Below are 57,671 nucleotides of genomic sequence, written 5' to 3'. Positions count from 1 at the left end.
CTATTGCCACCTCGATCAGTCCCCTAAATACCCCTTTACCCGAGGAATAGTCAACCACTCTTTTTGTCTTCCGTTCAGATAGGTTACCTTTTCCCCGTCAAAATAGGCACCCTCCTCCAGTAAAATGCGAACATCTTTGCCCCATTGCGGTAGGTGCACGACTGCATTTAATTCGATGGCATACACGGTGTGCGGGTAGACGGGGTAATCCCCCGCCCCAGGTGTATCGCCCTGATTATCCCACATACCGATGGTGGGGCCTGAGGCATGCCCGTGATAGCCCATGGGGTGGGAATAGATACTGCCTTGTATACCTTCCGCTTCCATCTGCTTTCGGGTTTCCCGTAAAATCTGGTTTCCACTACGGCCGGTTACAAACTGGCTGGTAAGGATATCCTGTACCCGATTACCCACTTTTAGGGCTTCCTTCAAATAATCCGGTACCGAGGTTTCTCCAGGCCGGAGTACATAGGCCAATTGCTGGGTATCGGTCATCAGTCTTAGATAAGAAATCCCAAAATCGATGTGCAGCAGGTCTCCGGGCTGAATGACTTGGGATTCAGCCTTGACGGCAAAGGAACGGTTTTGCTCTTGATTGGCTGGGTCGGCCCGCTGAATGTCTACAGAAGGATGGAACCATGTATCCAATTTCATATCTTTAATCCGCTCCCGATACCACCAAACCACGTCATCTGTAGTCGTCACACCTGGTGTGATAACCTGCTCGGAAAGCCCCTCCTGAATGATCTGGTGGGCAATGGATTGGATATGCCGATAGGTGGCCATTTCGGAGGGTATGCGGGTCTCCAGCCACCCAACTGCCAGGTTTTGTGCAGTGGTAATCCTGGATTGAAAACGCTCTGGCAAATATTGCAACAACATTTCATGTTCCGTAACTGTCAACCCGTCGGCGTGCCCAAAATCATCGGAGGTATTGATCCCTATCTTTTTTGGGTTTCGTGCCACGATCAGGTCGGCTAGTTGCTTCCATTGATCCGGCTGGGATTCCGGATCCCAGGCCTTCTGAAATGACTTCCCCACATCATACCGGGCCACAGCGAGCGCCTCCACTTCTTGGCTACCCTCCGGCTTGAACATCAGCAGCATGGTACGTCTTCTTGCGGCGTGCCAGGTGGCCGGCAAGAAAGTACGGATCACCGGATCCTCGTTGTATTCTCTGGATATCACCACCCAAAGGTCGATTCCCGCCCTGTCCATCAACCGCGGAAGCAGCGTCTCCATCCGTTCCTCCAGCCATTGATCGATCACCGCTGCTTGTTCCCGCTGGGAGAGAACATGAGGTGCCTGTGCCAAGGTAAGGGGTATGCTGACCAATTGAACACCCAAGGCAATAAGTAGGATTTTTAGAATCTGTCGTTGCATAATCGCAGAAATATAAAATACTAATTTTGAAGCCGCTGTAAATAAATAGGAAACCTCTCCATAGGTATGAACCCATCCTCTTGGAACCTGGCAGGGATAGTGGCTTACCACGAAAATTACGCTATCCAAATGGACAAATTGACCTTTCTTGCATCATGGAAATCGTTTTTCTTTGAACGCAGCAGGTAGTTCAGACGAACATTCATCCATGCGATAGCGGAGCCACTACGCTCCCTTTACATACCTTCGCCAAGGGTGATTTTCCCTAAAGCCCAGTACTTCCCTGATCTTCCGATTAGAAAATAAAGCTTCATGCTCTTCCAGTTCCCGGGTAACCGGTACACCGGAAAAAAAACGTTCCAACAGGACCTTATTGGGCAAAATCGCTCCATTATGGTCGTTTCCGGCGTTGAACACCTGAAAGCCCAATCCATCCTTTTTAATGCATAAATCGACAATTTGACCCAAATCACGGGCATCGATGTAGCAGAAAGCGTTTCGCCTCCTGACTTCCGGATGTTTGAAATAATGCGGAAACAACAACGCATATTCATGCGGCTCGATGACATTTCCGATTCGAAGTGCATAGATATCCACCCCTGAGCGTCGCTGAAATGCACGGGCTGTCTGTTCATTGACCACCTTGGAGAGTCCGTAACTATCCATCGGATCCACGTCGTAATCTTCCTCCAAAGGCAATGACTTTGGATCCGTTTGGCCATCTGAAAAACAGATGCCATAGGTAGTTTCGGAGGATGCGATGATGACCTTCCTTATTCCCAGTTTCACCGCTGCCTCAATCACGTTGTAGGTACCTAGTGTATTTACCCGAAAGGTTTCATTATCCGGATTGATCAATATGCGGGGGACGGCGGCAAAATGGACTACTGCATCGAAAGCCGGCACCCCACTGCCATGGTCCAACTCGTCCAGGCCAGCATAGGAGGTCATTGCATTGAACATCTGCCCGGAGTCTGTAATATCCGCGGTCAAATTGTCCACACCGGGACAATCAAGCGGCTTCAGATCCACATTCATCACCCGGTATCCCTGATCCAACAGGTACGGAATCACGTGCTTTCCGGCTTTGCCCGAGCCACCGGTGAAGAAAATTCGCTTTTTGTTCATCATTTTTTTTCGTAAAGTTCAGACAATTTAGTCAATAACGCCCGATACATCTCCTCCCGTTGCTCAAAAAGGGTATTTACTGCGATATCTTTTACTTGCTCGTGGATGCCCCAAGAAGCACAGGGATCTGCATAGTTCCAATCCAAATCCCCGCTATAATCCGTGAAGTAATTCGGACGTGCATCCGGAAAGGGCCGTTGAAACTTCCCGGCCCAACTGCTTTGAGTCGGATCGTCCAGTGGATGGTGGGGAGAAATCACATAAAGCACAGACGGTGTATCGCCTACCCGGAAGTACTGAGCCCAAGCTTCCTTTTTAACCACCTCCTGAAGGTGTTTGCCCATCATCCCGTAACCCGATAGCTTTTGCAGCATTTCGACCGGCTGCCCGCCTACAAACATTCCCTCATAGGTCCAGTTTATTTCCAGCCACCACAGGGAGTCAAACCGAGGATCCTCATAAATTTCGTTCCTTCCCAGGCCGTTCCAGTTGGTCTGAATACAAGGACGTTCCTTTTCCCTGCTTTTGGACATGTAGGGAATATTGGATTCCAGCATAAGTCCTGTGCCAATACTAACCACCCGAATATTTCTGGCCAATTCCGGGTATTCAAAAAGGGCCTCCTTTAACGTGAGCATGTTGCCCCATACCAGCACGTATAGCGGGCTACCCATCTCCGAGGCAGCATTACGGAATAGCTCCATTCCGTGCAGCCTGTCGATAGCGATTTTGGTACGAACGTCATCAGGATCTTGAAATCCCCAATCGAGAAGTCCAAGCCGTTGAAAATCGGATTTGTAGGCATTGATTGCCAATTCACAAGCCTCCAAGGCACCTGACTCCCACCTGTGCGGAATTACCCCTTCAATTTCCAGCTCGTCAGCATACCACAAAAGATGCACCAAGGACTGTCGGTCATCTGGATCACCCGAATCGATGTTGATATCGGTCATGATAAATACCCTGGTCTTATCCTGTGCTTTTACGTGTAACACCCCCAAGGTGACCATGGCCATAACTAAGGCAAATCGTATCCCACTGCTATCTCTTATAACCATTGTCCAGGTTTTTAAAAATCAACTGTAATTTACGATTTATCTTTCAATATCCGTGCCTCTAACGCCGATCAGCCAAAATCCATGCCTTTATTGCACCTCTTAAAAGATCTGTTATGCAAGTCGGTAGAAAGGTTTCAGAGGCCTGTCATTCAAACTGATACCGTCCTTTTTTGCAATATATTCTTGCCTGGACTGATTATTTCCGGCATGCGGAATTTGACGACCATGGAGGACGCTATCGTGATGATCCCGATTAACAAAATGGCATAGTCAATGCCAAATAAATCGGCTGTGACACCGGAAATCACCGCACCAAATGCATAGCCGAGATCTCTCCAAAGGCGAAAGGTACCGATACTCTCTGCGCGTTGCACGGGACTGGTTGCTTGGGCAATGGTTGCAAGGAAGGTAGGATAGACCAAGGCTGTTCCTAGCCCTAACAGGGCTGAAATAGCAACCAGTGTATAAAAGTCGCTGCTTAGTGGAATACACAATATGGCCAATCCTTGCCCTAACATTCCCCAAAAAAGCATGGACTTCTTAGAGTAATGATCCGACATTTTCCCGGTGATCAGTTGTCCAACTCCCCACACAGTCGGGTAGGTAGCTGTTACGACGCCGATCTGCGCATGATCAAAATGAAGCGAAAACAAAACCATCGGAAGCAGCCCCCAGATCATACCGTCGTTTAGGTTATTGACCATTCCGGCCTGCGTGACAGAACTTAAGACCCTGTCTATAAGGGTCGTTTGCAAAAACACATTGTCGAGGGGTTTGGTCGTGTCGATCATACTTTCCTTCCGGACAAAGGCCCTTGTATCTTTGACCCAAAGCACGGTTAAGGCGAATCCCACAATCGAAATGAAACTTCCGAGGTAAAAAGGATAAGGTATCACCCCATAGGTATTGGCAATGTAACCCGTAAAAAATGCGACTATACCAACGGCAAGGTAGCCTGCAAATTCGTTTAACCCCATGGCCAATCCCCTGTCCTGCTCCCCCACCAAGTCAATCTTCATTACCACTGTACTGCTCCAGGTAAATCCCTGACTTATTCCCAGCAGCACATTTGTAAAAATGACAAATCCCCAATTGGGGGCAAACAGTAGCATGAACGGGACGGGCAATGCCAAGAGCCATCCGAACAACAGGAGATTTCTTCGACCAAATCTATTGGACAGTCTACCCGTATAGTAATTCGCCAGGGCCTTGGTCAGCCCAAATGCGGTAATAAATGACAATATAGCTGTCTTTGAACCGACCCCAAATGTGGTCTCTGCAAATTGTGGAATGATGGTCCGCTCCATTCCAACCATCCCTCCCACAAAGGCATTCACCAGCACCAAAAGTGCAAACTGCCTCCAATTCTCCTTTAAGCCAAGCCGGATTTTCTCCCTATTCATCGATATCTGATACTTATTCCTTTGGCAAAGTTCCGAAATGGTATAGCGGAAACTTTTTACAAATGATAAGTAATCAGCGGATCTCGGCCCGAATTCTACTTAAGGAAACCTGTGTGATCCCTAGATAGGTTGCGATGTACTTTAGCGGGATTTTCTGCACATAGTTAGTTGATTCCAATAGCTCTATATATCGTTCCTTGGCAGATTTAAACTGGAGACTTTCAATTCGCCTTACTGTGCTTACGTATTCCCTTTCAAAAAGTAACCGAAACAAGCGCTCTACTTCATGAAATTGATCATAAAGATTGAAAACAGACTCGGAGTCTAGGCTTACGATGGATGTTTCATCTAGGGCTTGAATGCCCTTGGAGGTTGGCCTGCCGGTAAAGAGGCTTTCCGCGCGGACAATCAGCTCATTTTCAAAGGCAAAATGTTCAGTGATATCCACCCCATCCTTATAGTAGAAGATCCGGGCGCAGCCACTTTGAACAATATAAATTGTCCTGCATCTGCTTCCTATCTGCTGAATCATCTCATTTTTGTGAAATTTTCTTTCCACGGCAATGTGTTCCAACGCACGTTGAGATGAAGGACTCAATCGGTAGACACTGTGGAAGAATTCAAAAACCTTCATTTTTTTATTGCTGGTTGATTATCCCCCCCTGTTCCGAACTAAAAACACAAAGATAACCTTCTTATTATCCTTACTTTAACCTAAATAAAATGACTGAAATGGAGCAAAAAATACGCCTTGGCCTTTTCCAAATCCTCCGGCGTATCGATCGCAACCGCTTGGTGCATCGTATGAACCATTTTGATGCGAACGCCATTTTCCAGCAATCGGAGCTGCTCTAGCATTTCCGTACGCTCTAGTCCGGATTTTTCCCACTGAGTAAACGCCATGAGCAGCTCTTTCCGATAAGCATAAATCCCAATGTGGCGAAAAAAACTAACCTGGGCCGGCGACTCTCTGATATAAGGAATAGGGGATCTACTAAAGTACAGTGCAAACCTATTTTTGTCTACTACTACTTTCACTGTATTGGGATTTTGCACCTGTGAACCATCCAAGATAGTGGTCATCAGGGAAGCAACTTGAACGTCAGGACTCTTAAACACCTCCACCAACTGCCGTAGGGACTTTTCGTCCTGAAAGGGCTCATCACCCTGCACATTGACCACTACATCGGCATCCATGGTCGCTGCAGCTTCTGCAATCCGATCCGATCCGCTCTCATGTTCGCGGATACTCATAAACACTTCTCCTCCCTCCAAACGGATCACCTGTGCGATATCCTCGTGGTCAGTTACCACCACTACCTGATCAAATACGCCTGTAGCTACCGTACTCAGGTACGTCCGGGCTATGAGTGGCTTCCCATAGAGATCAGCCATCAACTTAGCCGGGAACCGAGTGGCACCAAATCGCGCGGGAATCAAGGCTACAACTTTCATTTTTTTGAATAAAATTTCGTCAGCTTTATCGTAAAAAGAAAATCTGAAAGGCACCGCACTATCAAGATCAGCGGCACAAAATTTCCTTTGGATGGCAAAATTAGGCAAAATTGAAGCCAATTGTGGTAGAAACTTTCTTATTTTTGCGCCGCAATCGCCATTGAAATGCCGATTTATTAGCGCATATGCACCTACAGATAATCCAAAAGACACATGGGCTTGACTATGCGGTCGGTTTGCAGACAGGTGACCCGCTAAAATCAATTATAAACAGATGAAAAAATCAGATATCAATTTCTCGATCAGCCTAGATGAGAAAAACCTACCCAAATCCATCGAGTGGAATGCAACCGACAAGGAAGGTGAAGGCATGGAATCCACCAGAAGCATCAGCCTGAATGTGTGGGATAACCTCAACCACAGCACGCTTCGCATTGACCTTTGGACAGACGATATGTCGGTAGCGGAAATGAAGCGCTTTTACATCGATATCCTAGGAGGAATGGCCCAAACCATCCTAAACGCCACCGGCGACGAGTACTACGCAGAAGAACTGAAAGACCTTTGCGACCGACTCGTAAAACACGTCAACGAAGAAAATCAAAATCAGGGCTAAGGTCGTTTTTAGGTCCATTTCAGAATTTGCATAAATTCAGCGCAAGCCCCCTTTTTGATTTTATGTTTTTTCGAATTTTTTGCTAGCTAACGGAGTATATTGGCAAAAAAGAGGGCTTTTCTGTCTGTCCATTCAACTTGTTTTGTAGAAAATCATTTTTGGTGGAACTCCCAAAGGATTTTCACCAAAAATATTCGACGCAAAACATTGACTATTTTTATCAGAATACGTTATTATGTAATTGAAATACCTAGCCAATTCCCATTAGGTCACCTATCGAATTCGAATAGGTGTGTAACCACCTGTTTTCCTTATTAAAATACGTTAACAATAAGCCAAGAAGCATATGTTACACAAATACGTAATCTCAGCGAAAATTTTATCCATGGTATTGGTCGGTTTGTTTTGGATGCAGCAAAGTTTCGCCCAACAAACCTCGATCAGCGGTCAAGTGACCGAGACAGACACAAAGGATCCACTCATCGGAGTTAATATCCTGGTAAGGGGGAAAGTCATGGGAACGGTGACTGATCTGGACGGCAATTTTCGGCTTGTTGTAAACCAAGCTCCCCCACTCACGTTGGTTTTTTCCATGGTTGGTTTTGCTACCCAAGAGGTGGAAGTTACCGAGGAAAATGTTAGTGGACTGGCTATCTCCCTTGCCGAGCAATCCTTCCTCGGGCAAGAGGTGGTCGTGTCAGCTTCCCGTGTGGAGGAAAGCATCCTTCAATCTCCCGTTACCGTAGAAAAAATGGATATCTTGGCCATACGGGAGACAGCCTCCGATTCCTATTACAAGGCCATTGCGAACCTCAAAGGAGTGGATGTCACTTCTTCATCGATCAACTTTCAGATTTTGAATGCAAGGGGATTTAATTCCACCGGCAATACGCGTTTTGTCCAATTGACAGACGGCATGGACACGCAGGCGCCCGCATTGAACTTTCCGATCGGAAACCTCAATGGTCCCTCCGAATTGGATGTAGAGAGCGTAGAGTTCATACCAGGGGCCGCCTCTGCCCTGTATGGACCTAATGCGTTTAACGGAATACTGTTGGTAAACAGCAAAAGTCCATTTGACTATCAAGGACTTAGTGCATTTTACAAACAAGGCTTCAATCATTTCAATGGCCGCCCTGGAGAACCCTCCAATCCGCAGCCCATGTACGAAGGCGCCATCCGCTATGCTCATGCCTTTAACAACAAGTTGGCTTTCAAAATCAGCGCTTCCTTTCTAGAGGCCACGGATTGGCACGGAACAGACCGCACTGATTTGAACCGAGACGCCCAAGGCAATCTACCATTTAATCCTGGAGAAAACCAAGTACACGTTTTCGGCGACGAAGTGTCCAACAATATTGGTCTACTGCGAAATGTAGCTGCCATTCAAACCCAGGCCAATGCACTAGGTTTAGGTGGGTATATCGGTAGCATTCCGGACCAAGTGGTGTCCCGCACAGGCTACGATGAGCGGCACTTGGTAGATTACGGTGCCAAAAACTACAAATTCAACGGAGCCCTTCATTATCGTATAAATGATCGGTCGGAACTGTCTTACACCATCAACTACGGTGCAGGAACTTCGGTATACACCGGGGCCCAACGCTACTCCCTCAATAACTTTAACATCACCCAGCACAAACTGGAGCTCAAAGGAGACAACTATTTTGTGCGCACCTACACTACCCGAGAAAACTCGGGAGATTCCTACATTGCGGATCTATTGGGCGTAAACATCAACGACACTTGGAAAAACAACTCCGCTTGGTTTGGTGAATACACCCTCAATTATATGGGAGCGATGGCACAGCAGCAGGTGGCACCCGGCACGATGGGTAGTGCTGCACAGCAAGCCATGGCCCATCAGTTTGCCCGCCAACAAGCCGACGTCGGCCGATTCATGCCCGGATCCAGCGAGTTTAATCAAGCAACCTCCCAAATTCGAGGCGAGGTAATTCCCCAAGGTGCGTTGTTCAACGATCGCTCCCAGATGAATATGGTAGAAGGCCAGTATAATTTCAAAAACGAAATAACGTTTATGGACTTGCTGGCAGGTGGTTCCTATCGGATCTATGACCTCCGATCCAATGGAACGATTTTCGCTGACACCGAAGGCAACGATATTACGATTCAGGAAATCGGTGCCTTCGTACAGGGTGCCAAGCGCGTTGTAAACGACAAATTGAAAATTACCGGCTCCATTCGATACGATAAAAACGAAAACTTCCAAGGCCAGTTCAGCCCCAGAATCTCCGGAGTTTGGACAGAAGGCAACAGCAACTTCAGGGCTTCTTATCAAACGGGATTCCGAATGCCTACTACCCAGGGACAACACATCGACCTAAACGTGGTGTCGGCCCGATTGATCGGTGGGCTGCCGTTTTACCGCGAGAAGTATAATATTTTTGAAAATTCGTTTAGTCTAGCCTCTGTGCAGCGGTATGCTGCCGCTGTAGGTGCCGGTGCAAGCCCGGTAGATCCATCGGCCACGGCACTTTTGCAGCGGGTGGAATCGTTGCCGGAACTGCGGCCCGAGCAGGTGCGATCCACTGAAATCGGATACAAAGGACTGCTCAACAACAACCGACTGCTGATAGACATGGCCTATTATTACAATGTATACAACGACTTTATCACGCAGACGGCAGTTCGCAAAGCGCCGGGACCGGTATTCCCGGGAGCGGCGTTGAGTACCGATCAGGGCGCCATCAATGCCGTGAATGCACCCACGCTGCTAACACCGATTACCATCCCGGGCTTGGAAAACACCTTTCAAACCTATACCAATGTAGACGACCGGGAGGTACGGGCACACGGAGCGGTCATTGGCATCACCTACAATCTACCGAAAAACTACACGATCAGCGGAAATTACAACTTTAACCGCTTGATTACCGAATTTGAAGAAGGCTTTATCTCTGATTTCAACACCCCTGAGCACAAGACCAATCTGATGTTTGGCAACCGCAAACTAACCCAAAATCTAGGTTTCAACGTTGCCTATCGATACCAAACGGGTTTCCGCTGGGAGTCTTCCTTTGCGCAGGGAGATGTTCCCGAATTCCACAATGTAGATGCCCAGCTAAGTTATCGGTTGAAAGACATCAAAAGCATCGTAAAACTCGGCGGATCGAATATCTTCAATAATCGGTACATTCTCAATTTTGGTGGACCGACCATCGGAGCGATTTATTACCTTTCCATCACGTTTGACGAATTGTTAAACTAAACCAGCCTACGTCATGAACTTCTACTCAAAATACCTCCTTGTTGCCTTTTTGGCGGTTGCCGCTGCTTGTAATTACGAATTCCCAGAATCTCCGGTGCCTGAACCAAGTGCCGGTGAAGCGGACTTTAGCAAGATGATCAGCATCGGGTCATCCATCACCGCAGGTGTCATGGACGGCGCACTGTACAATCGCTCCCAGCAAAACGGATTTGCGGTCATCCTGGCCAGACAGATGGAACAAGTCGGAGGTGGCCCGTTTAACGTGCCCGATATCAACGCTGAGGTTGGATTTTTCAGCCCCGGACCCGGGGGCATTAGCTTGGGTCGATTGATCCTTCAGGCCAATCCCAGCACCGGTATGGTGTTGCCGAACCCCATTGTGCCCGGTAACCCCATTACGCCGTTTACCGGCAATAAAGCAGAACTGAATAATTTTGGGGTGAATAGAATTACCTTGGCCACTGCGCTGATACCGGAAACCGGAAATATCAACCAGCCGAATCATCCGGCATTTAATCCCGAATATGCCCGCTTTGCCAGCAACCCGGGAACTTCCACCCTTGTGGGTGATGCCGCAGCAGCACTGGCGAATGGCGGAACTTTCTTCACCTTTTGGCTGGGCAAGAACGACGTGCTGGGTTATGCCCTGACAGGTGGTGCGAACCCATCGCTACTTACCTCTGATGCCGACTTTGCCGCTAGGTACTCCCTCGCGCTCGGTACCATGCTACAGGCGAATCCCAACGCCAAAGGCGCAGTGGCAAACATACCGAATATCAATGCCCTACCCTACTTCTCGCTTGTTCCATGGAATGCCGTACCGCTAAGTCCCGGCCAGGTTACCCTCGCAAATGGCGCTTATCAAGGCTACAATCAAGGCCTTGACCAGGCCCTTGCAGGAAACCTCATTACCGAGGTAGAACGTAACCTTCGTAGGATAAGCTTTCAGGCAGGTGCCAACGGATTTGTAATGACCGATGAAACGCTGACAGACCTGTCCGGCTTGGGACTACCATCCATCCGCTTAAGTAACGCGGACGACCGGGCAACTCTGACACTCTCACAAATCCTAGGAACCACTGTGGGAGGGAACCCCCTGAATATCGTGGGATTGACGATCCCTGTAGGAGACGAGTTCGTACTGATACCCTCCGAGAGGAACGAGCTTGCCCAGAAAATAGACACCTTTAACGGGATCATCGCCAACGCCGTACAAGCGCAAAGTGATCGACTCGTGTTGGTAGACATCAACCAATTGTTCAACGAGGTGATTCAGGGACAAGTAAGCGCCGGAGGGGTCGCACTCTCACCCAGTATCGCTCCTCCCAATGGAGCGTTCTCTGTGGACGGGGTACATCCCAACGGACGGGCCAGCGCCTTTATAGCAAACCGTTTCATCGAGGTGATCAATCAGAAGTGGGGATCTACCATTCCACCAGCCAACCCAAATGAATATATCGGAAATGACCTACCGAGATAAGCGATCATCCATGAGAACATGGGTTAGATATCAAATAATCAGTACTTTAGACTGTTAGACATCAAAGATACCTTTTCCGGTTATTCCAGCAAAAACCGAAAGGTATCTTTTAGTTTGGGCTCTTTCACCTCAAAGTTTACGCGATAGATGGTGTCTCCCCATTTGGTGATGATTCCTTTATCCTCGGGGGCAGTAAGGGGCACTTTTTCGATAAACGCCTCCATCTGACGTGGGTTGTATGTCAACTGGAAATTTCGCTCTTGCCCATCCTTCCCAATAAATGGGATGGCAAGTACGCCGGGGCGCAATACGCTAACGGGATAAATGGACATAAAATGATGGGTGATGTTATTTGCCTCACTAAGCCGGACCAAGTCTTCCAAACGAATTTGTTTGCCTCGGTTTAGTACAATCGTCCGCTGCCAGCTTTCCACGCCTGATTCCTGCGGATAGGCTTGACGGATATCCAGCTTCATCTGAGACACCTGAGGCCTTGCCTGATACGAAACGTCCGAGGCCCGAAACTGACTGCCTGGAAGCTGTGTTTGCCCATTGATGGTAGGAAGATTGTGGTAGTCAGATCGGTTATACCAGATATCATATCGGTCCTCACTAAAGGTCTTGCGGGTGTAAGTACCCCTACCGACGTCTATCAGTAAAGGCTGCCCATCGTAATAGACAACAAAATTCCCAATGTCATTGTGGTTGTGGCTTTCATCGTTGTGCCCCCCCTTCGCCGCAAGGAAAAACCCGTCGGTAGTACCTGCTTGGTCCCTTGCCACCATCACCTGAATATCGGGAAGCCACACGTCTTTGGGAAGCGGCAACCCTTTATCTGCTGCCACGATCTCATCCTGTACAACTAGCTCAAAGAAATTTCGGAAATAATGGAAATTAGGTAGGGCACCGGAGAAAGGCTCCCAGTAATAGGCCCCGAATTTCATCATATCTAGGTCTTGGATAGCCTTTCCGTAGCGATAAATCATGGCCGCCGACATCTTCGGTTGGGGATCCGCATCGGCAAAATTCAGAAAGTAGGCTTCACTAATCTGTGCCCGGTAAATGAATTTTCCCATGTTTCGGACCTTTTCATCTTCGTACACATAGGCAAAGGCATCGTGGCTCGCCAGATTCAGCAGGGATAAGCAATCAAACAGAGAGGCGGCTGCAGCTCCCCAGTAACTTGGTCCTTCGTCACATCCTCCATCCTGGGGATAGGGATCCAAAAAATTATCCAATACCTCCACCGCCTTGTAGACCATTTCCGAACGCCTTTGTTGATCTTCCTCCAAAAGCAATGCTGAATTTATCCAATTGGAAACGATCCATGGGTTCCAGTTGTTGGGTGGGCGCCCATTGGAGTTAGCGGTCATCCAACCATGATGCTGATTCATAAGAGGTTGAAAGATCCTAGTCCGCGTTTCGTGACGGATGCGCTTGCGAATCTGGGGAGAAATCCGGTCAAACTGTTCCCCGAAAAAATAATCCGCCCAAGCTAGATAGGTGGCCGTTTCAGCTGCAAATAAATCCACGAATGGCTTGGTCACGTCTACCAACCCGGAGATTTCTTTCGTCTTGGGCAAGTGGGCCGGAACCCCCCAAAAAGACTCTTCGCAAATGGACCATATCCCATTTATGATCGGGTCTATAAACCTCCCTTGATTCTCGTATATCTCGGCAAGAATCATCGTACCCAACATACGTCGCTTCTGAAAGGTAATTGCCTGGTACTCGTCCCGGTCTCCGGTCCGCTCGATCAGCAGTGATTTCGTGGCAGGTATATACGGCCATTCGTAAGCGATATTTTCATTCGCTGTCTTCAGATAAGCACTTAGCGTGGCTCTGTCGAGGGAATTCCACGCAGTCCGATCTGATACTGGAGGAAATGGATTCCACTGTGAGTGCGGAATAAGACTTTGCTCCAATTCGGCCAACGTGTATTTACCACTCACCAGTTTTTGGGCGGGGGTAAATTGGACGCTGATCAATAGTACTAAAAGGGTGCAAATCAATGGGCTTTGCTTCATGCTGAATGAGGTTGAGATAAAAGGCAAAAAACGATGGTTTGAGGCTGTTTATTAGATTTAATACTACACATTTTTTGGACCTAAATCAATTAACTTTACAAAATCGACCAAATCCATTTGTATGGTTTGGAGGTAAGACCAGTCACTTGGTTACCACCCCTTGCACAAACTGGCACACCATATGCCGACAATCCTCCACCGCAAGGGTTCGGTCAAAAAAGGATCCCATGGCAAGGGTGTCCCAGGCCCGTTGGGCCTGATACAACACTCCCGGTTGATACTCCGCCAGGCCAGCTTTCGCACGTTGCCTGTCCAAAGCCACCTTGGTGTTGTTCCATTGGGCATAGACGGCTTCTCCTTTGGCATACGGTAAAACAAACCGCAGGGACTGTTGGAGGCTGCCACCCGAAGACCCGGAATAGGAAAACAAGGCGGAACCTTTCCCCGGCTGCAGGGCTTCCAAATAAATCAAAAATTGGCAAAGGGGCTTTAATGCACTGACATGATAACTAAGCGCATCCCGTTGCCGGATATCCGAACTGCTACCGTCCGGAAAAAGGCATAGATCTACGTAATTGCGAAAACGGCTCTCGGCCCACTCGGTATAATCAGCTTTCCCCAAAACCAACCCAGTGACACCCAGCAAATGGATGCGCTTGGTTTCCCAGTTGTTCATCGGTGTCTTGGGGAAATCCCTTACCTGCTTTGCCAGCTTCGATAAAAAATCCCTATACCGGGTGTTTTCATCTTTATTCAGATGAGGCGATAGCAATGGATAGGCATAGATCAATGGAACCAATTTGTTCTCGTTGATGGGATTTCCGGTGGGCACATACGTAGATACCCAGGCTAAGGCTAGCTGCTTCATGGGAAAGATGGCCTGCGCGGAATCCTTAAGCTCGTAATACCAATAAAACAAAGAAAGGCGGTCCATATCCCGCAAGTGTATTTCCGTTTGAATACGCCTGGGATCGGTGTTTAGCAAGCCTTCGTAAAAAATCTGATCGGTCGGATGGGGAGGAAGATTTCTTACTTGCTGAAAATCAACATCCAGCGCACGAATCGTTGCTTCGTCCACTCCCATACCTGAAAAAGGTTGCCCACCGGCATAAAGCAGCGTATTCCATAATTCCGGTGTCGCAACGGGAGGGTGGGATGCCCCAAACCAACCGATAAATATAAGTACCCACATAGACTAGTAAACCGGAATCAACGTGACCTGCTTCAAATCCAATAGCGCTCCTTCTGCTCCAAAATCGTCTTCAGGCCGGAACACCAACTTATTATACCCTCCATTCAGCATCAACTTTCCAATGGACAGCGTCTTAAAGGTTTCCCAGGAACCCGAGCGCTCCACCTGACCTCTGATACTATCCTTAGAGGACTCAAACACAAAGCCTTTACCGGATTCTTTGTCTGATACAGACCACTCCATTACAGCCTGATAGGTACCGATTTGGGGTGCGTCCACCTCCCATTCTACCCGGTCTTTTCCGGTAAACCATCCAAATGCCCTCCAATCAGGCATATACTCAATACGTGGGCCAACACCACGTCCGTTTTCAGCGGTAAGATGCAATTTACCGTCCTTGGTTGGCCGTACCAGTTGGGGCATATTGACCGTATCGGCCATCGCCATTCTAGTTGCCTGCACATAATCGGCAATTTCCCCGATGGGTGCGACCCAGATGCCATTTTCAGGGTCGTTTACATAGGCCGCCAGTTGGCGTAACGTTTCCAGGTAAGTGGTTTGCCTTCCGGAATCATTGGTTTCATGACCTGCCAATACAAGCCACTGCCCACTTTGGGATGCCTGATCGATATACGCCTTGATTTGCTCAAACGTTTTATTGTCCATCTCTATGCCTGTTAGTTGGGCCATGTCAGCATACAAAGGATCCACCGGTGCCTCTGCAAGCCAGCCTCTTCCCGCCACGAACAATTCAGAAATCAGCGGAATCAGGCTTTGCGCATGCTGACCGCTACCCACATACATCTGTCCACAGGGATAGGCATACACAGTAGGCGTCACTCCCAAGAGGTTTTCGATTTCAAAATTTGCCTGCAAGAGCTCCTCACGCATTTTGTCCAAGGTGTAATTTTCCAAGGCCTTATTTCGGGACCATACAAAGTTGCCACTACATGGATGAATGATGGAGTGGTTGGCCATTTCGTGGCCACTTTCCACCGCCTGCTGCCACCCCTTGAGGTTATTTCTCACGCTTTGGGGAATCACAAAAAACGTCGCACGAATGCCCACCTCATTCAACAATGGAATCCCGTGGGTAGGATTGCTGGCCCGGGCGTCATCAAAACTCAAGCTCAACGCCATTTTCTTGCCTTCAGGCCAGGGAAACTTAACTTCTTGACCAAAAGAAGGGTTGATTACGTATACTAAAAGAAAAAAACAGCTGAGGAAGATAATGGAGGGTTTCATAGTCCTGGATCAATTGGGTTTCATCATTTTAACATGGACCAAAATAGCGTAATTTCCACAAACTTTCCGCACTGTTTTTGAAAAGATAATTGGTAACTTGAAACGTAAACCCTTAAATACCTTTTTATGGAAGCTACAAAGGCAACTTCAACCACAAAAAACCTGGTTTTTTATCCGTTTCTGTATGTGATATGGTCTGATGCCGTCTTGCGTGAACAGGAGTGGCAGACTTTACAATCCTTCATCCGGGACACTCTATGGATGGATGAGGCGGATAGATCGGCTTTGCTAAAAAAAGTGACACCCACAAATGCCCCTGACAGACAGGAAATTGCCCATTGGGTTAAATCCGTCAAAGAGCTCGTAGAGGAAGGAGTGGATTTTGAAAACCTTACGGAAATTAGCGTGGCATTGGCCAAAAAGGAACTACCTACTGACTGGGTAAAAGAAAACATCAACCATGTAAAAAAAGACCTGCAGAGATTAGAAGAAAATCTTGGGATTGTGGGCCGTAGTGCCATCTATCGGTTTAAGGAAGATCACCCCACGCAGACCACCTCTTATGGAACGGAAACCGCGTTTTCAGTGGGGGAATTGGCCCGTTTTTTAGACGGAGATCAAGCGGGAATAATCCGTCGTGTCAAAGCACTTATCCAAACACCCGCGTTTGGCTACGTTGATCCAGGGGACCTAAGCGCCTATCGGGAACAAGTGCTCACCTGGTGCAAAATCGTCGCAGATGCCGGTTTCGGAAAAATCGGCTACCCTATCGCACAAGGCGGCGAAAACGATATGGAGGCATACTTTTCAGTCATGGAAACCTTGAGTTACCGGGACTTGAGCATGGTCATCAAATTTGGCGTGCAATTTGGCCTATGGGGAATGAGTATTTTATCCTTGGGAACCGAAAAACACCACGCCAAATACCTCCCCAAAATAGGCACACTGGAACTTCCAGGCTGCTTTGCGATGACCGAAACCAACCATGGATCCAATGTGCGGGGGATAGAAACCACTGCCACCTACCAACACCGTGACCAAACCATTACGATTCATACACCCCACCGGCTAGCTCGGAAAGAATACATCGGCAACGCTGCCCTCCACGGTCGTATGGCGACCGTTTTTGCCAAGTTGATCATTGACGGTACGGACTACGGAGTCAGTGCCTTTGTTGTCCCATTGAGAGACGAAGGTGGTGCAACACTTCCCGGGATACACATTGAGGACTGTGGCAGAAAAATGGGGCTCAATGGGGTAGACAATGGGCTGATTGCCTTTGATCAGGTCGTAATACCCTTGGAAAATATGCTGGACCGCTTTGCAAAAGTAAACGAACGAGGTGAATTCGAAACCCCCATCGCCAGCGACAACAAGCGTTTCTTTACGATGTTGGGGACGTTGGTCGGCGGTCGGATAGGGATTCCCCGGTCTGCCATCGCGGCTTCTAAAAGTGGGCTGGCCATTGCCATCCGCTACGGCGACCAACGGCGACAGTTTGGCCCGGAAGGAGGGGAAGAAGTGCCCATCCTGAACTACCGAATGCATCAGCGTAGATTGATGCCGCTATTGGCCAAAACTTACGCGGGCCATTTTGCCATGCAATACATGACCAAGCGGTTTATGAACCGAAAGGAATCCGAAATGCAGGAACTAGAAGCATTGGCTGCTGGTCTCAAATCCTATATTACCTGGAACACCACCGCAACGCTCCAAGAGTGCCGTGAAGCTTGTGGGGGCAAGGGATATCTATCGGAAAACCGCATCGATGCCCTCAAGAACGATACGGATATCTACACCACCTTCGAGGGTGATAATACCGTACTGATGCAACTGGTAGCCAAAAGTAGGCTGAGTGCCTACCGGGATCAGTTTGAAAACATGAATTTCTTTACTATTGTGACGTACCTTGCCTCTAGGACCAAAACCTCTTTGACGGAGAAGAACCCACTGATTGTCCGCAACACCGACGAATCACACTTGACCGATCCGGATTTTCAGCTCAGCGCCTTCGAGTATCGGGCCAGTGACTTGGTAGATTCGGCTGCCCGACGGATGCGCAGGTTGATCGGAGACGGCTTGGATCCCTTTGATGCATTCAATGTCTGTCAACATCACTTTGTGAACGTTGGGACGGCCTTCATCGAAAAAGTCGTTTTGGAGCAGTTTATTCATGCGGTCAAGGCAAGTAAAGGCAAGTCTTATGAAAGCGTGTTGAAAAAGCTATGCGACCTCTACGCCTTGCATACGATGGAAGAAAATAAAGGATGGTACCTGGAACAGGGCTACATGGAGGGAGTAAAAACCAAAGCCATCCGAAAATTGGTAAATCAGCTTTGTTGGGAGATACGTAAAGAGGCTGTACCGCTGGTACAAGCCTTTGATATTCCCGAAACTTGTTTGGCGGCACCCATTGTAACCTATCAGCCCTCCTAACACATGGAACAACTGTGGATAGTCGGCATATTGGCCGTCGCCTTAGTGCTTTGTATTTGGGGTAAGCACGATTACCTTATCCGGCAGGCACCGCTTCGATGACTATTAAAAACCAGGATTGCTGCCCCACTCACGGCGTTGATTACCACGGCAGCAATCGCGTTAATTTTCCTTGTTTTGCCCTCCTTTTGAAAATCAGTCAACCGTCACCGGCTGACTGCCCCACCAGTCCGGATTGGGTTGCCAATTGGGATCCAGAAAATCCATTCGCTGTTTTTCCAAATTGGGCAAGAGTCTGGTTCGCATATCCACGATTCTAGCCTCGTATTTCTCCCTTTCAAACAGTGGGTCGGTTTGAGGCAGTTTAGCGTATGCCTGCTCCAGAAAATGATTCAGCTCGGTCCCTAGACTAAGGCGAATTTCCGGAAACTGCTGGATTTTATCCTCGCGTTCAAATGGATCATCTAATACATGGTACAGCTCTTGATGACTATCTTCCCAGTGGTGGATCAACTTCCAGGGGCCTTTTCGAATGACGCTCGACGGCACTCCTCCTTGGTTACCATAATGGGGATAGTGCCAGATAAGGGAACGCTCAGGCAACTCATACCCTTGCAAAAGAGGCTTCAAGCTAATGCCATCCAGGTGTTGCATGGGCAAAAGTGGCTGATTTGCCAAATCCAGTAACGTAGGGAAAAAATCGGCTCCGGTTACCGAATAGGTAACCTTTCCTGTTGGCTGAAAGTGCGGCGTGCGGATCAGGTAGGGGACTCGCGTTCCCCCTTCCCAATGTTGCCCTTTTCCTCCCTTCACGACCAAGTTGCTGGTTGAAAAATTATCGCCAGCCACCACACCGCCGTTGTCTGAGGTAAAGACAATGATGGTGTTATCATACAATCCCTGTGCTTTTAGTTGGTTTACCACTATGCCTACCGCATCGTCTACTGATTCCACCAAACCTGCATACACCGGATTATCCTGCACCTTTCGGAAAGGTAGCTTCTCTCCCATCTCAAAGCCCTCGGGTTCGATGCCTCGCTGGTGCGCCTTTTCGCGGTATTTGGCCCACTTTCCTTGGGTAGTTTGAATGGGAGAATGTACTGCATAAAAGGAAAGCATCGCAAAAAAAGGTTGATCACTTTCTTCTTCCATAAAAGTTGCCACTTCCTGCGCCAGACGGGTGGTCAGATTTTCACCCGGGGGGCCATCGGTTAATTTAGGATTCTGATAAGGTGAAAAAAAGCCGCCAACCGGAGAGCCTTTATCCCATCCCCCTACATTCCGGTCAAAGCCATGATCTTCCGGGTAGGAGCCCACATCGCCCAAGTGCCATTTTCCTGCATAAAAGGTACGGTAACCTTGTGCTTTGAACGCCTCCGCCAGCGTGGTGTGCGAAGAGTCCAAGGAATGGTGGTAATCCGCAGGCAACATTGGATCAAACCGATTATGTTCCCGCCAGCTCTCACCCGTTTTCGCTCCTATCCAGTCTGTGATTCCATGGCGGGCCGTAAATTGGCCAGTCATGAGCGTAGCCCTGGCAGGGCTGCAAACGCGGCTTCCCGAATAACCATGGGTGAAATGCCAGCTTTCCGCCGCCAAGGCATCCAAATGGGGTGTCTCGTGGTAGCTACTACCTGAAAACCCCAGATCGGCGTAACCCAGGTCATCTACCAGGATAAACAATACATTGGGTGACTTTTGGCTTTCTTCCTGACAGGAAATAAGGCCCCAAAACAATAGGAAAATTACGATTGGGCGATACTTTTTCATGCGTCTATAATTGCTTTTTTATGGTCAGAATATATCCCAGTTAATCGGAATGGCTCCCCTATCGGCAGACAGGGAATCCCTGCCTACCGATAGGGAGGTCGCATGGTTTCCCCGATAGCTATCGGGGCATCCCTCCGAGTGTCGCTTGCGTCAGGCTCGATTTCATTGGGTAGATTGATTAAGTTCGGAAAGATAAAGCTTGAAAACAGGATTCGGCACCCTACTTTGCTCCATCAACTGCTTCATTTCGGCTACTATCTCTGGATGCTGATCAGCTAGGTTTTCGGACTCGGACAAATCTTCTTTCAGATTATACAATTCTATAGGTGGGTTTTCTTCGCGGTTCAGATTGGTTCTGACAGCCTTCCAATCTCCCTTCCTGATTGCTTGCTTTCCACCCTGTTCGATAAACTCCCAGTAGAGGTAATCGTGCTTTACTTGGGTCTCAGGCTTTCCCATCAACGTCGGCAAAAAGGAAATCCCATCGATTGCCTGCTCAACGGGCTTGCCGATGATTTCGGCAACTGTAGGATACACATCCCAAAAGGCGGAAAGATGATCTGTCTTGCCAGGACTAATCTTTCCAGGCCAGTTGGCGAGCATGGGTACCCGGATCCCTCCCTCATACAGGTCCCGCTTATGTCCCCGCAACGGCCCGTTGCTATTGAAAAATTCAGGATCTGCTCCGCCCTCCTTGTGGGGACCGTTATCAGAAGTGAAGATGATGAGGGTATTTTCCCGTAATCCCAATTCCTCTAGCTTCGACACAATCTCACCTACTTGCTCATCCAGTAATTCCACCATCGCCACAAAGGCTGCACGGGGGGTTTGCTGTGACATGTAGCCGCCTATCTTGTAGGTAGGGCCATCGTCGACCCCCTCATAGGGAGTTTCTTCAAACCTCCCTACGTGACGCATCATGTAAGAATCCGGTGCGATCAGCTCCGCATGAGGTATGATGGTTGGCACATACATGAAAAATGGCCGATCCTGATGGTCTTCTATAAATTTTAAGGTTTCCCTGTGAATCACTTCCGGACCATAAACACCAAGGTTAGTGCCGGAATTTTCCACAAATACGACTGAATCCTGGTTATGCCAAAGGTGGAAAGGGTAATAATTATGCCCAATACGCTGACAATTGTAGCCATAAAAGATGTCTACTCCCTGATTATTGGGATCACCTTCCGAGCGGGGATAGCCTAGGCCCCATTTACCGAATGCGCCAGTTGCGTAGCCTGCCTCCTTAACGAACTCAAAGATCGTCTTGACTGAATCGGGAAGGGGATACTGTCCTTCCGGCCGTATCTCGTAGTTCCCTCTCACCGGGGCCTTGCCTGTATGCAGCCCAGATACCAAGGTACTCCGGGAAGGTGCACAAACAGTAGATCCGGAATAATGCTGGGAAAATACCAAGCCCTCTTTGGCTAGCCGATCAATGTTTGGCGTTCGGATGATCTCCTGACCGTGAAAGCCTACATCACCGTAGCCCAGATCGTCGGCAAGAATATAGATAATATTTGGTGCTCGTTGATTCGATTCTTCCACCTTGGGAGCACAACCAATGGTTGATGATGCAATAAGTGATGTGGCTACTACGAGGTATTTCATCTGTTTATAATTTGTCTTTAAGCGGTCAGATGGAATCTCGCACGTATTACAATCGTTCCTCCGTGTGTCGCTTGCGTCGTGCTCGATTTCATGTGTCTATAATTGTTCCTTTTAGTCTTTTGCTCCATCCGCTGGAGGTTCCAGGTCGTCCAGTCTACACACAAGGACATCAGGCTGATACCAATTGGTGTTTTTCGATGTATTCGGGATCAATGTCTACACCAAGCCCTGGCCCGGAAGGCACCTCCACCACGCCGTCCTTGCTGCTCAGGGACGAAGTAACACATTCCAATGGTATTTCTTTGTTGAATCCTTTGAATTCGTGGTAAGGGCCGGCGTTGGGCACCGCAGACACAAAATGCATCATGTACAAGTAGCCCAACCCTGACCCGGAAATATGAGGGGTACATTCCATGCCTCGAGCGGCGGCCATACGGGCCACTTTCATTGATCGGACCATCCCTCCAAAGTAGAAAATGTCAGGCTGCACGATTTGAAGCGCGTGATTGCCGATCATCCAACGGAAGTTTCGAATGCTTGGCTCCTGCTCTCCACCGGCAATGGGTATGGTAAGCGCTTGCGCTACTTCCAGCGTTTCAGGATACCAATCAAAGGGTACAGGTTCCTCATAGAAGTCAAATCCGTGCTCTTCCATCAGCTTCCCGATCCGTATAGCTTCTTGAGTTGTATAAGACCCATTGGAATCGGCGTAAATGACCATTTCATCTCCAAACCGTTCCCTCACCAAGGGAATCAGCTTCTCTGTCCGACCTGGGGGAAAATCCCGATTATGGCTCATACGCCCTCCCACCTTGAATTTCAATGCCTTTGCATGGGTTTCCCGAACATCTTTCTCAATCAAATCGATGGATTCTTCGGCCGATTTGCCCCGGTAATTGTTGGCTTGGTACACGGCAATCTGCGGATGATGGATCTCACCGAGCAACCGCCCTATCGGTCGGTTGGCCATCCTACCCATCAGATCCAGCACAGCAAACTCCAAAGTAGCCAAAGGCACCCAAAATGCCAGATTTTGCATTTTATAATTGGATTGGTAAACATACACCTCTTCCAACAACGCTTCCCAATGCCGCAGATCCTTCCCTATGAAAAAGGGCTGTACCCTCCTCGTAAAAATGGGGTAAAGGTGCGTCATGACCATGTTGTTACTCACGGATATGCCCTCGGCACCATCGGTTGACCGAACCCTACACAGAAAGTTGTCACCAAAGCGAAGCAATTCAATACTTCTCACGATAATGGGCTGGGTAAACAGTGACACGTCAAGAACCGGCTTTGCGATTAGTTCGTCCAAGTCCGAGAGATCCGTCTGCCAGGACAGCGCTTCTCCCCACGAACGGCTTGGATGAAGGAGGGTACCTGCAATACCCGTAACAGCCGCATTTCGGATAAATTTTCGTCTATTGAAGGTCATTTTGTTGCCTTATTTATTTCCCGGGATCTTTACTTTGACAGCATACAAACCAGTTCTCGCTGTAACATAAAGCGTACGTCCATCCTCACCCCCAAATGTCAGATTTGCCGGAACCTCGGGAAAAAGGATTGTTCCGAGGTGCTTGCCTTGGGGTGTTATTACCAAAACACCACCGGGACCTGTGGCGTACACATTTCCCTCCTTGTCTACTTTAATCCCATCCGGAGAGCCGGCCCCATCTAGCGCGGATGCGTCAAAGAATAGCTCGCCTTTCCCTACTTTGCCATTTTTGGCTAGGGCGAATTTCATGTATTTTTTTGGCTTGTCAGAATTCGCAACATACAGCACCTTCTCATCAGGAGACAAAGCTAGACCATTGGGCCTATAGAGGTCATCGGCAAGCAGGGTCAGCTTTCCTTTTTCAAACCGATAAATCCCGTTAAAACCCAACGTATCCGTCGCTGCCTTATCCAATCCATAGGGCGGATCCGTGAAATAAACGGTTCCTTTCCGGTCTACGATTACATCGTTTGGACTGTTGAAACGAACTCCTTGATATTGGTCTGCCAAAGTAGAATAGCTCCCATCCTGGCGCAAAACGCCAATTTTGCGACCGCTGTGTTCGGCTAATAGCAGGTTGCCGGTACGATCATAGGTCAATCCATTTGCATTGTTGCTAGGCTGTCGAAAAGGGGTTACTTTACCGTCGGGAGTCCACTTATTGACGGTATTGGCAGGAATGTCGCTGAAGAGCAGGTAACCTTCGGTGGCGTTCCAAACAGGACCTTCGGTAAAGGTAAAGCCTTCTGCAATTTTCTTGACCTGTACATTTTCGTCCATTAACCGGTCCATACCGGGATCCAGCTTGAGGATAGATTGCGCAAAAGTAGATAAAATGCCCATGCAAAGACCAAGAAGCATCCCCCCTACCCGAAATACAGAAAATTTTAGGTTCATTATTGTCTGTTCAGATTAAAGGATCATTTGGGTAAAAGAACGCTCAATTTAGCATATTTTTTGGCACATATACAGCAGGTAAAAAAGAAAATCAATCCTTATGCGGGGGAACGAGTCAAAAAAGTCAGCATGGACCTGAAATGAAAGGATATGGTTCCCATAATTGAAAAATAAAAAACTAGCGGCTATCTTTAGGGCTAATCTTTTCAACTAATCTGAACAATATCCCCTATGGAAAAAATCAAAGTCGCTGTAGTAGGTACCGGTTTTATCGGACCCGCCCACATAGAAGCTCTCCGCCGTATTCCGAACATCGAAGTAAGTACCCTCTGCGAAGTAACGCAGGAACTAGCGGAACAAAAGGCCCAACTTTTGGGCATTGAAAAAGCTATGCTCTTCGAAGACATGCTGAAAGACGATGAAATCCAGGCTGTGCACATCTGCACGCCCAATTTTCTGCACTATGCACAATCCAAGGCCGTATTGGAAGCCGGCAAACACGTGGTATGTGAAAAACCGTTGGCCACCAAAATTGAGGAGGCTGAAGAACTGGTCGCACTAGCCCAAAAAACGGGGCTCGTCAATGCCGTGCATTTTAACCTACGGTACTATCCCATGGTCCGCCAAATGAAAATCATGAGGGAATCCGGTGAATTGGGGGATGTATATTCCATTATGGGCTCTTATCTGCAAGACTGGCTATTCCTACAAACCGATTATAACTGGAGACTGGAACCAGATAAATCCGGTGACTCCAGGGCAATCGCAGACATTGGATCCCACCTGTTAGATTTGACCGAGTATGTAACCGGACTGAAAGTAACGGAGGTGATGGCGGATTTTTCTACCGTGCACAAGACCCGTTTGAAACCGCTAAAGGCTATCGAGACTTATAGTGGAAAAATGCTGCAAGCCTCCGACTACGAAGAAGTACCTATAAACACCGAAGACCACGCCACTGTGATGCTACGTTTTGACAATGGCAACAAAGGCTCGGTAACCGTAAGCCAGGTAAATGCGGGTCGAAAAAATAGGCTGAACATCGAGATTGCAGGATCCAAATCCAACTTTGAATGGTGTTCCGAGCGGCCGAATGAACTATGGATCGGAAAGCGGGAGACGGCCAACCACCACCTGATGAAGGATCCTTCGCTCTTTTCACCCGAAGCAGCTAAATTGATCAGCTTCCCCGGTGGACACAACGAAGGATTTCCAGATACTTCCAAACAGATGTTTAAGGAAGTGTATGCGGCAATAGAAGCAGGCAAACAACCTGAAACGCCAAGCTTCCCGACCTTTGAAGACGGATACCGGGAGTTATTGATCTGCGAGCGGATCATCGAGAGTCATCGCAAGCAGGCATGGGTAAAAATTTGATTTTCAAAACCTATGGGGATAAAAATGCGTTCCTGTTAGGTATTCCTTTAAACTCAACAAAACCAATCACAACAAGATGAAAACAAATATGCTCAAATCACTCGGAATCTCCTCCCTACTCATGTTCAGCGTAGTGTTCATGTCCTTCTGCCAAGAGCGGGCCAGCCCGCCAAAAAAAGCAGAAGGAACCATCAATGGCGCCAAGATCTCCGTAAACTACGGTAGTCCTGCGGTGAAAGGAAGGACCATATTTGGCGAATTGGTGCCGCTGGGCAAAGTTTGGCGCGCAGGGGCAAATGAAGCCACTGTTTTTGAAACCTCCAAAGCCATCAAGGTACAAGGGAAGGAATTGCCTGCTGGTAAATACAGTTTCTTCATCATACCAAATGAAGGCACTAGCACGTTTATTTTCAATAAGCAAACCGGACAATGGGGTACGCAATATGATCAGAGTCAGGATGCGTTACGTGTAAATGTAGCTTCAGGCCAAACCTCCACTTTAACCGAAAACCTCACCTATGATATCCATGCAGATGGCATGGAGGTGAAGTGGGAATATGGCAGAGCCAAAGTGAAGATTGAATAACAGACACCCAACTATATAGAAAAAGCTGTCCTTCCCGGACAGCTTTTTTTATGCAAGCAAAAACACCGATAAATCGGGGATACGATCGGTTGGCTGGGTATCACTTTTTGTTATCACAGACAAACTGGCTAACTTTCGGCCTATGCCCTTGGATCATTACCTGAAAGAGCTCCCCATAGGTGGGATAATTCCCGATATAAAAGCACTGTTTGAAAAACACTCCACGGTGATCGTCCATGCACCACCCGGGGCGGGAAAGAGTACCCTGCTGCCCCTGACGTTGATGAATGAAAGGTGGCTAAACGGTAAAAAGGTGCTCATGCTCGAGCCCAGGCGAATTGCTGCCAGCAGCATTGCCTACCGCATGTCGGAAATGCTTGGACAAAAACTGGGAGAAGAAGTCGGATACCGGATCCGCTTCGACCACCGCGTATCTGCCAGAACCAAACTAGAAGTCATTACCGAAGGTATCCTAACCCGCATGATGCAACACGACAATGCGCTGGAGAACATCGGGATGGTGATTTTTGACGAGTTTCACGAAAGAAGTATTCATTCTGACCTAGGATTGGCCCTATGCAGGGAAATCCAGGAAGTGTTACGACCTGATCTCAAGATTCTCGTCATGTCTGCAACGCTCGACACAGAGCCGCTTGCAGAACTACTCCAAGCACCGGTGGTTAAGAGTGAGGGAAGACTGCATCCTGTTTCGATCCACCACTTGGGAGACTGCGACCTACAGCTAATTGCCGAGAGCTGTGCTCAAGCCGTCAAAAAGGCTCTAAAAGAGACCCAGGGAGATATGTTGGTTTTTCTACCCGGTCAGGGAGAAATTAAAAAAACCGCTGACCTGCTCAAAGCTTTAAAGACAGAAGCAGTCATCCAACTGCTCTATGGAAACCTTCCACATAGTCGCCAACAAGCAGCCATACAACCTGACCGAGCGGGTAGGCGAAAAATAGTGCTGTCAACTGCCATAGCCGAAACCAGCTTAACGATAGAAGGCATTCAGGTCGTAATCGATGCCGGATACACGCGCAACTCGAAGTTTGACCCTAAAACCGGGATGACCAAGCTGGTAACCCTACCCGTCACACTTGACGCCGCAGACCAACGGGCGGGAAGGGCCGGAAGACTGAGATCCGGGACTTGTTACAGGCTATGGAGCAAAGCGTCCCACCTGGCGCGCCCCGCGTTTCGTACCCCTGAAATTATCGACGCAGATCTGTGTTCCTTGGTATTGGAGCTGGCAAAATGGGGTACCTACGATATCCGACAACTTTCGTGGGTTACGCCCCCTCCTGCTGGATCCCTGGCCCAAGCCACTAAATTATTGGAAGACTTAGGCGCTTTGGACGGACAAAAAATCACCCCTCATGGTGACGCCATGTACCAACTTCCCTGTCACCCAAGAATAGCCCACATGCTGCTCATGGGAAAAGCTTCAGGGGATCCTCACCTGGCCACTGATATTGCAGCGGTTTTGGAGGAAAAAGACCCCCTGGACGAACCGATAAGCATCGACATCAACCTCCGAATAGACATGCTCCGTAGATACAGGGCCCGACCCTTTCCCCACAAAAAACTGGAAAAGATCGAAAAAGTCGCCGGAGTATACCGCAAAATTCTTGGGATAACCGCCGAGTCAGGAAAATACGATTACTACCGAAGTGGGTTATTCTTGGCGTACGCCTACCCGGAGCGGATAGCTTCTGCCAGGCCGGGAAACGGCGCCCAGTTTATGCTGTCAAACGGGAAACTTGCCAGTATCAACAGGCAAAATGATCTGGCACATGCCTCTTGGATTGCCATAGCGCACTTCGACGACAGAGACAAGGTGGGCAAAGTATTTCTGGCCGCCCAGCTTGATCCTACAGACCTTAAACCAATGGTGAAGGTGTATGAAAAAATCGATTGGGATTCGGAAAAGGGCGGACTGATTTGCCAGAAGGAGCTACGGCTGGGGCAATTGGTCCTCCAATCCTCAACCATACAAAATCCAAACCCGGAACGGGTAAAGGAGGCTATTCTATCCGCTATCAGACGGGAAGGCTTGGACCTACTGGATTTCTCTCCGGAAGTGGTGCAATGGCAAAACCGCCTGCTCAGCCTTAAGATGTGGAATCCGGAAGAGGCCTTTCCTGATGTGCATACCTCACACCTATTAGACACCTGTACCGAATGGCTGACACCCTATCTGACGGGCGTAAAGACCAAAGGAGACCTAAAGAAAATCAATTTATACGATGTGCTGCACCATAGTATCTCCTTTGATACGGCTGAGCGCATGCGGCTATTGGCTCCGGATACGATTCAGGTACCTAGCGGTTCCACCATCAAACTGGTATATCGGAACGATGGGGAACCCCCAATGCTGCCCGTCCGACTTCAGGAGCTCTTTGGGCTGACAGAAACCCCACGTGTAAACGGAGGTACCGTGCCGGTGGTGGTGCATCTGCTATCTCCGGGGTATAAGCCAGTGCAGGTAACCACGGACCTCAAAAGCTTTTGGCAAAACGCCTATCACGAGGTACGCAAAGAACTGCGCCGAAGATACCCAAAACATTATTGGCCGGAGGATCCCTTTCAGGCAGAAGCAGTAAGGGGGGTGAAACGAAAAGCAAAAGCTTAGAAATACCCCTTTCTTCGGTTTACGACCTGATCAAGTAGGTAATTCCTTACGCTTGGCCTTTTCCCATGCGCCCTGTTGACCGCCTTTCAAAAACCGGAGAAGGCCTGCAATTACCGCATAATTCATGACACAAAAGTAGTATGGCACAAAGAGCACCTTCATCCGTATCTGCTTGTTTTCCAACACATAACCTAACAAAGCGGCAGCATAAAACGCTATCTGCGCAACAAAAATCAACTGATACACCCACCCCAAATCCCATAATGCGAAATTTATAAAGAAAACCAAAATCAACAAAAAGGGTGTCACGGTCCACCGAAGTACACGGTGGGATAGGTATTGAAAAAAAAGCACCGGTTGCTTAAAGGGAGTAATCTTATCCAATAGACGAAACATCGATTGCCAGCCACCGGCACTGATTCGGATTTTGCGTTTAAGTTCTTCCTCAACGGTGGCCGACCCTGTTTCCATTGCATAAGCATCGGGCTCATAAACAATTTTATAGCCTTTGGAAGCAATCAGGAGCGATTGCATAAAATCATCCAATATGGTATCCTCAGGGAGCACTTCATACAGGTCGGACCGAAACGCTACCAACTCACCAGCAGCGCCTACTGCACTGTAAAGGTCCGAATCCAATTTTTTCAAAAATGACTCGTATTTCCAGTATATGCCCTCCCCTGCCGCACTTGCCGTGTCACTCTCAGCGGTATAAACTCGCTTTTCTCCCGAAACACAGCCAACTGTTGGTTGCCCAAAATGCCGAACAATATTTTTAACCGCATCTTTATTAAGCAATGTATTGGCATCAGAAAAGATGACAAAGGGCGTCTTGATGGCAGTCATGGCCCGATTTTCAGCGGCTGTCTTGCCAGCCCGCCGGTCTTCATGGAGTAGCGTGATCTCAGGAAACTCCATGAGAACCTCTCTAAACCCGTCTGTAGAGCCGTCTGTGATGAAAAAAATTTTCAATTTATGCGGATCATAATCCAGGTTTTGGCAATTGATGGCCTTTTCTCGGATGATGTCCGCCTCATTGTAGCAGGGAATTACCAAACTCACTTCCGGTTGAAACATTTCCGAGGCCCCATTGCTACCTGAACCACGATAAAAAAGCAGCTTTAGCTTTACCAATAAATACAAGAGAATCCCATACCCCAAAAAGGCATAAAATACGATTAACATACTAATCCAAAATACAACCTCCATCAACTAGCTATTTCTTTTATTGGTCCGGTAAATCAACAATTTCTATTAGGCTTGGCTGGTAAATTTAGAAATAAATTCGATGCACTTTTTCTTTCTTGGAAAATTGATTGTCATATTAAGCGATAAATACAATTTTCCTTTTATTTTTATAGCTGAGAAAGTTTTGTCACTTTTATAGCACCGGTTAAGCGATTTTGATAAATGAACGATTTTGGTCATAACCATGGAGGAAAGAGCGCATCAAAGGGCTCAAAAAACTATTACCTTGGGAGAGGGGTAAAAAACCCCTCGATAGATAGGCTGCTACAAATCGGCTTAACGTGTATGGACTGCGCGTTTGGATACATCGCCTTTTTTGAGAAGTCAGAGATCTGGTTCAAATCATGTGCGGGAGTAACAATCGAGAATATACACCTAGCACAGCGATTCCAAGACTATCATCGGAACATCGCAGAAACGAGCGTGATAGAAAATCTAAAAAACGAAGATCTGTTTTCCAAAGATGATTTTTTAATCAATGGAAAGACGCCTGAATTTTGGGTCGGAGCTCCAATCATTCAAGAAGACGGGAACGTTTTGGGAGTAATTGCCTTGGCACACCCCACCACAAAAGAGATCACGGACACTCAAATTAGCGCACTGAATTTAGTATCAGAACAGGTCTTTGATGTGATTTTGGAGAAAAACCGGGTTTTTGATGAAAAGATCCTGACCAAGGCCTTGGAACTGTCGCAGGATCTGATCTGCGTAATCCGCTTTGATGGAAAATTTTCCAGGGTTAATAAAGCCTTTAAAAGCGTTTTGGGATACAGCGACGCGGAGCTTTTTGAGAAATCCATGGAGGAATTTGTCCATCCTGACGATGTCCGTTTGACGGAGCGACAAATCAAATCAATGATCATGGGTGAGCCTGCGCTGCATTTTAGTCACAGGCTAAAAACGAAAGACGGCATTTATAAAATATTTTCCTGGACAGGTACTTCCGATCCACTGAACAAATGGATTTTTGCGATCGGCCGGGACATCACTGCAGAGCGGGAAAAGGAGGAAAAACTTACTCTGAGCGAAAACAAATTCAGGTCATTTTTTGAAAACAGCCAAGGGCTGATGCTCACCCACGATCTAGCAGGTAAATTTTTAAGCGTAAACAATCTGGGTGCGAGGTTATTGGGCTTTACGGTAGAGGAATTTTTGGAGAAGACCCTGTGGGACATCATCCCGCCAAAGTACCACCAAGAAATCGAGCGCTATTTTCAAGAAATCCGAGAAGATGGTATCGCCAAGGGGCTTATGACCACCCGAGTGGCAAACGGTACCTACAAAGTGTGGCTATACAGCAACACCCGGGAGACGGATATCTCGGGACAGACCTATGTGATCGGCAACTCCATTGATGTAACTGAGCGATTGCGCTTAGAGCGAAGTATTCAAAATGCCAAAGAGCTGCTTACGCAAACGCACATGATGGCACGCATAGGTGGATGGAAGTATGACCTAGTTAAAAACGAGCTCAATTGGACCGAGATTACAAAAAACATCCACGGCGTTGATGAGGGATATACTCCCGAACTGGAAAAGGCACTGCTGTTCTTTAAAGAAGGTAGGGATCGAACCCGCATGCAGGAAATCATTGAATTGGCCAAATCACATGGAAAACCCTGGGATGAAAAGCTAAAGTTAATTACGGCCAAGGGAGATGAGATTTGGGTTCGGATTATCGGGGAAGCCAACGTAGAAGAAGGGGAAATCACCTATCTATATGGGACCATTCAGGACATCGATGAGCAGGTTAAGAGTGTTGAAATCATCCAGCAGAAGGAGCAAATGCTTCAGGCTATTTCCACTGCAACGGATGAACTGCTTTCCAATGCCAACCTTTACGAAGCAATTGCAAATTCCCTCGAAATAATCGGTAAGGCTGTCAGCGTAGACCGAACCTACTTTTTCGAAAATGGACTGGATGACGAAGGAAATCGGATTACCTCTCAGCGCTTCGAATGGAGTTCGGAAGAAGCCCTGCCGATGATCAACAATCCAGATCTCCAAAATATACCGATAGAATTTTTCAGCGATTTTTACGAACCGATGGAAAGAGGGCAAGCCTTTTCTGCCATTATTTCGGATATGCCGGAAGAAAACGAAACCAGAAAATTCCTTGAACCCCAACTGATACGTTCTGTTCTGACGATCCCCATTTTTAACAGCGATGAGTTCTGTGGTTTCATCGGATACGACGAGTGCAAATTCGACCGCTATTGGTCGGATTCGGAGCTTTCCTTGCTCAAGAGTTTTGCCAATTCCATCGGCAACGCCATTGCCCGGAAAAATTTGGAGGAAAGACTCCGGAATTCGAAGGAAATGGCGGAAAAAGCGAGCGTAGCCAAATCCGAATTTTTGGCCAATATGAGCCACGAAATACGTACACCGCTCAATGGCATTATAGGATTTACCGATTTGCTCGGCAAGTCTGAAATGAGTGATTCCCAGAAGCAATACGTCAACATCGTCAACCAGTCAGCAAATACACTCCTTAATATCATCAATGACATCTTGGATTTTTCAAAAATAGAGGCCGGCAAGCTGGAGTTGGATGTCAGTAAAGCGGATATCTATGACCTAGCAGGACAGGCCACCGATGTCATTTCCTACCAAGCACAAAATAAAGGAGTAGAGATGCTTCTAAATTTATCCTTGGATCTTCCTAGGTATATCTTCGTAGATGAAATCCGGCTAAAGCAGATTTTAATCAATCTGCTGGGAAATGCCGTAAAATTTACCGAAAAAGGGGAAATTGAGCTGAAGATCTACAAATTAGGTCAAACAGGGCCCAAATCCTTTATCTTTCGATTTGAAGTAAGGGACACGGGCATAGGCATCAGTAAAGACAAACAATTGAAGATTTTTGATGCGTTTTCACAAGAGGACAATTCCACCACCAAGAAATACGGAGGTACCGGATTGGGGTTAACGATTTCCAACAAACTACTGAAGATGATGGGAACAGAACTTAACCTGCATAGTGAAATAGGAAAGGGCAGTACTTTTTTCTTTGACCTACTGCTAGAAACCGAGGGAGGAAATAAGATCGACTGGGAGGATCTATCTTTTTTAGAAAATGCGTTGGTGGTAGATGATAACATCAACAACAGGTTAATTATCAAAGAACTACTGGGAAGCAAAAACATCCAGGTTACCGAAGCGCAAAACGGGTATGAGGCATTGGAAAAGCTGGAAGCGTTTCCTGAATTCGATGTAGTCTTGATGGATTACAACATGCCCTACATGGACGGACTGGAAACAATCAAAAAAATCAGGGAAAGCTTCCCCGAACCAGTTTCCGAAATCCCTATCCTACTGCTACATAGTTCTGCTGATGATGAGTTCATTCACGATGCCTGCAAGCGACTCAGCGTATCGGGCAAGCTTGCTAAGCCCATCAAACTTACAGACCTGGTGAAAACTTTGGGAAAAATCAATCCAAAAAACCGGCTCAACTCGGTCATTCAGGTAGTAGAGGGCGATTCGACCATGGTTAGAACCTTTAAGGTGTTGATAGCGGAAGATAATACCATCAACATGTTTCTGGCAAAAACAATCGTCAAGAAAATTTCACCCAACGCCGAAATCATCGAAGCCAAAAATGGCAGGGAAGCGGTGGAAGTGGCGAAGCAGGTGGTGCCGGATATCATACTGATGGACATACAAATGCCCGAGATGAGTGGACATGAAGCTACCCAAGAAATCCGAAGGCATGCTGAATTATTGCACATTCCTATCGTGGCAGTAACAGCTGGGAATGTAAAAGGAGAACGGGAGCACTGCCTGAATATAGGCATGGTAGATTTCATCCCCAAGCCTATCGTAGAAGCCAGTATCCGGGGTGTTTTTGAAAAATGGCTTCCAATAGAGACGGGCTTGACCAATGGAGAATCGAATGACGAAGCTGCTGACACTTCCTCTCCCGATAAGGAACCAAAAAACCATTTCAACCTTGAAAAATTACAAGACTACATGGGCGACAACCCCAAATTGATCCGGGAAGTTCTTCGCTTGACACTACAGGAAATTAAATTATCCAAAGACAGACTCGCAGAGGCTATCGCCAAAAAGGATTTCAGGCAGGTCAGATCCGAGGGGCACAAGCTAAAAGGATCGGCACTGACTGCTGGATTGGATGAAATACTGGCGATCAGTATGAAGTTTGAGCAAATGGACGAAGCCCTTTCTGACGCAGACCGTATCCAATCCTCCTTTATCCGGGAGGAAAAGACTGTCCGAGAGTTGATAGAGGATTTTTTGGCGAAAAGCGAATAAGTCCAACGGCTTTATAAAAACTTCACACTATTCTTCAATTGATCGCGGTATTTGGCTCCAATGGGCACGATTTTCCCTGAAACTACCGCCGTGTCGTTGTCAAAATCAGTCAAAAACTGAAGATTAATCACCCATGAACGATGAACCTGAATAAATTCTGCATGACCGTTTAGCTTTTCCAGAAAATTTGAAATGGTGGATTTGATCACAAAAGACTGGTTAGAACACTTAATGTTGATATAATCCCCCTTTCCTTCACAGTAATGGATATCAGAAAACAGTAATTTCTTAAATATCCGATCGTCTTTTACAAAAATAAAATCTCCGGAATAGGAATCCGGATCCACTTTCATGGCTGTCTCCTTGCACTTTTCTACTCCCCTCAGGAAATGATCGAATCCAAAAGGCTTTGGCAGATAGAAACAAGCATTCGTCTCAAATGCAGAAATCGCATTTTGGTGGTTGGCAGATATGATGATAAGCGACCCGGTATACTGGCTATGCTTTAGCAGCTCAAAACCATTCATCTCCGGAAGCTCAATATCCAAAAACATGAGGTCTATGCTCGCTTTGTGCTCCTTCAGGTAGTTAAGGCCTTCTATGGCATCTGTAAAAGACGCTTTCAATACAGTGTCCTTCGTCTTGGATATATAATAGGACAATACCTCTATAGAGGCCGGATCGTCATCAATCACAACACAATTTAACATCAATTTGGTTGGTTATTTTTGTCTAAAATAGAGAAAATTTCGGCTAATCTGGCTTAGGGTACCGTTAATTTTCTAATTTCCTTTGCTGGGACACCCGCAACGAGTGTATAGGGTTCCACATTTTTGGTGACCACGGCACCTGCCGCTACGGTAGCACCCCTTCCTATCTTCACTCCCTTTAGAACCATGGCCCGGGTAGCTATCCAAACATCATCCTCTATGATAATCCCTTCCGCTTTACCCGGTTCATGTGTAGCACCGACCTTATGAAAATCACCGTCCATGATGATGACCTGATTTGCTATTTGCACATTGGCACCGATTCGAATCTGAGAGCTTGCTGAAAGGATGGTATCTGTATTTACAAAGGTGTTTTCTCCTATTTCTAACACGGCACGCCTTCCTGCATACAATTGGGTTATGCCCATGTGGGACCAAATTCTGACCCGGTCGCGGATGATGATTTTCCCGCTGCCTTCCACTCTTGGAACACCCCTCAGGGCCACCATTTTTCCAAGTTGGCAATTCCTGAGTCTAATCCGTGCGTTTACCAGTCTCCAAAAGGATATGAGAAGAACCGGAACCACATGCCAATAGGTGATAAATCGTTCCTTATTATTTTGAAAAGGGCGATCAAATAACTCCAGACTTTTTTCCTTAACCTTTTCTTTTATTTTATCTTTCAGCATATTTAAATCAAACCTTCATTTGAATATATAACGAGAAATATTAAATTCAAAAAAAGGAATAATATAAAACTGATTAAATTTGATCCGAGGATTTATTCATAAGGCATAACTTTAATTATATATAAAAAATAATGATTTTAAAACCTATAAAAATGGACTTGACAATATTCCGGTCGTCAAGCACCTTTTTTTTGAAGGCACTTATGGGTTCTTTTGTACTGCTTTGTGCCCACAGTCTTTTGGCGCAGGAGAATACGGAGGAGTCTGTCTATTTTGATCTCAATCGAAGGATTGAAGACCAACTCCCTACTTTAGATTCGCTGATAGGCCTCGCCTTGACCAACCATCCCACGGTAAAATTGAACGAAGAGCTCATTGGGTCAGCGGAAGCCAGGGTTCGACTAGCGAAAAAGTCCTGGTCTTCGCTGATCCGTGGTTATGTAGACTATGGATATGGTAACCAGGCAATCATCGCCACCGGCCCCCAGGGGGGAGACCTATCCAACATTGCCAATGGGTATCGGGCGGGGGCGAACCTAAGCATCCCGCTTTCTGAAATTTACACCCGTAAAGACCGAGTCAAATTGCAGGAGCACGAGCTTCAGGCCACGTACTTCAAGACAAAGGAAATGGAACTTACCATTACCAACCAAGTGATTGAAGAATACAATATGGCCATCTCCTCCCAACGAATGATGCACATACGCTATGATATGCAGCAAAAAGCAAAAAGTAACCTCCTCCAACTGGAAATGGAGTACGCTAGTGGAGCCATTGACGGAACGGCGTATGTAAGGAATGCGGAAATCTATGCCATAGCGCAATCGGAGTATGAAAGTGCCCGCATGAATTTTATGCGATCCATCCAGAAACTTGAAGTACTAATCGGGGTACCTGTTATCGAAATTCTACGGTAGATATGACATTAAAGCAACTTATCCGGCTTCTTCTGAGGCATTTTTGGCTGATCTTCCTGATACCCGTCTTGGTAGGTGTTGGCGTGTTTTACCTCGCCAAAAACATGCCGATGCGCTTCGAAAGCTCCGCGATCGTTTTTACCAACCCAACTACAGACCGTGGCGTAAACGATGGTGGCGCTATCCGAATGGATTTTTACACCTCAAACAATCTCTTTGATAACCTGACGCTTTTGCTTCGGTCCCGAGAAACGGTCACACAGGCTTCCCTGAGATTGCTGTCGTTACACCTGATTCAGGAATCGCCTGTTCCGGATATACTTACCAACGATAACTTTAACGATCTCAAAAAACACATCGATGAGGATCTGAGGAGACAGCTTGTGGTACCAAACGATCTGGAGCAAACCTACCATCGGGTGGTTGAAAACTTTACAGAAAACCCCAAATCACCCATAGAATACCTACTTCGGGAGCACCCTCACTATTCCGTCACCAAAATCATAGAAGAACTCTTTGTTGCCCGCAAGGCATCCTCTGATATGATGGAAGTCACCTACCGCGCAGATGACGCCGCAACTTGCTACTACACTCTGAAATTTATCACGGAAGCATTTATGGAGCGGTATTCCGGCATCAAAGAATCTGAAAATATTAATTCCATCAGGTATTTTGAAGAGCAACTTCAAATCGCTCAAATCAAATTGCGGAATGCAGAAGGCGAATTGAAGGAGTTCATGACCGAAAACCGCATTCTGAACTATTATGAACAAGGGAAATACTTGGACATAGCCAAACTGGAGCACGAACAGGACGAAGAAAGATCTAAGCGGATTCTTTCCGGAACCCTGTCGAGCCTATCCAAGATCGAATCCCTTTTTGAGGGGTTTGACCAACGGCAGGCGTTGATCTCCGAAATCGGAGAAGTGCAAAAAGAAATTGTAGCCAAGCAGCTAGCTCTCGAAGGAGGACGCCTCACCAGAAACGGAGACACTTATCAAAAACAACTTTCCGAAGACATCGAGCAACTTCACAAGAAAGTCGAAGAGATGTCCAACCAACTATTTAACAACAGCATTTCGCTGGAGGGGCTACAGCGTAGGGAAGCCCTGGACGAATGGTTAAAACTAAAGTTGACCTACGAAGAACAAGCGCAGGCCATTGAGGTGATGCAGGAACGAAAGCAGTACCTACAGGACAAGATAGACGAGTTTGCTCCTTTGGGTGCGGAACTGAAGCGATTGGAAAGGGAAGTGACCGTAAACGAAAACCAGTACTTGTCCATTCTCCATGGGCTAAACATGGCCTATCTGAAGAAATACGACCTGGATATGACTTCTCCCCAAAAACTCATAGATGAACCATTCTTTCCCAAGAAGCCGCTGCCCTCCAAGAAACTCTTCCTAGTAGTCGGAGGGATGTTCGGCAGCGGTTTTTTTACCGTCTCCTTGGTTATCCTGTTGTTTTTTCTCGATCCGACGGTCAAATCTGCCAAAGAAGCTGAGAAATTGACCGGCTTACGGGTAGCCGGTGGATGGATCAACGAAAGTAAGGTCTCCAAGGCTGTGTTTAGAGACGAATTACGCAATCAGCTTATCACCCAGTTTAGCAACCACGTCAACCGATTTCTTGCTCCCACCACTAAACCACATTTTATCCTCTTTTACAGTCTCACGAAAGGATGTAAAGCAGGCGATCTCGTGGATATATTTATCAAAAAGCTGACTTCACAAACGAACACTGTGACTTACTACAGGCCCGCGGCACACCAAACCGCAGAAAAGGCTCCTTATTCCGTGTATGACCCCGCTTTGGAATTGATGGAAGAAAAAAACGGCATGTGGAAAGACCGGATTTCCAGCTGTGGAACCGACTATTTTATACTGGAACTACCCAACCTTACCGAATGCCATACAAATTATTCCCTAATGAATCAATCAAGCGTTTGCGTGTTGGTTTTAGATGCAGCGCAGGCTTGGCCCCAATCCAAACAAATTGCCTTACAGAGCATTTCTGAATCTATTTCATCGCCTCATGTGATATGGTTGAACAATTTGGAAGCCCAAGAAATCGAAGACCTGAATGGCGAAATTCCGAAAAAACGAAGCAAAATACGGCGCTGGGTCAAAAACATGGTTTCCTAATCCGCCAAGCCAATGGAGAGTCAGGGAAAAATCAAGGTTTTTTTATTGATTGCCGCTACGGTATTGACCGCGTTGGTTATGGTAAGCTACCTGAATTTTTTGGGTATCGCCGCACTTTTTGCGATACCGGTTGGGATTGGTTTTTTTTATTGGGTTTTGCAACATCCCCGAAATGCGATCTATTTTACCATCGCCTGTGCGTTTCTCGCCATAGGCGTGATCCGTTACCTTCCCTCACTCCCGTTGGGGTTGACGGTGGATTTTGCATTGATCTTGGCGATCGTAGCCGCAGCTTTCCATACCAGCCTCAAAACAGACTTTAGCAAACTGGAAAATGGACTAATGGTAGTAACTGGAATTTGGCTCCTGTACAATATTGCCCAAATTGCCAATCCCGAGGCACGTAGTACAACCGCTTGGTTCTATGCAGTTCGGGGCACTGCCTTATACATGGTGTTGACAATACCGCTTACCCTGTTGTATGCACGCAGCAATAAGGATTTGGACCGGTTTTTCAAGCTGGTGTTCTTTTTTTCCATACTGGCTTCCTTTTGGGGCCTTCGACAATACTTATTTGGGGTAGATGCCGCCGAAGAAAGATGGCTAAATACGGGTCCAAGAACCACCCATATTCTCTTCGGTAACCTTCGGGTTTTTTCTTTTTTTTCTGATGCGGGGCAATTTGGGGCTGGAATCGGCCATGCAGGCCTCATGGCGGCAATACTGGCAGTTGGGCCCTTTGCCCCAAAAACACGGCTTATTTTTGCCGCAATGGCCTTATTGTTTTTTTACCTCCTAGTTATTTCTGGAACCAGGGGTGCGTTGTTTGTGCCGATTGCCGGATCCATGGCCTACCTATTTGCCTCCAAGAACTTTAAAACCATGGGCTTCGGTATCTTGGCTCTGGGTGCCCTGATATTTTTTCTCAAGTTCACTACCATCGGTAACCAAAACTACCAGATTCGTAGGATGCGTTCCGCCCTCGATCCACAAGACGCTTCACTGACCGTGCGAAAACTCAATCAGGAAAGATTTAAAATCTACCTTGCCACTAGACCCTTTGGAGGTGGAATAGGAACGTCCGGTTCTTGGGGACAGCGCTTCAGTCCAGGAACCTTTCTGGCAGAAACACCAAACGATAGTTGGTATGTGAAAATTTGGGCGGAAATGGGCATCGTCGGTTTATCCCTGCACCTCACTATACTGGCATATATTGCGCTCGTCGGCATGTTGAAAATATGGCAAGTAAAAGACCCTCGCCTTCGGCAAAAATTGCTGGCTCTCTTTGGCGGAAATTTCGGCATAATGGTGGCAAGCTATGGCAACCCTATATTGGGCCAAATGCCCACGGGCATCATCATATACATGACCTGGGCCTACTTCTTCCTGGCAAAGGACCTAGATAACGAACTTCAAGAAAAACCGATAAAACCCACCACTCATGCAGCAACCGCTCGTCTCCATCATCTCCATTAATTACAATGGTCTAGAACATACGCTCGGTATGTTGAAGTCCTTCAAACAGATCAATTATCCAAATTTGGAATACATCATCGTAGATAATGCTTCCAAAGAAGACCCTTCACCCATCCTCGAAGCCTACCCAGAGGTTATCTTGGTGCGAAATCCGATCAACGAGGGGTTTGCCGGAGGAAATAACCGGGGAATGGAGGTAGCGAAGGGGGAGTATTTTTACCTCATCAATAACGATACGGAAGTTTTTCCTAATAGCATCGACGCATTGCTCAAACGAGCGCAATCCGACCGAAAGGTAGGGTTGTTGTGTCCCAAAATTCTCTATTTTGACGCACCAGACACCATTCAGTATGCCGGCTATACGCCGATCAGCAAGCTGACAGGTCGGGGAACTGCTATTGGCTATATGGAAAAGGACAAAGGACAACACAACCAAGCGAGGATAACTGCACTCGCCCACGGAGCAGCCATGTTTATTCCCCGTAGCGTGGTGGAAGACGTGGGTATGATGGCAGAACTCTATTTCCTTTACTACGAGGAATTGGACTATTGTGAACGGATAAAAAAAGCAGGCTACGAAATCTGGTACGAACCTGCCTCTGCGATCCTTCATAAGGAATCCATGAGTGTGGGAAAAAAATCCCTGCTAAAAACCTTTTATATGAGCCGAAACCGCTGGGTATTTCTCCGAAGAAACATTGAGTGGCCGGTATTCCTAATCACCCTTCTTTACTACTACCTGATCGCAGTGCCAAAAAATACCCTTTTTTTAGTTTTTAGAGGAGACACGGACCATGCAAAAGCCTATTTAAACGGGTTTTTCAACACATTCACCATCAAAGATCTGCACGCCAACCCAGAACTTAAACCGCTCAAAAAATGAGGATAGGCATTGAAGCACAGCGTATATTCCGAAAAAAACGACACGGCATGGATATGGTAGCCGTAGAATTGATCCGGCATTTGCAACAAACGGATCATATGAACAAATACTTTATCTTTGTCAATCAGGTAGAAGACAACTCCTGCATTCAGGCGACCGATAATTTCCAGATTATTCAATTAAAAGAAAGCCCCTATCCTATCTGGGAACAATGGCACCTGCCAAGGGCTGCCAAAAAATTCCGACTGGATGTATTGCACTGTACCAGCAACACTGCACCCATTTGGGGTGGGACGCCGCTGGTATTGACCCTGCACGACATTATCTACCTCGAAAAAATCAGCCTCAAATCCGGCACCTGGTACCAGCGACTGGGAAATCTATACAGACGATGGAACGTGCCCCGCGTGGTGCCTCGGGCTTCCTTTGTTTTTACCGTCTCTTCCTTTGAGCAAAAAAGGATTCAGGAACATTTTCCACAAATAGCAACCGATAAAATCCGGGTGGTTCATAACGGTGTAAGCCCCCATTTTCAGCCGGTTTCGACTGAGGTCCAGGAAGCCAAACGGCAACAGTACGGCTTGCCGGATCAATTTATGCTCTTCTTGGGCAATACCGATCCCAAAAAAAACCTGGTAGGTGTCCTTAGAGCGCTTCTGCTGCTGGAAAAATCCGGAAAGCTGACCGTCCCATTGGTAATGCCTGATTTTGGCGAATACGAACTGAACGCATTATTGGAAAAAATAGAAGGCTCTTCCCTACGCGAAAGGATTCATCTCACCGGATATATTCCCAATCAAGATTTGCCCGCCATCTATGCCAAAGCCTTATTTTTCCTATACCCATCCCTACGTGAAAGCTTTGGGCTGCCTATCTTAGAAGCCATGGCTTGCGGGTGTGCCGTCATCACTTCCAATACCTCCTCCATGCCAGAGATTGCCGGTGATTCAGCCCTACTGATCGATCCTTTCAATCCCAAAGACCTTGCTCGGGCCATTGCCAGCTTACTCGAGGATGAGGATCTGCGGAAAGATCTTTCAGAAAAAGGCCTTCACCGCCCCCCCCTATTCAGCTATGCCAATGGAGCGAAGAAAGTATTGGATATGTACAGACTAACCGTTGGAACAGGAGCATGAGCGAACGAAAATACTGGTTGACCTCGGGGTTCTTCACGATGATGCACCGTGGCATTGATTTTATATTGGGCTTCATCGGATTTATGCTTTTGGTTCGGATCCTATCCCCGAGCGACTTTGGTGTGTGGGTTCTGCTGATCACCATCACCGCGATAATAGATATGGCCCGAAACGGCTTTCTGCAAAACGGGATGATCAAATTTCTGGTTAACCAAGACGTAATAACCCGAGCCAAAATTCAGTCAGCCGCCCTGTGGTTGAATGCCGCGCTTACCGCCGCATTCATTCTTCTACTGCTGCTACTCGCGGCACCCGCAGAACGCCTGTTAAATTCCCCCGGTTTGGCGGAAATCCTAAGAATATACGCCTATATCCTTCCGGTCTTGATCATCCATACCCATAACCTGGTATTGATGCAGGCTACCTACGATTTCAAAGCTTATTTCTATGCCGGCATTAGCAAAAGTCTGCCTTTGTTTCTTTGTATACTCTATTTCTACTTTTATCCGGAAGCGTTGACGCTATCGACACTCGCATGGATTCAAAATGCCACATTCGTATTGGCTACGCTCATGTCTATCTATCAGGTAAAATCCCACTTTCGAGTGATCAGCGGTTGGCATAGCGAATGGGCCGCCCAGATTTTTCATTTTGGAAAATACGTGTTTGGTACCAATTTGATCTCCATGCTTACGAACAGTTTGGACAAATTTTTACTTGGAGCATTGCTCTCCCCTGTTCAGGTAGCACTGGCCAATACCGCTGGCCGGGTGATGAATATGGTAGAAATACCCGTGAATTCCATTGCTTCCATCTCCTATCCAAAAGCCACCGAGGCTTATGATAGAGGAAGGTCAAATGATGTAGCAGTCATCTACGAAAAAACCGTGGGCATGATGCTTAGCATCACTCTGCCCTTTTGGCTTTTAAACCTGCTCTTTGCGGACTATATCATTCTGTTTATCGCAGGGGAGGAATACTTGGATGCCGCTCCCTTTCTCCGGATCGTAGCATTGATAGCCCTGATCAAACCCCTCGACAGGCAGGCAGGCGTCTTTTTGGATGCCATTGGAAAGCCATTTTACAACATGGTTATGGTATTTGGTACCTTTTTGTATGGAGCAGTATTTAGCTATGTATTGATTCAACACTTTGGGCTACTGGGAGCCGCCTATGGCCTCGTCCTAGCGGTAGGTATCACCGCAGTGATCAAACAAATCATCCTACAGCGATTTCTTCCCATCCAATTGGGTCGTGCGCTACTCGCTGGAATTACCTATTACCCAGAATTGTTTCGGATGATTAAGTCGAAATTGAAAGGCAAGTAATAAGCATGAATATCTCCATCAACGTTTGAGCCCAATCCTTTTTAAGATGAAGTTGCGATTCCCGCTCCTCTGTAGTAATTTTATTTATCTGTAATTAATGGCTTTTATAGGAATCCATCCACGTAAAACAGAAAATGTATGGATGCCAACCTGTAGGCGGCATATGTCTGCCCGCCGGTACGCAGGCTACATTTGGAATGGTGATTCCCATGCGGATCATTTACCTTTCGGCTGGTTTCCTTTGGCGGTCATCGATGTCTAAGAGCCTTTAAAAAAAATATGATGAACCATCCCACTACATTAACAAGCCTTTTTGAAAAAATTAACCAAGACATGGATTTTTTACGTGCCTGCTTTACGCAGGTATTGAGAGACTTGCAGGAAAGCGACCTAGCGGACTTTCTGGAATCAGGTGAGTTTCGGGAAATTCCGACTAATGGAGACTTTCAGGAAAAGTACGTGCAACTAATCAGCATTTACTTGCAATTAATGAACTTGGTAGAGGAAAATGCAGCGGTACAATTTCGAAGAAAACGCATCATAGAAGGGGGGACCGCTTCCATTCGCGGTTCTTGGGGCGAAACGCTAAAAAGGTGGAACAATCAAGGTCTCACGGAGGATCAGATGCTTGCTATTTTGAGCAAAGTTCAAGTTACCCCCGTGTTGACGGCGCACCCCACCGAGGCGAAAAGGGTATCGGTACTGGATCTGCACCGCGAACTCTACCTCCTGCTGGTGAAGATGGAAAACAAAAACTGGACCGAACCTGAGAAAAAACAAATCAAGGAAGATATCCAAGCCCTGATCGAGCGTTGGTGGCGAACGGGCGAAGTTTCGCTCGAAAAACCGACCGTAGCCAAAGAGCGAAAAAATGTCATCCATTATTTTACCAAAGTCTTTCCCAAAGCCCTACAAAAAACCGATAAGCAACTTCTTCAAAGTTGGGAAGAGATGGGTTTTGACCCGAGACCATTGTTGGACGGTAGGAACTTTCCCACCCTGCAATTTGGTAGCTGGGTAGGTGGAGACAGGGATGGACATCCTTATGTCACCTCTGACCTTACCGCAGAAACACTTATAGCCCACCGGCAAGAAGCACTGAAGCTTCTCGAAAGGGGACTTCTACAACTGGGAGGAAGTCTAAGCTATTCAGAAATACGAAACCCGGTGCCTTGGGTACTGGAAAACGCCATTGCTTCCAAACTCAAGAAAAGTGGCGTGATGGGCGAACAGGCCGTTACTCGGAATCCGTATGAACCCTGGAGGCAGTTTGTCAACCTAATGGTGTTGGCACTTAGAAACACCCAATATGAAAAGGAGGAACCGGATCAATTGTATTACCGTGATCCGGAGGAATTATTGGAAGATTTGGCTGTTTTGCGAAAAAGCCTTGAAAGCATTCACGCACACCGAATGGCTAAAGATCTCCTTTTCCCACTGGAACGGCAGGTACTTTCCTTTGGCTTTCACTTGGCCAAATTGGATATTCGGCAGAATAGCGAGTTTCACGAGAAGGCAATCGAACAAATTCTCGCTAAGGTTTTGCCTAGCCGAAAACCCTACCGAGAATGGAACGAGGCCGAGCGAGTAGCTTGGATTAACGAAGAGCTACGAAATGACCGGCCATTTGCCGTTTCGGGCAGGTCATTCGGTCCTGAAGCAGACAAAGTCTTGGACTGCTATCGGGTAATTTTCGATCATGTCTCCAGGTATGGAACCAGGGGAATCGGTTCCTTTATTATCAGTATGACCAGAACGTTGAGCGATTTATTGACCATTTACCTGTTCTTACGGGAGGTAGGCCTGAGCGAACATGCCTTCCGAATCGTTCCCCTATTCGAAACCATCGATGATTTAAATCAGTCAGAGGAGGTCATGGAGGCCTTCCTTCAGCACCCGCTACATCGAGAAAAATTGGAAAGCTTATCCAACGTGCAGGAGATTATGCTTGGATACAGTGACAGCAACAAAGATGGGGGAATCGTGAGCAGCAGATGGCAAATATTCACTACTGAAAAGAAGCTGTCGAAACTCGGAAGGAAACATGGGGTCAAATTATGTTTCTTTCATGGGATCGGAGGCACAATAAGCCGTGGCGGAGGCAAATACCACCGGTTTTTGGAAAGCATGCCTCCCGGAAGCATGGATGGAGCCATGAAGCTGACCGTACAGGGGGAGACGATCGCCCAGCAATTTGCAAATTTGTTAAACGGAACATACAACCTGGAAATGCTCCTTTCCGGCGTTGCGCTACAGACTGGACTTAGTGTCTTTTCGCCAACACAAGAATCCTACCCGGAAACCGCCATCAGGAAGCTTGCCGCTTATTCGCATGAACATTATACTGCGTTAATTAAACATCCGAACTTTTTAACATTTTACAGTGAAGCTACGCCTATCGACGTATTGGAGCAAAGTAAAATCGGATCAAGACCCTCCCGCAGGACCGGAACCCGTACGCTCGCGGACTTAAGGGCTATCCCTTGGGTTTTTAGTTGGAGTCAGTCCAGATTCAACCTAACCGGCTGGTATGGATTAGGCAAGGCGTTGGAATCACTTCGATCAGCTGACCCGGAGCTGTATGCTGAGGTGAAATCATGCGCTGATTCTTGGCCGTTCCTTCGGTACATCCTCATTCAGCTGGAAACCAATATCATGACAGCAGACACCCAGTTGATGACCGAATACGCTGAATTGGTACAAGACGAATCGGTACGCAGGGAAATGATGTCCCTAATCTTGGGTGAACACGAACGGTGTCTGTCGGAATTGGACCGATTATTTTCCAAACCCCGTCAAATAAGAAGGCAGAGCCAACTGCACAGCATGCAGCGGAGAGCCTTGCCACTTCGTGTTTTGCACAGGATGCAGATTCGTTACCTGAAGGAATGGCGAAACAAAAAACGGGATACAAATGTCAGCGACGAAGCACTGATCACAAGGATATTAGAGATCACCACCGCACTCTCCAGTGGCCTCAAAAATACCGGATAAGACCATCTTCTTCCTTACAAATCTTTGTTGCTCCACCATTTGGACAAATACCTGAATTCCTTCTTGCGGGCTTCCCACACTTCATCTATTTCGACAGCATACGAATGCTCGGTAGCCATGAAGTCTTTATTGGCTCGTTTTATTTTTAGAAATCCGGAGATCTGGCCCAACACGAAAAGTGGGATCTGAGGGATAGCGCGCCTGACGGGGCGAGGGGCTCTATTCAAAACAAGAATAGCCAAGAAGCCTATCACAAAGGTAGCCAACGCGGCCAACAGAGACAGTGATAGGACAGGATTGAGAAACAAGCCAAGCACCATTAAAAATAGTGTCATCCCAATCAAAACCACCATGGGGGGCATCAAAACGGCTACCGAAAACAACATTGCGTTCCAATCGCCTCGAAGGACTGCTTTACCGAACGACTGCATAGCCTGCAAGCTGTGGCGAAAATAACTGTTTAACCACCGGCCTCGCTGCTTTCCGATCTGATGTGCGGCAGATATTTTCTCGTCAAAGATAATTGCAGCGCCTGCATAAGCTATCCGGAAACCCTTGGTCACCATCTGTAACTGAAGCGATTTGTCTTCTGAGACCACCACACCTTTCTCTTTAAACTCTTCCATTTCTCCGGCGATATTTTCCTTGTACAGGTCCAGCCGAATCGACATGCCAGAACCCGCAATAGTCGAAGAAGAACCTACCTGGTAAAGGGCCTTTCTCACTGCATAATCGTAATAATATTCCCCTAATGCATCCAAAGCAGCATAGGTGGTGTCAACGTTTTTGGCTATTCGCTTTCCCTGAACCAAGTCAAAACCAGCTTGGTGATAGCGATCAAGAACCGATAGAAAATGGTCGGGTACCAAGTTATCTGGATCAAAGACCACCACGTGGCTGTGGTCCGGTGACAAATGCGTTAGCGCGTAGTCCAACGAGGCCACCTTACTGTTCAATGGTATTGGGGGAACTAACAAACTAAACCGGGGATCGGAAAGCTGTTCGATTGGATTATCCACCGCATCTGCCACCAAGTATACGTGAAAATGAGGATATCGCTGTGCAATCAGCGAACGCACCAATGGCCACGCGATACCCAAGTCCTTGTACGCCGTGATGACACAGGCAAAATTACTCTCCGGGGTCACATCATTATCCGGATCCACATCATCCGAAACGAATATGGAAACCAATGAAATGACAAATGGGAATATAAGATAAAATCCACAAAGCAGGGAAAAGGCGATTAGTATACTCAAGACGCTAAAATTTTGATGAATTATTTAGTAAATTTACCATATTATTGAAGGCAATTCGACAATCGCATTTACTATTTTTACCTTACATGACAAATCTCAGGCAGCTTCCTATTGTGATGATCAGTATGTCCCGTTGGGATGGCGATTTTTCTTCTGCCGCTTGGTCTTTGGCGAAAACATTTGCCAAAAATCAGCCGGTTATCTATGTCGATTACCCCTACACCCTCCTCGACTATTTTCGGGAGCGAAAAAAGGCCACAGTTATTAGACGAAAACCTGCACTTTGGTGGGGCAAAAATTCAGTCAATCCACTGAATTCCTTTGGAAAGTTTCTTTACGCACTGACTCCTAGGCTGATGATCCCCGTAAATTGGCTTCCAAAAGGTCAGATCTACCGTTTTTTGGCCGGAATCAATGACCGCATCTTAGCATCTGATATAAAAAGAGGACTTAAATCCCTCGGAATGAATGAATTCCTCTTTTTCAATTCCTTCAATCCACTCTACCTATCCAAGCTTCCCAAAGGCTTTGATCCGGCCTTTTTCATTTACCAATCACGGGACAATATTCGCGCACTGGAACCCTACCTTAGGAAACACGGAGCAACGGCAGAGATTCAAGCCATAAAAGAGGCTGATTTGAGCATCGTTACTTCCCGGCAGTTACAGGCAGACCTTACCCATCTATCCGGGCGTACGGTCCATTACTTGCCTAATGCCGCCGAATTCGATACATTTAAGCGGGCGTTCTTAGAAAAAATCCCTATGCCCGCCGATTTAGCGGAAATTCCCGGGCCCTTGATAGGGTATACCGGAAACATCTGTCATCGATCAAATTACCCCTTACTGGCTAAAATTTGCGAAGTGCACGCGGATAAATCTTTTGTGATGATTGGCCCGCGAAACCATTGGTCTAGCACCGATATAGACCTGGATGCAATACCAAATCTGTATTTTCTGGGGCCTAAACCCATCGAACGCCTGCCCGATTACTTGGCGCATTTCGATGTGTTAATACTTCCCTTTCTGATCAATGAGGTTACCAAAAGCATTTATCCGTTAAAGATAAACGAATACCTGGCATCTGGCAAACCCGTGGTAGCCACCCCATTTTCTGAGGATATTAAGGCCTTTGGCGGGGTAATACGATTAGAGGAATCCCCGGAAAAGTTCGCCTCTGCCATTTCCGAGGAGCTAAAATACGACAATGCTGAAAAAAGAGCTGCGCGACATGCTGTAGCTTCCGAAAACACCTGGGATAATCGCACGAAGGAGATCTGGCAAATGGTGGAAAATTCTCTGTCTTCCAAACAATCCGGCTAAACACTCTCACTTTGAAACAATGCCGGTATGGTGCGTAAGATAATCTTAATATCAAACCAGACACTAAAGTTTTTCACGTAGTCGTTGTCCAAGCTCAACCGCTCATCTTCTGACATCTCTCCCCTGCCCCTTTTTTCGACCTGCCACAAGCCAGTAATTCCTGCGGGACCCAAAAATCGCAGCGCATATCGATCAGTGGTGATTTTTTCTGCTTCATAGAGCGGAAGTGGTCGATTTCCCACAAGCGACATATCACCTTTAAGCACATTCCAAAGCTGAGGGAGCTCGTCAATACTTGTGTTCCGGATAAACTTACCTATTTTGGTGACCCTTGGATCATCCTTTATCTTGATAAATGCGGCCTCCTTATTGGAATTCTTTTGGGCTGTATAAAGTCGCTCACAAACCATCTTCTTATCATCGTAAAGCGGCTGCATACAGCCACTTCCTGCCTGCTCACAAAATTCACAGATTTCCTTCACTTCTACATCCGCCGCATCCGCACTGGGCTGTCCAGTTGAGTATTGATTCAGGTGCTTTAAATTTTTCAGCTTTGCGTCGGCATCCGTCTGCATTGACCGGAGTTTGTAAAATTTAAATATAGTGTAACCCGTACCTACGCGGTAGGAATAATAAAACACCGGACCTTTTGACTCCAATTTGATTAAAATACCAATAATCAGGAATAGTGGGGAAAGTACCAAAAGCGCTATACCGGAAGCCATTATATCTACCAGCCGTTTGATAAACGGAATTTTGTAGGGCTTTAACCTTGGATCGTGCAGTATTTCACGCTTGCTGTTATTCAAAACGGGATGGTTGCACTGAAAATCCAATCGCCGCCGCAGTCGACCTTTAGACAGCGGCATTTGAAACAAGTCTGTAATACCTCCCTTGAGCGCATCTTTGATTTTTTCCTGATCGATTTCATCCACCACAAGAAAAAATGGGATATTACTAAAACCCAAATCGACCATTGTTTTTCTCAAGGCCAATCCATGCACATCTCTCAACGGAGAAACACTCAATACAAAAGCATATTCAGCCTTATCCTTCGTAAGGGAATTGTAAAAAAATATACCATTAGTAAAATGGTCTACCTGATAGACCTCTTCCAAATATCCTGTAATTTCCGCTGAAATAACCGGATCAGCGGATATCAATGCCGCAACTGGCCTATTATTATCCATACACAACTATTGTAGATACTCCAATTTCCCCAGTCTCCTCAATATCGAATTTATTCGTGCTTCCAATTCTTTGGGATTAAATGGCTTTACCATGAAATCATCGGCACCGGCATTCAGAATCGCAATCTTCTTTTCAGAGGACTCGGTGGCAGAAAGCATAATCACGGGAATTGACGAGAAAAATCCCGATGATCTCAAAAATACAACAAATTCCTCCCCACTGATTTCCGGCATGTTTAGATCACAAATGATAATATCGGGGATATTCCCTTCCTGCATCCAAGTAATGGCATCAGCAGGCTTATTGAAAACCTTAACCTGGAATTTTTCCTTGAAGTAGTGTTGTATTATCAGCAATACCGACGGTTCGTCGTCAATGGCAAGTATGTTTAGGTGATCTTTCATATCGCATTAATTAATTTTCAATCGTTAAAACTTACCCCGCAATAAAATGGGGTTCTACCGCAAGCAAACTTCCTTACCTAGATTCATACGGCTCTCGTGATATTAAGTGACCAGTAGGATGATATGCACTCGCAATGCTTAATTCGTCCCTAATATACTATTCAAAAGCAAAAACTACATGATTTTAACGCATTATCTACATTAATATACCAAAAAAAACTAGTTAAGATATTACAAAGAATAGCATTTCATTACAAATACCAAATAACTATATTCAAATAGCATTTTCCAGTATCTGAACAAAATAAAAAAACCAAGCCAATTTACTGGCTTGGCTTTATCCACCATAAAGGCTACACCTATTCCATATCAGCCAATTCCTTGTCAAAATAGGCGATGGTCTTTTCCAATCCTTGCCGTAACTGGATTTTAGGCTCCCAATCCAACTCTTTTTTGGCCAAATCAATCACAGGTTTACGCTGCATTGGATCATCTTGGGGCAGCGGCAAGAATTTCAATTTGCTTTTCGAACCGGTGAGCTCCAACACATTCTCAGCTAATTCCAGCATGGTAAATTCTACCGGATTACCGATATTAACGGGACCCGTGAACCCATCCCTGCTATTCATAAGCTTATACATCCCTGAGATCAAATCATCCACATAGCAAAAACTTCTCGTTTGATTCCCTTCACCGAAAATGGTAATATCCTCTCCCTTCAACGCCTGTACAATGAAGTTACTCACCACCCTACCGTCATACGGATTCATACGGGGCCCATACGTGTTAAAGATACGCATCACTTTAATTTTTAGCTTATGTTGCCGATTGTAGTCAAAAAACAACGTTTCTGCACAGCGCTTGCCTTCATCGTAACACGCCCGCGGCCCGGTGACGCTTACACTACCCTTGTAGGATTCGGGCTGCGGATGAATCTCAGGATCGCCATACACCTCGCTGGTGGAGGCCTGTAAAATTTTAATTTTAAGCCGTTTGGCAAGCCCTAGCATATTGATGGCACCAATCACGCTCGTCTTGGTGGTCTGTACCGGATCAAATTGATAATGAATCGGGCTCGCCGGGCAGGCCAAGTTATAGATTTCATCGACCTCCACATAAAGCGGCATCGTCACGTCGTGCCTCAAAAACTCGAAATTCTTGTTTTCGAGCAAATGGTGAATGTTCTTTCGCCGTCCTGTAAAAAGATTGTCTACACACAACACCTCATTTCCTTCTTTCAGCAGCACATCACATAGGTGACTTCCCAAAAAACCAGCGCCGCCGGTCACTAAAATTCTCTTCATAACTTTGAACCTATAAAATGATTATAAACAAACTACACAATTAAAATCAACTTTTGAAATTTCGGTATTCTAAAACATAAAAATATGTATAAATTAAAAAAATACCCTAATTTTCACCGCTTAAATTTTGCCGACTCCATTTCATGCTGAACCTTGGAAAAAAAATAACCTGGCATTATCCATGGCAATGCTCCACATGGTTAGCCTTATCTTGTCCTAAAGCGAACCGCTTTCCAATTCTGGGGATGGCTTGTAATCGGTGTGAGGTGTAGGACATAAGACTTAAAAACTCGCAAAAAACGAAACTGCACTGTTTTTAGGAAACCCGCAGCCGGCACTGCCCGTAGTTTGCCCTAGTGGGAGAAGTTTTCAACAGGTAGAAAACCGGAATCAACAATGGGACAACACAAATTAGCCCTAATTTTCGCCCATTGGTGTAAACAAGAAAAGTATTCGCATTTAATCCACTACTTTTACGTAAATAAATAAACCTAGTCTAATCCAAAACAAATTACCACATGAATATTCCTTACCTAGTTACCTGTTTCTGCCTAGTTGTTGCGGTTACGTTAACTTCTTCGGCACTCGCCCAAGACGGCAAGAGAGACCTCTATGAACTTAGAATCTACCACATCGAAAGTGATGCTCAGGAAAAAACAATTGACAATTACCTTAAAAACGCCTTCCTGCCAGCTGCACACCGCCACGGCATCAAGGAAGTCGGTGTGTTCAAGCCCATTGCTTCACAGCCTGACGCCGGCAAAAAAATCTATGTGTTTATCCCCTATCCCAACGCCAAGAGTTACTTCTCTCTGCCAGGCAAACTGGTGAAGGATCAAACGTACCAAACTGCGGGGAGGGAATACATACAGGCCACACACGACAATGCTCCCTATAAACGCATGGAAGTAGCGCTAATGCAGGCATTCACCGGCGCCCCCCGCTACAAAGCCTCCGGTGTATCCGGTCCGAAAAAAGATCGAATCTATGAGTTGAGAAGCTATGAGGCGGCAACCGAGAGGCTATATCAACAAAAGGTAAAAATGTTCAACTCCGGCGAAATCGATATATTTGACAAGTTGAAGTTTAACCCTGTCTTTTACGCAGAAACCCTTGCGGGCGCCAACATGCCCAACCTGATGTACATGACCACATTTGAAAATATGGAAAAACGCAATGCCGGATGGGATGCCTTTCGTGTAGACCCTGATTGGGAAGCCATGAAAGATCTGGAAGAATACCGTAATACGGTATCCAAGAACGATACCCGTTTGCTATACCCTACCGACTACTCGGATCTGTAAGCAGCACTTCGAAAAGGGAGTTGCCCCACTACCGGCAGTTCCCTTTTCGTCACTTTTCAAAGGATAGGCAGGCCAACCCAAACCCACTGGCTAATGAATGGTGATTTTTTCAACAAAATAAAAGCTATTCCGCTTTATGGCTTCTAGGCCTCGTTTCCATACCGCATTCGCATTCAGTAAAAAACTGTCTGAAAGCAATACCCTGCCGGCACGCATCTCATCCCCTTCGAGAAGGTGAGCCAAGCGCTCGTAACGCTGCTCATAGCCTTTAAAATTGTGCGGAAGATACCGTTTTTGCTGTATCCTTCCATCTGGAAATATCAGTGAATACGCTCGCTCGTGTCCAAACAAATACGGTGGAGTAACCCACTCTTCTACCCCGTGCATGCTGGTGTTTGGCCGCAACCCACAGCCCAAAAACAGGAGAAATCCGCCTGCTTGCCGCAATTTGGAAAAGGGAGAATGAGGCCCTACAGGTGTTTGATCCTGTTCGTGTCCCTCCACAAACCACTTGGCATCCGCCCCCCAAGCGCATACGCTGTGGGTAGGATGCATGCTTCGGAGGGTATCTCGGGAGGTTCGGAAATACTCAGAAAGTCCACCGACGCAGGACGGGGTCGCCATTAGGTCGAAAATTGGTTGATCCTGAGTGACAAACTTATACGATAATGCAGGCATCAGTAAGGTACCTTTGGGGCCAAGGATAGTTTTTAAGGCTGCCACGACCCTTTCAGCACGCTCTGGAAACTCCCCCAACGAACGGAGCGATGCATGTACCAGCAGGCTACTGCCTTCCTGCACGCCCAAACGCCGCAAATCCTCTTCCAACCGGTCAAGCTCCATGCCAGCCGATGGATTTAAAAGCCTTGGTAAGGTCAGTAAGGGACTGCTCTACCCCCATGCGTTCCAGAGACGAAGCGCCAACAAAACCGTGGGCGGTGGTTTTGGAAAGTACTTCCCGCACATCATCCGGAGTATTGATCGGCCCTCCATGGCAAAGAAAAAATAGTTCCGGATTGATATCTTTACAGGAATCGATAATTTCCTGGGTCCGGCCTATAGCTTCCTCCATACTACAGGTCGCGCCGGTAACTCCAATAGAACCTCCCACAGTGGTACCCACATGGGAAATGATGGCATCCGCCCCAGCCTCGGCCATTTGGCGGGCCTCCTCTGGTTTGGCCACATAGACGATGGAAAACAACTCCATCTTGTCAGCAATGCGGACCATTTCCACCTCCTTGTCAAACCCCATTCCGGTCTCTTCCAACACCTGCCGGAAATGCCCGTCTACGATGGAATGGGTGGGGAAATTGTTGATTCCGGAGAACCCCATCTCCTTTACTTTAAGCAGGTGGTGCCAGATTCTCCTGCGGGGATCGGACCCATGCACGCCACAGATCACAGGAATCTCCTCTACTACCGGCAATACCTCAAATTCACCGATCTCCATGGCCACCGCATTGGCATCTCCATAGGCCATTAAACCCGCCGTGGATCCATGTCCCGACATCCTAAAGCGGCCGGAATTATAGATAATGATGAGATCGGCCCCACCCTTTTCAATAAACTTTGCGCTGATACCCGTACCGGCACCCGCCGCTATAATGGCTTGTTGCTTATTCAATGTGTTTCTTAGTCGGTCACGCACTTCCTGACGCGTGTAAGGATTCCCCTTTCCTGTCCATGGATTTGGCATATTTCTAGTTGGGTTAAATAAAAGATGTGGCAATTTACCCTAAATCATCCGTTGATTCAAGGGTTTGCCTATCCGCTTGCCTGGGACGCACAAATCTATCGAATGGATTTGATTTAAGCGAAAACAGCATTAACTTGATAACCACCAATAACCCGCTTATATTTACAAAGTGGTGCACTCCTGTTGCCATTTTTGGCGTATTCCCATTTGCCGATTTTGGTGCATTGTTATTTTCCAGTCACAATGGCTCATCGACCAAAAGTCTGTATTCCTCATATTGGTGCAGAAAGGCGAGGCCGGGATGCTTCCTTGCCGCTTTGCCCTGCTCAAAGTACCGCATCTAACCTCTTATCCTTGATGGTGGTGTGCGAAAGGAAGATCTCTCTTAATTTGCCGACATGAAGGCTGAGGAGATTCTCAACCTCGTAGTCCGAGGCACGCAGCCAGGAAATTACTGGTTACGGTGTTGCGGGAAATACCCAGCGGAGAGGCTGTTCTCCTCCTGCTAAGTCCGTCCCTGTGTAGGGTAAAATCTGTTTGATGTCCATGGGGTCAAGTAGGTTGGCCTTTTCTTTTTAGCCAAAAGATACGGCATGTTAAACTTGATCTCCCAAAGTGGCAAAAATCGAACCGAAACCCGCCTCAAAACTGGCACTGTTTGAACCGAAATAGGCGGCGCAGTTAAACCGAAACGGGTGGCACAAATCGAATCGTTATATCCAGAAGCGTCTTTGATGGCTGCCCCCTGACTGCGTCAGGGCATCGGAGGGCCTATCTATTGGTTGCCCAATAGCCCTCTCCCATTTCAATGCATTCAACCCCCATTCAAATCACACGTTCCTGGTATAGCCACAGCAGCGGATTTGCGGGCCGCTCCCCTGTCCACCGCTGCAAAAGCCAACGCATAAGCAGAGAACGCAAAACTACCACCCAGCCCCGCTATGGCTGGCTATACCATGTTGGCAATCGTGATTTATTCTATCGTCAATTTAAGTTTTTTCCCAAGTCCGGCTTCCACTATCTTCCGGAAGGTCGACATTTCAAGGTCTGTTTTATCATTTTCTATTCTCGAAATGTAAAACCTTGTTGTCCCGCTTCTCATGGCTAACTGCTCTTGTGTCAATCCGGCTTTTAATCGTGCACTTCTTATCAGTCTACCGTATCTGTAGTTTGAAGGCTCTTTAATTTCATCACTGAGTTCGTAAAGCACATCTGCTCCAATTTCGTAAGGCAATGTTAAATCTTCTCCATTTTCTCCTTGTACTTTAATCTCTATGTTCGGCCATGATAGAGTATAGTTTCTAAGTCTTACCCTTTTAAACTCTTTTTCATCAAGTAAGGGGTATTCAAAATCATTCTCGGTAACATTCCACTGTTTAAAAATCTTTGCAAAGTCAAGCACTCGGCTCTCTCCGTTGTTGAACATGCATTGGATTTTGTGTCCTGAAATCTTTTCGATTCTTACTATTCTGGGTATTTTAATTTTCTGTCTCATGGCCTTGGATTTAATTTGTTGAATATCTCCAAAAGGAATGGTTTGTTATCTGCCACCCAGTCTGTCACTTTTTTTCTTTGCACTTTTGGCATTTTTCCTGCGTAAGTCTCCAACGTTTCAATTACTATCAGCTCTTCATATTCAGCGAACTTCACATGAAAGTGAGGTGGTGGATGGCCTCGCGAATAAATGTCAATCTTAATGATATCCAACGTACGTGTGGACAAACACGGCGATCCGCTCCATTTTCAGGAAAGCAACGACCACACCTGCTGTCCCTGCTGTAAAAAAGGCGTCATGCAGACGGTCCTTTACTTCGAAGCCAACGCACCGCCTCCGGCCATCAACCAAAAAACCAAGCCGATGACTCCCATTAACAACCGGTTTCGGCCGGTACGGAACAGTGCGTGCCTGCACGGCCGAAAACAGCTAAAACCAAAAAAACAAACGGAAAATCAGCCAACAAAACTGCTCAAAAAGCATATAGAAAAGAAACAACCAGCAAAAACGCCGCAGCACCAATGCCCAGCAGCAACATTTTTCACCGGAAAGAAATCACCCCGGTTTTTTTATCCCCATAGATACCTCCGCTAAATAACCCGCTACGCTTCTGTCAACTAGGTCACTGAGCCTGTTGGATATTCCGGAGCATGCTGACCCCTCTGAACCGGAATGTTTTTGAGTTGTGAATGTGGCCTGGTTGGCTGGATCCGACTGACATTCCGGCGGATGTTGACCCCCTTTGGATAGATTTTCGGCAAAATTCCGGAGCATGTTGACCCCCCTGGGTCAGGATTCCGGAGCATGTTGACCCCTCTGATTGTATATTCCGATCCATCTTGACCACCTGTTCCGGTGATGTTGACCACTTTT

Annotated in this window: 43 protein-coding genes; 18 read left to right on the top strand and 25 right to left on the bottom strand. The window is 46.9% G+C overall.

Annotated features, from left to right (window positions below; all coding sequences use genetic code 11):
* Nucleotides 1-15 precede the first annotated feature (15 nt).
* The 6 genes from IAQ59_RS19610 to kdsB all read right to left on the bottom strand — a co-directional run bounded on the left by IAQ59_RS19610 (nt 16) and on the right by kdsB (nt 6,427).
* Nucleotides 16-1,383 carry a M24 family metallopeptidase gene (locus IAQ59_RS19610; RefSeq protein WP_209332554.1) on the bottom strand — a complete coding sequence of 456 codons (1,368 nt, stop codon included), beginning with the start codon at nt 1,381-1,383 and terminating at the stop codon, nt 16-18.
* A gap of 225 nt (nt 1,384-1,608) precedes the next feature.
* Nucleotides 1,609-2,511: an NAD-dependent epimerase/dehydratase family protein gene (locus IAQ59_RS19605; RefSeq protein ID WP_209332572.1), complete on the bottom strand. Its 903-nt coding sequence runs from the start codon at nt 2,509-2,511 to the stop codon at nt 1,609-1,611.
* On the bottom strand, nt 2,511-3,569 hold the full coding sequence (locus IAQ59_RS19600) for a nucleoside hydrolase-like domain-containing protein (RefSeq protein ID WP_209332553.1): 1,059 nt from the start codon (nt 3,567-3,569) through the stop codon (nt 2,511-2,513). The genes IAQ59_RS19605 and IAQ59_RS19600 overlap by 1 nt, the downstream gene beginning before the upstream one ends.
* Nucleotides 3,570-3,718: 149 nt before the next feature.
* A complete protein-coding gene (locus tag IAQ59_RS19595) occupies nt 3,719-4,972 on the bottom strand; it encodes an MFS transporter (RefSeq protein ID WP_209332552.1) in 1,254 nt (417 codons plus the stop codon).
* Between the two features lie 73 nt (nt 4,973-5,045).
* The gene (locus tag IAQ59_RS19590) at nt 5,046-5,606 is read right to left on the bottom strand and encodes a Crp/Fnr family transcriptional regulator (RefSeq protein ID WP_209332551.1); all 561 of its coding nucleotides are present in this window, start codon (nt 5,604-5,606) and stop codon (nt 5,046-5,048) included.
* An 80-nt stretch (nt 5,607-5,686) separates the two neighbouring features.
* A complete protein-coding gene (gene kdsB, locus IAQ59_RS19585; RefSeq protein WP_209332550.1) occupies nt 5,687-6,427 on the bottom strand; it encodes a 3-deoxy-manno-octulosonate cytidylyltransferase in 741 nt (246 codons plus the stop codon).
* Nucleotides 6,428-6,701: 274 nt separating this feature from the next.
* Between kdsB and gldC the strand changes: the two genes are divergently transcribed.
* The 3 genes from gldC to IAQ59_RS19570 all read left to right on the top strand — a co-directional run bounded on the left by gldC (nt 6,702) and on the right by IAQ59_RS19570 (nt 11,752).
* Nucleotides 6,702-7,043: a gliding motility protein GldC gene (gldC, locus tag IAQ59_RS19580; RefSeq protein WP_209332549.1), complete on the top strand. Its 342-nt coding sequence runs from the start codon at nt 6,702-6,704 to the stop codon at nt 7,041-7,043.
* 346 nt (nt 7,044-7,389) lie between these two features.
* Nucleotides 7,390-10,272: a TonB-dependent receptor gene (locus IAQ59_RS19575; RefSeq protein ID WP_209332548.1), complete on the top strand. Its 2,883-nt coding sequence runs from the start codon at nt 7,390-7,392 to the stop codon at nt 10,270-10,272.
* A gap of 13 nt (nt 10,273-10,285) precedes the next feature.
* Nucleotides 10,286-11,752 carry a hypothetical protein gene (locus tag IAQ59_RS19570; RefSeq protein ID WP_209332547.1) on the top strand — a complete coding sequence of 489 codons (1,467 nt, stop codon included), beginning with the start codon at nt 10,286-10,288 and terminating at the stop codon, nt 11,750-11,752.
* An 80-nt stretch (nt 11,753-11,832) separates the two neighbouring features.
* Here IAQ59_RS19570 and IAQ59_RS19565 read toward each other — a convergent pair whose 3' ends face one another.
* From IAQ59_RS19565 to IAQ59_RS19555, 3 genes are all read right to left on the bottom strand, one after another.
* Entirely contained in the window at nt 11,833-13,779 is a 1,947-nt protein-coding gene (locus tag IAQ59_RS19565) for a heparinase II/III domain-containing protein (protein WP_209332546.1), read from the bottom strand.
* A gap of 142 nt (nt 13,780-13,921) precedes the next feature.
* Nucleotides 13,922-14,971 carry an alginate lyase family protein gene (locus IAQ59_RS19560; RefSeq protein WP_209332545.1) on the bottom strand — a complete coding sequence of 350 codons (1,050 nt, stop codon included), beginning with the start codon at nt 14,969-14,971 and terminating at the stop codon, nt 13,922-13,924.
* A gap of 3 nt (nt 14,972-14,974) precedes the next feature.
* A complete protein-coding gene (locus IAQ59_RS19555; protein ID WP_209332544.1) occupies nt 14,975-16,216 on the bottom strand; it encodes a polysaccharide deacetylase family protein in 1,242 nt (413 codons plus the stop codon).
* A 126-nt stretch (nt 16,217-16,342) separates the two neighbouring features.
* Here IAQ59_RS19555 and IAQ59_RS19550 point away from each other — a divergent pair, with 126 nt between their 5' ends.
* Nucleotides 16,343-18,652 (top strand): acyl-CoA dehydrogenase family protein, encoded by a 2,310-nt coding sequence (locus IAQ59_RS19550; protein WP_209332543.1) that lies wholly within the window; start codon nt 16,343-16,345, stop codon nt 18,650-18,652.
* A gap of 195 nt (nt 18,653-18,847) precedes the next feature.
* Here IAQ59_RS19550 and IAQ59_RS19545 read toward each other — a convergent pair whose 3' ends face one another.
* From IAQ59_RS19545 to IAQ59_RS19530, 4 genes are all read right to left on the bottom strand, one after another.
* Entirely contained in the window at nt 18,848-20,422 is a 1,575-nt protein-coding gene (locus tag IAQ59_RS19545; RefSeq protein ID WP_209332542.1) for a sulfatase, read from the bottom strand.
* Between the two features lie 162 nt (nt 20,423-20,584).
* On the bottom strand, nt 20,585-22,033 hold the full coding sequence (locus tag IAQ59_RS19540) for an arylsulfatase (RefSeq protein WP_209332541.1): 1,449 nt from the start codon (nt 22,031-22,033) through the stop codon (nt 20,585-20,587).
* Between the two features lie 169 nt (nt 22,034-22,202).
* Nucleotides 22,203-23,468: a mandelate racemase/muconate lactonizing enzyme family protein gene (locus IAQ59_RS19535; protein ID WP_209332540.1), complete on the bottom strand. Its 1,266-nt coding sequence runs from the start codon at nt 23,466-23,468 to the stop codon at nt 22,203-22,205.
* A 9-nt stretch (nt 23,469-23,477) separates the two neighbouring features.
* The gene (locus IAQ59_RS19530) at nt 23,478-24,425 is read right to left on the bottom strand and encodes an SMP-30/gluconolactonase/LRE family protein (RefSeq protein WP_209332539.1); all 948 of its coding nucleotides are present in this window, start codon (nt 24,423-24,425) and stop codon (nt 23,478-23,480) included.
* Between the two features lie 231 nt (nt 24,426-24,656).
* Between IAQ59_RS19530 and IAQ59_RS19525 the strand changes: the two genes are divergently transcribed.
* The 3 genes from IAQ59_RS19525 (at nt 24,657) to hrpB (ending at nt 29,020) form a co-directional block, all read left to right on the top strand.
* Complete coding sequence (locus tag IAQ59_RS19525) at nt 24,657-25,802, top strand: Gfo/Idh/MocA family protein (RefSeq protein WP_209332538.1); 1,146 nt, start codon at nt 24,657-24,659, stop codon at nt 25,800-25,802.
* Between the two features lie 76 nt (nt 25,803-25,878).
* Nucleotides 25,879-26,388, top strand: a complete 510-nt coding sequence (locus IAQ59_RS19520; RefSeq protein WP_209332537.1) for a DUF2911 domain-containing protein — start codon at nt 25,879-25,881, stop codon at nt 26,386-26,388.
* Between the two features lie 142 nt (nt 26,389-26,530).
* Complete coding sequence (gene hrpB / locus IAQ59_RS19515; protein WP_209332536.1) at nt 26,531-29,020, top strand: ATP-dependent helicase HrpB; 2,490 nt, start codon at nt 26,531-26,533, stop codon at nt 29,018-29,020.
* A gap of 30 nt (nt 29,021-29,050) precedes the next feature.
* Here hrpB and IAQ59_RS19510 read toward each other — a convergent pair whose 3' ends face one another.
* Nucleotides 29,051-30,229 (bottom strand): glycosyltransferase family 2 protein, encoded by a 1,179-nt coding sequence (locus IAQ59_RS19510; RefSeq protein WP_209332535.1) that lies wholly within the window; start codon nt 30,227-30,229, stop codon nt 29,051-29,053.
* Nucleotides 30,230-30,553: 324 nt separating this feature from the next.
* Here IAQ59_RS19510 and IAQ59_RS19505 point away from each other — a divergent pair, with 324 nt between their 5' ends.
* Nucleotides 30,554-34,543, top strand: coding sequence for a response regulator (locus tag IAQ59_RS19505; RefSeq protein ID WP_245189721.1), 3,990 nt, complete (start codon nt 30,554-30,556; stop codon nt 34,541-34,543).
* Nucleotides 34,544-34,554: 11 nt separating this feature from the next.
* On the opposite strand, the gene IAQ59_RS19500 is transcribed toward IAQ59_RS19505, so the two are convergent.
* Nucleotides 34,555-35,253 (bottom strand): LytR/AlgR family response regulator transcription factor, encoded by a 699-nt coding sequence (locus IAQ59_RS19500; RefSeq protein ID WP_209332533.1) that lies wholly within the window; start codon nt 35,251-35,253, stop codon nt 34,555-34,557.
* Between the two features lie 53 nt (nt 35,254-35,306).
* Entirely contained in the window at nt 35,307-35,942 is a 636-nt protein-coding gene (locus IAQ59_RS19495; RefSeq protein WP_209332532.1) for an acyltransferase, read from the bottom strand.
* Between the two features lie 152 nt (nt 35,943-36,094).
* Between IAQ59_RS19495 and IAQ59_RS19490 the strand changes: the two genes are divergently transcribed.
* The 7 genes from IAQ59_RS19490 (at nt 36,095) to IAQ59_RS19460 (ending at nt 46,820) form a co-directional block, all read left to right on the top strand.
* Entirely contained in the window at nt 36,095-36,859 is a 765-nt protein-coding gene (locus IAQ59_RS19490; protein ID WP_245189720.1) for a TolC family protein, read from the top strand.
* Nucleotides 36,860-36,861: 2 nt separating this feature from the next.
* Nucleotides 36,862-39,003, top strand: coding sequence for a GumC family protein (locus IAQ59_RS19485; protein ID WP_209332531.1), 2,142 nt, complete (start codon nt 36,862-36,864; stop codon nt 39,001-39,003).
* A 12-nt stretch (nt 39,004-39,015) separates the two neighbouring features.
* Nucleotides 39,016-40,479 (top strand): O-antigen ligase family protein, encoded by a 1,464-nt coding sequence (locus tag IAQ59_RS19480; protein ID WP_209332530.1) that lies wholly within the window; start codon nt 39,016-39,018, stop codon nt 40,477-40,479.
* Nucleotides 40,445-41,362, top strand: a complete 918-nt coding sequence (locus IAQ59_RS19475; protein ID WP_209332529.1) for a glycosyltransferase family 2 protein — start codon at nt 40,445-40,447, stop codon at nt 41,360-41,362. The genes IAQ59_RS19480 and IAQ59_RS19475 overlap by 35 nt, the downstream gene beginning before the upstream one ends.
* The gene (locus IAQ59_RS19470; RefSeq protein ID WP_209332528.1) at nt 41,359-42,498 is read left to right on the top strand and encodes a glycosyltransferase family 4 protein; all 1,140 of its coding nucleotides are present in this window, start codon (nt 41,359-41,361) and stop codon (nt 42,496-42,498) included. The genes IAQ59_RS19475 and IAQ59_RS19470 overlap by 4 nt, the downstream gene beginning before the upstream one ends.
* On the top strand, nt 42,495-43,826 hold the full coding sequence (locus IAQ59_RS19465; RefSeq protein ID WP_209332527.1) for an oligosaccharide flippase family protein: 1,332 nt from the start codon (nt 42,495-42,497) through the stop codon (nt 43,824-43,826). Before IAQ59_RS19470 ends, IAQ59_RS19465 begins: the two co-directional genes overlap by 4 nt.
* A gap of 333 nt (nt 43,827-44,159) precedes the next feature.
* Nucleotides 44,160-46,820, top strand: coding sequence for a phosphoenolpyruvate carboxylase (locus tag IAQ59_RS19460; protein WP_245189719.1), 2,661 nt, complete (start codon nt 44,160-44,162; stop codon nt 46,818-46,820).
* Between the two features lie 14 nt (nt 46,821-46,834).
* Here the strand turns inward: IAQ59_RS19460 and IAQ59_RS19455 are convergent, their stop codons facing one another.
* Nucleotides 46,835-48,079 carry a glycosyltransferase gene (locus IAQ59_RS19455; RefSeq protein WP_245189718.1) on the bottom strand — a complete coding sequence of 415 codons (1,245 nt, stop codon included), beginning with the start codon at nt 48,077-48,079 and terminating at the stop codon, nt 46,835-46,837.
* Between the two features lie 86 nt (nt 48,080-48,165).
* Here IAQ59_RS19455 and IAQ59_RS19450 point away from each other — a divergent pair, with 86 nt between their 5' ends.
* Nucleotides 48,166-49,401 carry a glycosyltransferase gene (locus tag IAQ59_RS19450; protein WP_245189717.1) on the top strand — a complete coding sequence of 412 codons (1,236 nt, stop codon included), beginning with the start codon at nt 48,166-48,168 and terminating at the stop codon, nt 49,399-49,401.
* On the opposite strand, the gene IAQ59_RS22540 is transcribed toward IAQ59_RS19450, so the two are convergent.
* From IAQ59_RS22540 to IAQ59_RS19435, 3 genes are all read right to left on the bottom strand, one after another.
* The gene (locus IAQ59_RS22540; RefSeq protein WP_209332525.1) at nt 49,398-50,591 is read right to left on the bottom strand and encodes a sugar transferase; all 1,194 of its coding nucleotides are present in this window, start codon (nt 50,589-50,591) and stop codon (nt 49,398-49,400) included. The two genes, IAQ59_RS19450 and IAQ59_RS22540, sit on opposite strands and share 4 nt — an antisense overlap.
* A 6-nt stretch (nt 50,592-50,597) precedes the next feature.
* Entirely contained in the window at nt 50,598-50,996 is a 399-nt protein-coding gene (locus tag IAQ59_RS19440) for a response regulator transcription factor (protein WP_209332524.1), read from the bottom strand.
* A 359-nt stretch (nt 50,997-51,355) separates the two neighbouring features.
* Nucleotides 51,356-52,300 carry a UDP-glucuronic acid decarboxylase family protein gene (locus IAQ59_RS19435; protein WP_209332523.1) on the bottom strand — a complete coding sequence of 315 codons (945 nt, stop codon included), beginning with the start codon at nt 52,298-52,300 and terminating at the stop codon, nt 51,356-51,358.
* 518 nt (nt 52,301-52,818) lie between these two features.
* Between IAQ59_RS19435 and IAQ59_RS19430 the strand changes: the two genes are divergently transcribed.
* Nucleotides 52,819-53,604: an NIPSNAP family protein gene (locus tag IAQ59_RS19430; RefSeq protein ID WP_209332522.1), complete on the top strand. Its 786-nt coding sequence runs from the start codon at nt 52,819-52,821 to the stop codon at nt 53,602-53,604.
* 90 nt (nt 53,605-53,694) lie between these two features.
* Here IAQ59_RS19430 and IAQ59_RS19425 read toward each other — a convergent pair whose 3' ends face one another.
* The 4 genes from IAQ59_RS19425 to IAQ59_RS22800 all read right to left on the bottom strand — a co-directional run bounded on the left by IAQ59_RS19425 (nt 53,695) and on the right by IAQ59_RS22800 (nt 56,953).
* Nucleotides 53,695-54,447: an AAC(3) family N-acetyltransferase gene (locus tag IAQ59_RS19425; protein WP_209332521.1), complete on the bottom strand. Its 753-nt coding sequence runs from the start codon at nt 54,445-54,447 to the stop codon at nt 53,695-53,697.
* Nucleotides 54,437-55,303, bottom strand: a complete 867-nt coding sequence (locus IAQ59_RS19420) for a phosphoenolpyruvate hydrolase family protein (RefSeq protein ID WP_209332520.1) — start codon at nt 55,301-55,303, stop codon at nt 54,437-54,439. The genes IAQ59_RS19425 and IAQ59_RS19420 overlap by 11 nt, the downstream gene beginning before the upstream one ends.
* A 973-nt stretch (nt 55,304-56,276) precedes the next feature.
* Nucleotides 56,277-56,798 carry a helix-turn-helix domain-containing protein gene (locus tag IAQ59_RS19415; protein ID WP_209332519.1) on the bottom strand — a complete coding sequence of 174 codons (522 nt, stop codon included), beginning with the start codon at nt 56,796-56,798 and terminating at the stop codon, nt 56,277-56,279.
* The gene (locus IAQ59_RS22800) at nt 56,795-56,953 is read right to left on the bottom strand and encodes a DUF4160 domain-containing protein (protein ID WP_425342623.1); all 159 of its coding nucleotides are present in this window, start codon (nt 56,951-56,953) and stop codon (nt 56,795-56,797) included. The genes IAQ59_RS19415 and IAQ59_RS22800 overlap by 4 nt, the downstream gene beginning before the upstream one ends.
* Before the next feature lie 46 nt (nt 56,954-56,999).
* Between IAQ59_RS22800 and IAQ59_RS19405 the strand changes: the two genes are divergently transcribed.
* Entirely contained in the window at nt 57,000-57,392 is a 393-nt protein-coding gene (locus IAQ59_RS19405; RefSeq protein ID WP_209332517.1) for a hypothetical protein, read from the top strand.
* Nucleotides 57,393-57,415: 23 nt separating this feature from the next.
* On the opposite strand, the gene IAQ59_RS19400 is transcribed toward IAQ59_RS19405, so the two are convergent.
* Nucleotides 57,416-57,671 (bottom strand): hypothetical protein (locus tag IAQ59_RS19400; protein ID WP_209332516.1); only part of this gene is annotated, 256 nt, incomplete at its 5' end.

This window comes from Lunatimonas salinarum (assembly GCF_017811155.1).
Taxonomy (GTDB): Bacteria; Bacteroidota; Bacteroidia; order Cytophagales; family Cyclobacteriaceae; genus Lunatimonas; species Lunatimonas salinarum.
The sequence above is the reverse complement of the archived record's forward strand: the minus strand, read 5'-3'. Positions and strand labels throughout refer to the sequence as shown.

Bases quoted from the DNA above. Each gene is read 5' to 3' on its own strand.
- IAQ59_RS19610 (WP_209332554.1), bottom strand. From the start codon at position 1,383: ATGCAACGACAGATTCTAAAAATCCTACTTATTGCCTTGGGTGTTCAA.
- IAQ59_RS19605 (WP_209332572.1), bottom strand. From the start codon at position 2,511: ATGAACAAAAAGCGAATTTTCTTCACCGGTGGCTCGGGCAAAGCCGGA.
- IAQ59_RS19600 (WP_209332553.1), bottom strand. From the start codon at position 3,569: ATGGTTATAAGAGATAGCAGTGGGATACGATTTGCCTTAGTTATGGCC.
- IAQ59_RS19595 (WP_209332552.1), bottom strand. From the start codon at position 4,972: ATGAATAGGGAGAAAATCCGGCTTGGCTTAAAGGAGAATTGGAGGCAG.
- IAQ59_RS19590 (WP_209332551.1), bottom strand. From the start codon at position 5,606: ATGAAGGTTTTTGAATTCTTCCACAGTGTCTACCGATTGAGTCCTTCA.
- kdsB (WP_209332550.1), bottom strand. From the start codon at position 6,427: ATGAAAGTTGTAGCCTTGATTCCCGCGCGATTTGGTGCCACTCGGTTC.
- gldC (WP_209332549.1), top strand. From the start codon at position 6,702: ATGAAAAAATCAGATATCAATTTCTCGATCAGCCTAGATGAGAAAAAC.
- IAQ59_RS19575 (WP_209332548.1), top strand. From the start codon at position 7,390: ATGTTACACAAATACGTAATCTCAGCGAAAATTTTATCCATGGTATTG.
- IAQ59_RS19570 (WP_209332547.1), top strand. From the start codon at position 10,286: ATGAACTTCTACTCAAAATACCTCCTTGTTGCCTTTTTGGCGGTTGCC.
- IAQ59_RS19565 (WP_209332546.1), bottom strand. From the start codon at position 13,779: ATGAAGCAAAGCCCATTGATTTGCACCCTTTTAGTACTATTGATCAGC.
- IAQ59_RS19560 (WP_209332545.1), bottom strand. From the start codon at position 14,971: ATGTGGGTACTTATATTTATCGGTTGGTTTGGGGCATCCCACCCTCCC.
- IAQ59_RS19555 (WP_209332544.1), bottom strand. From the start codon at position 16,216: ATGAAACCCTCCATTATCTTCCTCAGCTGTTTTTTTCTTTTAGTATAC.
- IAQ59_RS19550 (WP_209332543.1), top strand. From the start codon at position 16,343: ATGGAAGCTACAAAGGCAACTTCAACCACAAAAAACCTGGTTTTTTAT.
- IAQ59_RS19545 (WP_209332542.1), bottom strand. From the start codon at position 20,422: ATGAAAAAGTATCGCCCAATCGTAATTTTCCTATTGTTTTGGGGCCTT.
- IAQ59_RS19540 (WP_209332541.1), bottom strand. From the start codon at position 22,033: ATGAAATACCTCGTAGTAGCCACATCACTTATTGCATCATCAACCATT.
- IAQ59_RS19535 (WP_209332540.1), bottom strand. From the start codon at position 23,468: ATGACCTTCAATAGACGAAAATTTATCCGAAATGCGGCTGTTACGGGT.
- IAQ59_RS19530 (WP_209332539.1), bottom strand. From the start codon at position 24,425: ATGAACCTAAAATTTTCTGTATTTCGGGTAGGGGGGATGCTTCTTGGT.
- IAQ59_RS19525 (WP_209332538.1), top strand. From the start codon at position 24,657: ATGGAAAAAATCAAAGTCGCTGTAGTAGGTACCGGTTTTATCGGACCC.
- IAQ59_RS19520 (WP_209332537.1), top strand. From the start codon at position 25,879: ATGAAAACAAATATGCTCAAATCACTCGGAATCTCCTCCCTACTCATG.
- hrpB (WP_209332536.1), top strand. From the start codon at position 26,531: ATGCCCTTGGATCATTACCTGAAAGAGCTCCCCATAGGTGGGATAATT.
- IAQ59_RS19510 (WP_209332535.1), bottom strand. From the start codon at position 30,229: ATGGAGGTTGTATTTTGGATTAGTATGTTAATCGTATTTTATGCCTTT.
- IAQ59_RS19505 (WP_245189721.1), top strand. From the start codon at position 30,554: ATGGACTGCGCGTTTGGATACATCGCCTTTTTTGAGAAGTCAGAGATC.
- IAQ59_RS19500 (WP_209332533.1), bottom strand. From the start codon at position 35,253: ATGTTAAATTGTGTTGTGATTGATGACGATCCGGCCTCTATAGAGGTA.
- IAQ59_RS19495 (WP_209332532.1), bottom strand. From the start codon at position 35,942: ATGCTGAAAGATAAAATAAAAGAAAAGGTTAAGGAAAAAAGTCTGGAG.
- IAQ59_RS19490 (WP_245189720.1), top strand. From the start codon at position 36,095: ATGGACTTGACAATATTCCGGTCGTCAAGCACCTTTTTTTTGAAGGCA.
- IAQ59_RS19485 (WP_209332531.1), top strand. From the start codon at position 36,862: ATGACATTAAAGCAACTTATCCGGCTTCTTCTGAGGCATTTTTGGCTG.
- IAQ59_RS19480 (WP_209332530.1), top strand. From the start codon at position 39,016: ATGGAGAGTCAGGGAAAAATCAAGGTTTTTTTATTGATTGCCGCTACG.
- IAQ59_RS19475 (WP_209332529.1), top strand. From the start codon at position 40,445: ATGCAGCAACCGCTCGTCTCCATCATCTCCATTAATTACAATGGTCTA.
- IAQ59_RS19470 (WP_209332528.1), top strand. From the start codon at position 41,359: ATGAGGATAGGCATTGAAGCACAGCGTATATTCCGAAAAAAACGACAC.
- IAQ59_RS19465 (WP_209332527.1), top strand. From the start codon at position 42,495: ATGAGCGAACGAAAATACTGGTTGACCTCGGGGTTCTTCACGATGATG.
- IAQ59_RS19460 (WP_245189719.1), top strand. From the start codon at position 44,160: ATGGATTTTTTACGTGCCTGCTTTACGCAGGTATTGAGAGACTTGCAG.
- IAQ59_RS19450 (WP_245189717.1), top strand. From the start codon at position 48,166: ATGACAAATCTCAGGCAGCTTCCTATTGTGATGATCAGTATGTCCCGT.
- IAQ59_RS22540 (WP_209332525.1), bottom strand. From the start codon at position 50,591: ATGGATAATAATAGGCCAGTTGCGGCATTGATATCCGCTGATCCGGTT.
- IAQ59_RS19440 (WP_209332524.1), bottom strand. From the start codon at position 50,996: ATGAAAGATCACCTAAACATACTTGCCATTGACGACGAACCGTCGGTA.
- IAQ59_RS19435 (WP_209332523.1), bottom strand. From the start codon at position 52,300: ATGAAGAGAATTTTAGTGACCGGCGGCGCTGGTTTTTTGGGAAGTCAC.
- IAQ59_RS19430 (WP_209332522.1), top strand. From the start codon at position 52,819: ATGAATATTCCTTACCTAGTTACCTGTTTCTGCCTAGTTGTTGCGGTT.
- IAQ59_RS19425 (WP_209332521.1), bottom strand. From the start codon at position 54,447: ATGGAGCTTGACCGGTTGGAAGAGGATTTGCGGCGTTTGGGCGTGCAG.
- IAQ59_RS19420 (WP_209332520.1), bottom strand. From the start codon at position 55,303: ATGCCAAATCCATGGACAGGAAAGGGGAATCCTTACACGCGTCAGGAA.
- IAQ59_RS19415 (WP_209332519.1), bottom strand. From the start codon at position 56,798: ATGAGACAGAAAATTAAAATACCCAGAATAGTAAGAATCGAAAAGATT.
- IAQ59_RS19405 (WP_209332517.1), top strand. From the start codon at position 57,000: ATGATATCCAACGTACGTGTGGACAAACACGGCGATCCGCTCCATTTT.